Below are 55935 nucleotides of genomic sequence, written 5' to 3'. Positions count from 1 at the left end.
GTCCGACGCTGGGCGACCGGGTGCGCGCGGGCAATGTGGCGACGGCTGATCACGATCTTGTCCAGACGTCGCAGGCCATGCATGCGGCGATCACATCGGTCAACCGGCCTTTGCGCAGCGTGCGCGACTGGTTCGAGGCGCTTTTCGCGATGACGTTTGACCCGTCCTGTCCCGCGTCCTTGGTTGCAGACATCAGGAACTGCCAGCAACTGGCGCGGACGTTGTTGGCTACAGAACAAGTTACGCGGCCGTTGCACGGCGATTATCACCACGACAACGTGAAACGGGGGCCAAACGGCTACCGCGCGTTTGATGCAAAAGGTGTCATGGGCGAAGCCGCGTTTGAGGCGTCCAATACCTTTCGCAACCCACTTGGTGCCGATGACGTCATCCGGGATGAGACCCGCGCAATGCGGCTGGCAGAAGACTGGGCAATAGCAACGCAGACCCCGCAGCGACGGATTCTGCAATGGGCGGCGGCGCGCGGGGCGCTGTCACTGGCGTGGTCCTGTAGCGGCCATTTGACACCGGATACAGAGGATCTCGATCTGGTGCCGCTTTACCTTAGGCTGGCTGCGGCTGCATCGCCTGATACACCGCGCTGACTTCTGACCTGATAATCCGCGCGATCAAGGCGCAATCGTCTTCACTAAAGGTCAGCGGCAAACGCATATCAACGATCCCTGACAGTATTCTGTCGCTGGCTGGCATTCGGTCAGAAGGCGCATAACGCCAACTGTCATAGCGGCTGGTAAAGCCCACAGGTTCCGCCCCGCCAAACCACTTCAGCTCTACCCCGCGTGCAGCACAGCGCGCCTGCACTTCGGCGATCGCATCGTCCGACCACTCCAGCAGCAGGAACTGAAAGGACGAGGCGACAAAGCCTTCTTTCGCGGAGCGTGGCACCAAAGTCAGGCCCGGCACATCACGTAAACCCGCCTCGACCACGCGGTAGCGCGCATTCCACCGCGCGGCTTGCGTGCCAAGATTGCGCAACTGGGGCCGCAGGATCGCCGCGCGCAGATTGTCCATCCGGCCAGAGATATTTGGGGTTTCATAGCGTGCGGTGGCAAAGGCTTCTGGCGGCGGCCCGGCGGCATGCGTGCCATACAGCATATAGCTACCCGACAGCATCGTTGCCCGCGCCATGCCATCCGCGTCATCTGACACCAGCAGCCCGCCCTCGCCCGAGTTGATATGCTTGTAGGTCTGTGTGGAAAAACAACCAAAACGCCCAAAGGTCCCCGATGGCTTGCCGTTCCAGGTGGCCCCCATCGTATGCGCGCAATCTTCGATCACGATGACGCCCGCCGCGTCACACAACGCCATCAGCGCGTCCATATCGCACAGATGGCCGCGCATATGGCTGAGCAGCAGGACTTTCGCCTGCTCCAGTTTGCCGGCCAGATCATCAAGATCAATGACCAAGGCCTTTGTCACGCCGACATAAACCGGCACGCCGCCGACACCGGCAATCGCGCCGGGGACGGGTGCCAATGTAAAGGCATTGGTGAGCACCTTGTCGCCCGGCTGTACACCGCAGGCGCGCAATGCAGTGCCAATGGCATAGCCGCCTGACGCCACAGCAAGGCAATAGGCCGCCCCGACAGAGGCGGCAAACTCCTGTTCGAGCAACACTGTTTCCGCCACCTCGCCCGGAACTGTGTTGTACCGATGTAAACGACCACCCTGCATCACAGAGATCGCGGCTTGGATCGCCTCCTCCGGGATGGGTTCTTGCTGGGTAAAACTGCCGGTGAATCGTTCTGTCATGGTGCGACAATGCCTTGGTGTAAGCGCTTACGTCAATCGGGCTCGGGCGACATGCATGTCGCATTCAGACGCGCCGGGCAAATTGCAGATGCCAAGCTAGGATCATGCAACCGCGCGATTTCATCCATGACTTTCAGCTGCACGACCTGCCTGCACAAGTCGCCGCGCAACTTCCGCTCGCGTTAATGGACCTTATTGGTGTGGCCGCTGGTGGTGCCGAAACCCGTGCAGCCGGGAATATGGCGCAGCTCGCATGCCAACAATTCGGCGGCACACAGCCGATGTTATTTGCAAATGGCACGGCGTCTTCCTCTGGTGTTGCATTGTCTGCTGGCATGACCATTGACGCGCTCGATTTTCACGATGGCTTTAACCCCGCCAAGGGCCACATCGGCTGCCCGTTGTTTGCCGCGATCCTGCCAGTGGCACATCGCCTTGACGCCAGCGGGCTCGATTTTCTGGCGGCCCTTGCAATGGGCTACGAATTCGGCGCGCGCGCCTCGGTTGCGCAGCACGCCACTGCACCTGACTACCACACCTCTGGGTCTTGGGGTGCGGTGACCGCGGCTGCGGCCTGTGCGCGCCTGATGGGTTTGGATGCGACACAGACCCGGCACGCACTGGGGATCGCGGAATACCACGGGCCGCGCAGCCAGATGATGCGCTGCATCGACCACCCCACGATGCTGAAAGACGGATCCTCTTGGGGTGCGATGGCGGGCGTTGCGGCAGCAGAACTTGCCGCCATGGGCTTTACCGGCGCGCCTGCGATCACGGTCGAGGATGCGCCGGATCATTGGGCGGATCTTGGGCATGTTTGGCAGCTAAATCAGCAGTATTACAAAAACTACCCGGTCTGCCGGTGGGCCCAGCCCCCGATTGAGGCGGCATTGTCGTTGATGCGGGATCACAGCCTTCACCACAGCGCCATCACTGGCCTGCACGTCACAACCTTCCATGCCGCAACACGCCTCGCCACCGCGCATCCCGCAACCACCGAAGAGGCGCAATATTCCACCACCTTCCCCACGGCAGTGGCAATCGTGCGCGGCGACGTCACCCCTGCGGACATTGCCGATGATGCGTTGAATGATGCCGATGTGAACCGCTTGTCAGGCTTGATGACGTTTTCAGAGGATGATCACGCCAATGCGGTTTTTCCACATCAGCGGGTGGCTCAGGTAACCCTGACGCTCGCAGACGGGCAGACCCTGACGAGTGACTGGCACGAACCGCGGTGGGATGCGACCGATCCGCCAGAGGCGTCCGAGCTACGCGCCAAATTCGCCGCCCTGACAAGGCCGCGCCTTGGCGCTGCCTGGTCGGCAAACATTCTAGAGGCGATCAACACACTGAACGGCAGGCCTTTTGCCGATCTCGCAGCCTTGATCTGTCAGCCGATCAACCGCGACACCTCTGCCGGCAACTCTGCATAGCTGCTGATCAGCCCTTCGGGTTCAAGGGCGGCCATATCGCCGCCACCGGGGCCAAACGTGACAAGGATACTCGGCACCCCAGCGTTTCGTGCGGTATTGCGGTCGGTGTCGGTGTCACCCACCAGCACAACACGGCGCGGATCAGCGCCAGCGCGACGTGCGGTTTCATCCAAATGTTCCGGGTCTGGTTTGCGCACAGGCAAGCTGTCAGCCCCCAGCACGGCCCCAAAGTCTTCCAAAACTCCCAGCGATGTCAAAAGCTGCCGCGCCAAACCCTCGGGCTTGTTTGTGCAAATGGCGACTTTATAGCCCGCGCCGCGCAAATCACGCACCGCATCCATCGCGCCGGGATAAAGGACGGTGTGGGTGTCAATCGCACCCTCATAGTGCTGCAAAAGCGGCCGATACTGGCGATCCACCTCGTCTTCGCCGTGACTGCCGGTGCGCGCAAAGCCAAGCCGCAGCATCGCACGTCCACCTTTCAGCGCAGTTCCCGCATCTCGGACCGGATCAAGCACATCCCCAAGCCCAAGCTGGCGAAAGCAAGCATTCGCCGCTGCGATAAGATCACCGCTGGTGTCCGCCAACGTCCCATCAAGATCAAAAATAACGCCGCGCATCCTGCCCCCGTTGCCTGTGTGGGGTTGTAACGATGCGTAATTGGATGTGAAGCCCCAAGTCTTGTGATATCCTTCAAAGCGGATACAAGACCCAAAAACGGGCGAGACAGGTTCATGGCGACAGCTTTCATCATTTTGGCGGCAGGCAAAGGCACGCGGATGCAATCCGACCTGCCCAAAGTGCTGCACCCTTTGGCCGGTGCCCCGCTATTGATCCATGCGATGAAATCCGGCGCGGCACTCGCGCCAGAGCGCAACGTGGTTGTAGCGGGTCATGGCGCAGAGCAGGTCCGTGAGGTTGCAACCGAATGGGACCCTGAGGCGCAGATTGTCGTGCAAGATGAACAGCTTGGCACCGCTCATGCCGTCGCACAGGCGGCACCTGCCCTGCAGGATTTTGCGGGCGATGCCTTTGTCCTTTATGGCGACACACCCTTTATTTCACCAGACACGCTGGCCGCGATGGCCGCCGCACGGATCACCCATGACGTGGTTGTTCTGGGGTTCGAGGCAGCAGACCCCGGCCGCTATGGCCGGTTGGTCATGGATGGCACCACATTGACCCGGATTGTCGAGTTCAAAGACGCCGATGAAGTCACCCGCGCAATCACAATGTGCAATTCAGGTGTGGTTTGCGCCGATGCCGCCACGCTTTTTGATTTGGTGAATGCCGTTGGCAACGACAACGCCGCTGGTGAGTATTACCTGACCGACATCGTGGCCATTGCCCGTGAGCGCGGCCTGACTGCCACCGCCGTGGCCTGTGAAGAGGCTGAAACCCTTGGTATCAATTCGCGCGCCGAGCTGGCCGCGGCAGAGGCGCAGTTTCAAGCCCGCGCCCGCACCGATCTTATTGCGCAAGGCGTGACGCTTCAGGCCCCTGACACGCTTTTTGTGTCGCACGACACGGTGATCGGGCGCGACGCGGTGATAGAGCCCAATGTGGTCATGGCCCCCGGTGTGACGGTCGAAACCGGCGCCACGATCCGCGCCTTTTCCCATCTTGAAGGGTGCCATGTCAGCCGCGGTGCGATTGTTGGCCCCTACGCCCGCCTGCGTCCGGGTGCAGAGCTGGCCGAGGACGTGAGGATTGGCAACTTTGTCGAAATCAAAAGCGCCCAGATCGCCGAAGGGGCCAAGGTCAACCACCTGTCCTATGTGGGCAACGCCACTATTGGCGCACGCAGCAATGTGGGTGCGGGGGTGATCACCTGCAATTACGACGGTGTTTTCAAGCATCAAACCACCATTGGTGAAAACGTCTTTGTCGGCTCAAACACCATGCTGGTCGCCCCGGTGACGCTTGGGGATGACGCGATGACCGCCAGTGGATCGGTCATCACACGCGACGTGCCAGCCGGTGATCTGGCGGTCGCCCGCGCGCGGCAAGACAACAAGCCGGGGTTCGCGCGGCGGATGTTTGCAAAGTTGAAAAAAATCAAAGCTGACAAGGCAAAAGGGGCCTGAAATGTGTGGCATTGTTGGTGTTCTGGGCGATCATGAAGCAGCCCCCATCCTTGTCGAGGCGCTCAAGCGGCTTGAGTATCGCGGCTACGACAGCGCTGGCATCGCCACGATCCACAACAAACGGCTCGACCGGCGGCGCGCGGTGGGCAAGCTGGTCAACCTTTCGGATGCGCTGGTGCATGACCCGTTGGCGGGCAAATCCGGCATTGGCCATACCCGCTGGGCCACACACGGCGCGCCCACAGTCTCAAACGCTCATCCCCATGCCGCCACTGGGGTGGCCGTGGTGCACAATGGCATCATCGAAAATTTCCGCGAGCTGCGCGAGTTTCTGGCGGCGCAAGGCATCGGCTTTTCAACAGAGACCGACACTGAAACTGTGGCCCTCTTGGCGCAATACTACCTTGACCAAGGCAACAGCCCCCGTGACGCCGCCGAACAGACCATTGCCCGGCTCGACGGGGCATATGCGCTGTGTTTCCTGTTTGATGGCGAGGATGATTTGCTGATCGCGGCGCGCAAAGGCTCTCCGCTTGCCATTGGGCATGGGAACGGAGAGATGTTCGTCGGCTCTGACGCGATTGCGCTGGCGCCGATGACAGACAAAATCACCTATCTGGACGAGGGCGACTGGGCCATCATCACCCGGAATTCGGTTGAAATCCGCGACGCCAATGGTGCGCTGGCGAACCGTGATATGCGTGTGATCCAGATCGACACCGCCCGTGTGGACAAGGCCGGATTCAAGCACTTCATGGCCAAGGAAATCGCCGAGCAACCCACCGTACTGCAGGGCGCGCTGGCGCATTATGCCGATGGCGCGCAGATCACCCTGCCCGCCCCCGGCCTTGATTTCGCGCAAGTTGACCGGCTGACAATGGTGGCCTGCGGCACGGCCTATTATGCTTGCATGGTTGCGAAATACTGGTTCGAACAAATCGCCCGACTGCCGGTTGAAATCGACGTCGCGTCAGAGTTCCGCTACCGCGAACCCCCTGTCACCAAAGGCACCGTCGCACTTTTCGTCAGCCAATCAGGAGAGACCGCCGATACCCTGGCCGCGCTGCGCTACATGGATGGCAAGGCCGACAAGATCGTTTCGGTCGTCAATGTCGCCGAAAGCTCGATCGCGCGCGAAAGCGATCTGGCCTTGCCGATCCTTGCCGGCGCAGAAATTGGCGTGGCCTCGACCAAGGCTTTCACCTGCCAACTTGCGACGCTTGCGATGCTGGTCCTGAAAGCCGCGCAAGATCGCGGGCATCTTGATGACGTCTCTGACCTGCTGGCAGCGATGAATGGCTTGCCCGGTCTGATGAACGCAGCACTGACCATCGAAGGTGCTGTGCATGACATTGCACAAGATCTGGCAGAGTCGCGCGACATCCTGTTCCTGGGCCGTGGGCAGATGTATCCACTTGCGCACGAAGGCGCGCTAAAGCTGAAAGAAATCAGTTATATACACGCCGAAGCTTATGCCTCTGGCGAGCTCAAGCATGGCCCGATCGCCTTGGTTGACGCCCATGTCCCGGTGATTGTCATGGCCCCGCGCGATGCGCTTTTCGACAAGACGATCTCGAACATGCAAGAGGTTATGGCTCGCGGTGGCAAGGTCTTGTTAATCACCGACCGAAAAGGCGCCGAAGAGGCCGGTGATGGCGTTTGGCGCACCCTGATCATGCCAGAAGTGCCCGACCTGTTGGCCCCCATCGTTTATGCGGTGCCCGCGCAATTGCTGGCCTATCATACAGCTGTTGCCAAAGGCACGGATGTGGACCAGCCGCGCAACCTTGCCAAGTCTGTGACGGTCGAATGAAGGCATCCGATGCCCTCGCTCAATTGGGGGGCGACCCCGGCAAAGCCGCCGAAATGGCCGCCTATCATAAGGCGCCGCGCGTCTATCTGGGCGTCGCAAACCCGGTCATTGACGCGCAGGTTAAGCAGTGGCGCGCGGCACTGACGCTTCAGGACCGGTTGGCGTTGTCGGCTGATCTTTGGGACAGCGATGTGCATGAGGGCAGGATCGCTGCCGCAAAGCTGTTGACCCAGGCCCGTATCCGCCCTGACGACACCGATGCCTGGGAACTGATCAAAACCTGGGTTCCGTCATTTGACGCCTGGGCCGTGGCTGACCACGCCAGCATTGCCGGGCAAAAGCGACTGGTGATGGACCCGGCGCGGCTGGACCAGATCGAAGGGTGGACCACCTCGGACCATATGTGGACCAAACGCGCGGCTTTGGTCATGACACTGCCGTGGACCAAGCAGAACAATCCAAAACCCGCCGAATTGGACGCGCGTGATCGCGTTTTAGGCTGGGCCGCGACCTATGTGACGGACCATGATTGGTTCATTCAAAAGGCCGTCGCGTGGTGGTTGCGCGAGTTATCAAAGCACGATGCGCCACGGGTCGTAGCGTTTCTGGATCAATACGGCGAAGCCATGAAACCCTTTTCCCGCAAGGAAGCCGCGCGCAAGTTGCCCTGACCGGGCCCGTCTATTCCGCGAAGATCATGATCTCGTGCAAACCGACCAGCGGCGCTTCGAGCAGGCGCATTGCCGCAAGCGAGATTTCAGCACCCGATCCCGCTTGCCCCCCGGATGGCCGCAACTCCACGTTCACCGAATTGCCTTCCCATGTGATCCGCCCCGGTTTGAGTTCTGTGACAAGGGCTGTTTCAACCCAAATCCCCGGATCTGCGGGATTACCAAGCGCGCCGATGGCTGTGCCAAGCGCTGTTTCACCCGCGGGTTCGGGGGCGGCAAGTGCCGCTTCTCGGTCTTCGGCGGTTGTGGTGTCGAATTCCGCGACCGTCCGCGCTGTGGGTGGCGGTGGCGGTGGCGGTGTTGGATCAAGGGTCGGCGCAGGTGGCTCAACGGGCGCATCTACCACCGGTGGTGCAAAGGCCGCCTGAAATTCAGTACAGGCTGAAAGGGCAAGCGCGGGCATCAAAATAAGGCGTTTCATAACAAGGACGTTATGCTGCGGGCTGCGGGGTGACAAGCGCTGTGTCATGTCTTGCGCAAGGCCTTGCCGGGGCATAGTCTTTCGCAATGACCGCCCCCCTGATCGACCCATTTGCACGCCCGATTACCTATCTGCGCCTGTCCGTGACAGACCGCTGCGATTTTCGTTGCGTGTACTGCATGTCGGAAAATATGACCTTTCTGCCCAAGAAAGACCTGCTGACGCTGGAAGAGCTTGACCGACTGTGCACGGCCTTCATCGGACTGGGCGTCAAAAAGCTGCGGATCACCGGCGGTGAGCCTTTGGTGCGCCGGGATATCTTGAGCTTTTTCAATGGGATGTCGCGCCATCTTGAAAGCGGCGCGTTGGAAGAGTTGACGCTGACCACCAATGGAAGCCAGTTGGAGAAACACGCCGCAGCACTTTATGCGGCGGGGGTGCGGCGGGTGAATGTGTCACTTGATACGCTGGACGAGGCGAAATTTGCGCAGATCACCCGTTGGGGACGGTTGCCGCAGGTTCTGCGTGGCATTGAAGCCGCGCAAGCCGTTGGCTTAAAAGTGAAAATCAATGCTGTGGCGCTAAAAGACTTTAACGAGGATGAGCTTTTCACGCTGACCACGTGGTGTGCGGAACGTGGCCTCGACCTGACTTTCATTGAGGTTATGCCAATGGGCGATATCGGCAATGAGGACCGGATCGGGCAATACTGGTCGCTGAAAGACCTGCGCGCCACGCTTGAGACGCAGCACGCATTGACCGATCTGCCCGACCGCACCGGCGGCCCCGCGCGATATGTGCGCGTGAACGAAACCGGTCAACGCATTGGTTTTATTACACCTTTGTCGCATAACTTTTGCGAAAGCTGTAACCGCGTGCGGATCACCTGCACCGGCGAGATCTATACCTGCCTGGGGCAGGAAGGGCATGCCGATCTGCGCGCACCTTTACGGTCGTCTGAAAGCGATGGCCCGCTCAATGATGCGATCCGGGCGGCGATTGCGCTGAAACCCAAGGGCCATGATTTCGACTATTCCCGGCAAACGGTAGACGGCCAAGTCAGCCGCCACATGAGCCATACGGGCGGTTAAGATTCCGCATACACACTGCATGCACAAAGCATGCACATGTCATGCAGCCAAAAGTCTGAAGATCCGTTAACCCTGTTGCCGTGAGAGGATGTCACGCGCCAGCCGGTCTTCGACCGTGTCGCGCTCTATCTCATCCACGATCCGCATCACGCGTTTGATATGTTTCTGGGCATCAACGGTCTTGTTGGACCCGCGGTTGATCTTGGCCTGAAGCTCTGCATCCGAGCGGGTGTAGTAGTGGTTCAGCTGGATCGCCGCGCGAGAATAGAACGCGCGATTGGCGCGGTCTTTGTGGGTCGCAAGAACACCTACGTCATTCACCCCGATCCCTGCCCCGTCTATGTCAAAGCCGTGGACACGCACGCCGGTCACGCGGGTGGGATCAACGATGCATTTCCAATTCTGGCTGTGCCTCGCCTGCAAAGGGTCGGACCGCAGCAAATAGTTCCGCAGAATGCCGCCGGGCGGTGGCGTGTCATGCCCCCCGCGCCCGAACATATGCCACGGCAAAGAGACCTGCGCATGATTCGACAAGGCATTAAGTGCTGTGGGCAGGTTATCTGCCACAACGGGCAGCATAAATTCGTCCGTGTCGATGAACGCCAGCCACCGAAAGCCTGCGCCAAAGTTCCGCAGCGCATGTGCATAGGCCAGCACCTGATTGTGGATTTCAGCCCCACCCCGGCCATCGGCGAGCTTTTGATCCCAGGGCAGAATGGTCAGCGCATGGTCTGGCAGCACCCCCCTGAGCACGGCGGTGGTGCCATCGGTGCTGCCGTTGTCATAAACGATGAAGTGGCGCACACCTGCGGCATGATGGAACTGCGCCCATTCAGCGATATGCGCCGCCTCGTTCCGCACAATCAGCACAATGCCAAGGCCGTCGCGGTTAGGAAGCCCAATTGGCGGCGTGAGTGTCAGTTTGCTGATGGTGCGGTTGCGCCAGAGCATCAAATGTCCCCCTTCAGGCGGGCGGCGATGCGCGCTTGATCATACCCCTGCCCGTCCTGCGGGATATAGTAGCAGGTTGCAAGCCATGTCAGGAAACGCTGGCGCAACCCCTTGTCGCACGGCAGGCCTGCCACGCGTTCCAGCAGGCTTTGCAGGGCATCGTCGCTGCTGGCGTCGTGCGTCAGGCCGGGCAGCGCATAAAATGCTTGCCCGGTTGTGATCACCGGCTTGTCCCAGAACATCGCTTGCAGCCCCATTGAGGAATTGACGGTCAGCACCGCACGGCTGCTTGCCAGTTGTGCAAAGCTGTCGGTTTGGTTGTCCAATGCGATGCGCGCGCCAGCGGCGATAGCGGCGTTGATCTCTGCGGTCAGCGGCTGTTTGGCGCTGGGGTGTTCCTTGATCCGCAAGTGCCAGCCGTCGGGCAACGCCTGGGACGCCGCAGCAAGCACCGCGACAAAACCCGAGGCCGAACCCACCCAACCGGCAAAGAGGATCATCTGGCTGTCATCAGGCACTTGCAGCGGCACAAAAATGTAGGGAGCATCGGGCAGGTCAGCAGAGGTCTGCCCCACATCGGCGCGGCGCGCTGCACGGGCCTGAAACTGTGACTTGATCCGCGCGATGAGCGCGGCGTCTGGGTCAACGTTGTCATAAAATGCAGGGTCTTGCGGCACCGAACCTTCGGCATTCACACCCTTGGGGTCGAGCGTCAGGTAACCGGGCAGTGGGCTAAGCTCTGCAAAGAGACGCGGCACGCTCGCGTCTTGCGCGCCCAGCATCACCGCGCGGCGCGCACCGGTCAGCCCCTGCCAACACAAGGCAGCATGGTCGGGGTGTTTGAGGAACCATCGCCGGGCATAGTTGTAGCGCCCTTTGAGAAACGCCAGTTTCACGACCCTGCCAAGCGCGCCCTTTGGTTGCCGCTTGGCTCGGGCCAGACAATCTGCTGCACGGGCGTTGGTTTCCGGGAAGCCGCACCAAGAGACTGCAAAGGGCGACAGCGCACGCCCGCCGCCTGCGGCCTGCGCAATGGCCGCAAAAAAGCGGGCCTTTTCAATATGTTTGGGTGGCTCTGGCAGCCATGCAATGCGGGTCATAGCTGCCGTGATACGCGATCAGTTGTGCAAACGGTAGACATCAGGCCCGTTTTGCGCACGCCGCGCCTTGGGCCGCCAAACCGGCGGCGCAAGGTCAGGCACCTTATCAACGGTCGCGATATGGCCCTTCGTAAATGTCGAAGGTGAACTGTGAAAAGTCGATGGTATTGATCGCTTTGCCGGTGTTCACGCAATTTGTTTCCGCACCGATCATCCCACGGCTGACGTAGGAATTGTTGACCTGATTGAAGAAATTCAAGTTGCGCGACAGCACTTCGCTGCCGGCAACAAGGCGTGACTTGTCAAGCACCTGACGGTTCAGGCGTGAAAATTTCGGGCCACCTTGCGAGGCCCAGGCACCACGCAGCACCAGTTGTCCCTCGCCGGTTTCCCGCACCCCAACAGACAAGGTGATCTTACCACTCCGGTCCCAAGGAAGCGTGGCGGTCAAGAAGTTATCATCTACCGGGACGGTTTGCGACTGTACGGGAGTTGCCACCAGAAACAGAGCAGCGGTAACGTATAAGGCTTTCAACATGTTCAACTTTTAATTTGTGATTGCACAGATCTCCTAGCTGGCCGTCAGGTGCTGTCCAACCGACTCTGTCTTACAGGGTCGCTGTGCCCAAGTAATCTTCATGCATGATGGCGACGCCTTTCGCGCCTAAACGCTGTTTTGCTTCGTCATTGAATAGATGCAACAACTACCAGATCGGTTCTATCTTTGGTCTAGGCCACCGACCACGCGCTTCAGTTTTGCTGCGCACGACTTGAGAGACTGCCGTTTGTTGCCAATTTGCTTTGGTTCCTCTGAAAGCCGAGACACCAAGGACATCGGCTAACAGAGACACCCGAAGGGGTCACAGCCGGTAGCGCCCCTGGCGGAATGAGATGGAAAAACCACCAAGCCCACCGAGTTGTTCGACCGTTTGCCCCGTCGAGCGGCAATTGGCGACTTGACCGATCAACTCTTCGTTTACGTGCGCGCGGTTTGCGATTGAGAAGAACGACAGATTTCGCAAAATAGTCGCGCCGTCTTTGGTAATCCGCGCTTCACGCATCAATTTCTGGTTGAAGCGGTTGGTACGCGTGCCATTGGACAGATTTGCATAAATTCCACACAGGTGCACAATCCCGTCGATCTCTACGGATTTCCACCGCATGTAGGCTGCACCGCCCTTGGACCAATTCATCGTGTGTGACCCGAAATTTTCACTCACAGCCACGCCCTGTGATTGCGCTGGTGCTGCCATCAGAAACAGGGCAGCGGCTACGGATAAAGCTTTCAACATGTTCAACTTTCAATTTGTGGTTGCGCGGCCTTCCTAGCTGGCTGGCAGGCGTTGTTCAACCACTTCGGCCCACCAAGAACAGCCCGCTGGGATGGCTTCGTCGTTGAAGTTGTATTCGGGGTGGTGGACCGATGCGCCGTCGCCGTTACCCACCAGGATATAGGCGCCGGGACGCTCTTCGAGCATGAAGGCAAAGTCCTCTCCGCCCATCACAAGAGGTGCGGTATCGCATTGGCCAGAGACGGATTTTGCCACTTCTGCGGCAAAGGCGGTTTGTTCATCCGAGTTAATCATCACCGGATAGCCGCGCAGGTAGTCGACCGTTGCGGTGCCACCGAATGTCGCGGCGATGCCGGTGGCGATCTCTGACAGGCGCCTTTCGGCAAGGTCACGGATCGCAGGCGAAAGGGTGCGCACAGTGCCGCGCAGTTTGACAGTCTGCGGGATGACGTTGTGGGCCTTGGATGAGGTTTCAAAGCTGGTGACCGAGACAACGACCTGTTCAACCGGATCAGCGTTGCGGCTGGCGATGGTTTGAAAGGCCACCACCATGTGGCTGGCCATCACAGTGGTATCAACAGTTTCTTGTGGTTTGGCAGCGTGACCGCCCTTGCCCTCGACCACGATTTCAAACTGGTCGGCGGCGGCGAAGAACGCACCGGGGCGGATCGCGAAGTCGCCGACGGGGCGTCCGGGCCAATTGTGCATGCCGTAGACTTCATCAATGGACCAGCGGTCCATCAATCCATCTTCGCACATCTCGCGACCGCCGCCGCCGCCTTCTTCGGCAGGTTGGAAGATGACAACAACGGTGCCGTCGAAGTTGCGGGTTTCGGCAAGGTATTGCGCGGCCCCCAACAGCATCGTGGTGTGGCCGTCGTGGCCGCAGGCGTGCATCGCCCCGTCTGTTTTGGAGGCATAAGGCAGCCCTGTTTGCTCGTGGATCGGTAAGGCGTCCATATCCGCGCGCAGCCCGATAGTGCGGCCCGAAGTATTGGTCTTGCCTTTGATCACGCCCACCACGCCCGTGCGGCCAATGCCGGTTGTGACCTCATCGACACCGTATTCCGCCAGTTTGTCGGCCACGATTTGCGCGGTGCGGTGGGTGTCGAACAGAATTTCGGGGTTTTCGTGCAGGTCACGGCGGATCGCGGTGAGGTCAGGCAGAAGTTCGGCGAAGCGATTTTTGACGGGCATTGGTCTGGGTCTCCTTTGCGGACAACATAGTGTCTCTTTGGCAAACGAACAGGGGCTCTGCCCTCCGGTCGCAGGGCGGCCTTTGCCGGTATTATTGTGGCCAGAAGAAGATCAGAGGTTGGGACCAAGCGACAACGCACTGCCATCGGTGAACCGGGCGAGACGGAAGCGGGACAGATCGTGTCCGGGGTCGGTGCCGGTCGCGAGGGCGGCGGCAATGCGGCCAAAGGCGGGGCCGATGCCAAAGCCGTGGCCGCACATGCCCGTGCAGATCGTGAGGCCGGGGAGTGCCGCGCATGTATCCACGATCGGCACCACGTCAGGCAACGTGTCGATTAGCCCCGCCCAGGCACGCTTGATCCGGGTTGGACCCAATGCCGGGAATGTCGCCGTGAAATCGCGCGCCAGCTTGGCAACTTTGGCGCGGTTGGGGGATGGGTCGAGGACGCGCATCGCCTCGAACGGGCTGGGGTCATCGCCAGACCAACGGCGCGGTGTCCGCCAAGCATCCGGGTAGCCGCGCGGCGCTGCAGGCAACAGGCGCGTTCCAAGCGGGTCTTTGAGCAATTGAGGTGCAAATCGGGTGAAGGCGCGAAAGGCGTCGGGGCCTACAAAGAGTTCGTGAAAGCCTTCGGGGGCCAAGGTGTAGCCGCCATCTTCGCGCCGACGCCATGCCAGCCGGTTGTCGACCGCGCCGCCCAGATTGGCAAGTTCGGCCATGGGTTCGGTTTGGGCAACGGTCGCCCGGACCGAGAGTTGCGGGATGCTTACACCGTGGCGACGTAACAGCAGCGATGACCATGCACCGCCTGCCAAGACAACAGCATCGGCGGCGATCCGGCCCTTTTCTGTGACCACGCCTTTCACGTGCCCGGCTGAGATGTCCAACAGGCGCACGGCACAGTTTTCGATCACCTTGACGCCATCGCGCACGGCGGCCCGTGCGAGTGCCGGGACGGTCTGCCAGGGTTCTGCCCGCATGTCGGTTGGCGTATGAAGCGCGCCTGCCCATGACCGCCCTGCCCCCGGTAGCATGGTGGCGACGTCATTTGCGTTCAGGATGCGCGAGGAAACTTGATATGGCGCCGCCTGTTCCAACCACTTGGCGTAGCGGTCCATTTCCGTGGTGTCTTTGGCAAGGTAGAGCGTGCCGGTCTGGCGCAAGCCGAAACCGCTGGTGACCTCTTCCAAACCGGGCCACATGGCTTGCGCTTCAAGCGCAATTGGCAGTTCTGCGATGTCGCGACCCTGCGCGCGAATCCAGCCCCAGTTGCGGCTGGATTGTTCGCCTGCGATCCGGCCCTTTTCCAGCAGCACCACCTTGTGCCCTGCCTTGGTCGCTTCCCACGCGGTCATGACACCAATGATGCCACCGCCAATCACCACGACATCAGCCTGACGCGGCAAGGTCGCGCGATGTTCGATGGCAGTGGCGGCGGTGATCATGCGGCGAGCGTATCCACCAGACGGGCGATAAACGCCTCGCCCTGCTGAAACTGGTCGACGGTGATGAACTCGTTAGGCTGATGCGCCTGTGCAATGTCACCGGGACCGCAGACCACAGCCGAATATCCGCGTTCCTGAAATTGGCCCGCCTCTGTTCCGTAGCTCACCACGTTTTGGGAATTGTCGCCGGTCAGACGCCGGGCGAGTTCTTCGGCACTTCCCATATCCTCTGGCACAAGGCCCGGCAGGCCAAAGTACTGCGTGGCCGTGATGCCAGCCTCTGGTCGGATTGCTTTCATCTCGGCTGCGAGTTCGGCAATTTTCGCGTCAAACCGCGCCTTCCATTGCGCAATGTCATCGCCGGGGACAAGGCGGAAATCAAAGCCAAAGTGGCAGTCTTTGGCGGTGATATTATGGGCGGTACCGCCGGTGATCTGGCCCACGTGCAAGGTTGTGTAAGGTGGATCAAAAGGGGCGGACAGGGTGTTAGGCGTCTGCGCTGCATTCTCGGCGTTCACCTGATTGGCCCAGTCAATCAGCTTGGCGGCCATCATGATCGCAGAAACGCCTTGATAGGCGATCGAGGAATGCACCTCGAAACCCTGAAAGTGCATATTGTAGCCTATGCCGCCCTTGTGGCCGGTCACGACTTTCATCATCGAGGGTTCGCCCACCAGCACGGTATCGGCACGCGGCATGCCGTGGGCAACCATGTGGTCGATCATTGGTGGCGCACCAAGGCACCCGACCTCTTCGTCGTAGCTGAGCGCGATTTGCAGCGGACGTTTAAGGCCGCATTCCAAGGCCAACGGCACGGCGGATAAAGCCAGTGCGTCAAAGCCTTTCATATCGCAGGTGCCGCGCCCGAAGAGCTTGCCATCCTTTTCGGTCACGGTGAAAGGATCGGTGTCCCATGCCTGCCCATCCACCGGCACGACATCGGTGTGGCCCGACAGGACCACGCCGCCATCCACGTCTGGCCCCACATGTGCGTAAAGGGCCGCCTTGGTTCCGTCTTCATTGGGGACACGCACCGATTTGATACCGAATCCATCCAAATAATCCGCGACAAAGTCGATCAATTCGAGGTTGCTGTCGCGGCTGACGGTCGGGAATCCGACAAGGCGGTCCATGAGGTCACGGGCGGTCAGTGGCATGGGCATGTCCAATATCTCAAGGGCTGAAAACGCTTGCAGGGTGATGCAGAAACCAGCGCCACACCAGTCTTGCCGTAAGGGCAGATCAACGCAATGTGGAAATGGCTTGCGGGTCTGAATTTCCGTGTTAGCGTGAACCGCATTGCAAGTCCGCGCAACGACGGATGCAAATATAACAATCGTCTGAACCACTTGGGAGGTGCGTTCATGCCCGATGGGGCGCTGCCTGTCCTGGATGTCCGGGATCTCAAAACTGTATTCCAGACACGAGGCGGCGAAGTGCATGCCGTGAATGACGTGTCGTTCGACCTGCGCCCCGGTGAGTTGCTGGGCGTCGTGGGCGAAAGCGGGTCGGGAAAATCGGTCACGATGATGTCGCTGCTGGGGCTGTTGCCCTCTCCGCCTGCGGATGTGCGCGGCGGAACTGTGACATTTGATGGCAAGGATTTGTTGCAGCTTGATCCCGAAGGATTGCGCGCGGTGCGTGGCGGCAAGATCGGGTTTGTGTTTCAGGATCCGATGACATCGCTCAACCCGGTTTTTACCGTTGGCATGCAGTTGGCCGAACCGTTGCGCAAGCATATGGGCATGACCAAAAAGCAGGCCGCAGTGCGTGCCAAGGAACTGCTGGAGCTGGTCGGCATTCCTGATGCGGCCCAACGCCTGCAGGACTACCCGCACCAGTTTTCAGGTGGGATGCGGCAGCGGGTGATGATTGCCATAGCGCTGGCCTGTGATCCCAAGGTGCTGATCGCGGATGAACCGACAACGGCGCTGGATGTGACCATTCAGGCGCAGATTCTGGAATTGATGAAAGAGTTGCGCGACAAGCTGGGCATGGCGGTGATCTGGATCACCCATGACCTTGGCGTGATTGCGGGTATCGCTGACCGTGTGATGGTCATGTATGGTGGCCAAGTGGTCGAACATGCGCCTGTGCGCGAATTGTTCGGCAACCCCGGGCACCCCTACACCAAGGCGCTGCTCACAACGATCCCCAAGATTTCTGGCACACGCGAAAAGCGGCTGACAATCATTGAAGGCCAGCCGCCGATTTTGGCGGGTGCGCCAATGGCCTGCCCGTTCCTTGATCGGTGTGACGCCGCATTTGACCGATGCGCCAAGGAAAACCCGCGCCGATATGACGTGGGCGAAGGCCATGATGTCGCCTGTTTCCACGCGGAAGAGATGTGATGCTGGATCGACCCCCTGCCCCATTGGTCAGCGTGCGCGACCTTAAGATGCATTTCCCGATCTACGCCGGCCTGTTCCGACGCCGCGTGGGAGAGGTAAAGGCCGTTGACGGCGTCAGTTTTGACGTTTTTGAGGGCGAGACGCTGGGCCTTGTCGGCGAAAGCGGCTGTGGCAAGTCGACCTGCGGGCGCGCGGTGCTGCGGCTTTATGACATTACCAGCGGTCAGATCAGCATTGACGGGCGTGAGATTGGCGATGTGCCGCAGCCGGACCTGCGCACCATGCGGCCCACCATGCAGATGGTGTTTCAAGACCCGCAGGCCAGCCTGAACCCGCGCATGACGGTCGAGGCGATCATCAAGGAACCGCTGGACGAACACAGCACCATGTCCGAGGCGGAAAAACGCGAAAAAGTGGCCGAGCTGATGGATGCGGTCGGGCTGAACCGAAAATTTGCCAAGCGTTATCCACATGCCTTTTCAGGCGGCCAACGTCAGCGGATCGGGATTGCCCGCGCTCTGGCGCTGAACCCTAAATTTATCGTCTGTGATGAGCCGATAGCAGCGCTGGATGTGTCCATTCAGGCGCAGGTGGTGAACCTGCTGGAAGACCTGCAGGAAAAATTCGGCCTGACCTATTTGTTTATCAGCCACGATCTGTCGATGGTGCGCCATATCGCGACACGGGTTGCGGTGATGTATCTGGGCAAGGTGGTGGAATTGTCCCCCCGTGAAAGCCTTTATTCCGACCCGTTACACCCCTACACCAAGGCGCTGCTGTCTGCGGTGCCCGAACCCGATCCGGCGCTGGCCAGCACGCGCGAACGGATCATCCTGCAAGGGGATGTGCCAAGTCCGTCAAACCCGCCCAAAGGCTGCAATTTCTGCACCCGTTGCCCGGCGGTCATGGATATCTGCAAACAAGCTGAGCCCGCCACATACGAGGTTCAGCCCGGGCGCTTTGTCGCCTGCCACCTATACAATGACACTGCGGGCCAAACCGCAGGAACCGAGGCTTCAAGAGCGTCCAACAAGGAGAATGGATAATGAAACTCAAAACAGCAATGCTTGGCGCTGCCGCGTCGCTTGCCCTTGCGCCGATGGCCTATGCCGACGGTCACGAAGGTGAGCGGGGCCGCGACGGCGAGCTGAAGATCATCTATTGGCAAGCGCCATCAATCCTGAACCCCTACCTGTCTGGCGGCACAAAGGAAATTGAAGCTGCCAGCCTCGTGATCGAGCCGCTGGGTCGGTATGACGAAACCGGCGCGCTGATCCCCTATCTGGCCGCAGAAATCCCGACCGTTGCCAATGGCGGCGTGTCCGAGGACCTGACCCAGATCACCTGGAAGCTGAAAGAGGGGCTGGTCTGGTCCGATGGCACACCTGTCACCTCGACCGACGTCAAGTTCACAGCTGACTATTGCATGGACCCCGAAGGCGGCTGCGCACAGGGCGCAAAGTTTGACGGTGTCACGGATGTGTCCATTGTGGACGATCTGACCGTCACGGTGACATTTGATAAGCCAACACCAAACCCCTACGGCCCCTTCATGGGTGGTCAGTCGCCGATCATTCAGGCCGCTCAGTTCGCGGACTGCATGGGCGCCAAAGCACCTGAGTGTACCGACGCCAACTTTATGCCTATCGGCACGGGCCCTTTTGTTGTCACCGAATTCCGCACCAATGACGTGTGGACCGGTGTTGCGAACGAGAACTTCCGCGAAGAAGGCAAGCCTGCTTTCGCTTCGCTGACGTTCAAAGGCGGTGGTGACGCAACTGCTGCTGGCCGTTCGGTTCTGGAAACGGGCGAGTTTGACTATGCCTGGAACCTGCAGCTGGCACCTGATGTCATCTCTTCCATGGCAGCCGCAGGCGTCGGCACGCCGGTCTCTGCATTCGGCACATTGGTTGAGCGTCTGGAAATGAACCTGACCAACCCATCGCCTGATCTGCCCGAAGGCGTTCGGTCGACCGTGGCAGAGCCACATCCATTCCTGAGCGATCAGGCCGTGCGTACAGCGCTGTCCATGGCGATTGACCGCGAATTGCTGGTTGAAGTGGGCTATGGTCAGGCCGGTCGTCCGACCTGTAACCTTGTCCCCGGACCTGCGATCTATGCATCCGACAACACCGGCTGCCTGACACAGGATATCGCCGGTGCGAACGCGATGCTGGAAGAAGCCGGCTGGGTTGATAGCAACGGTGATGGCATCCGCGAAAAGGATGGTGTTGAACTGCGCATCCTGTACCAGACCTCGACCAACGCCGTCCGTCAGGACTTCCAGGCGCTGATCAAGGAATGGTGGAGCGAAATCGGTGTTGAAACCGAGTTGCGCAACATTGATGCATCCGTGTTCTTTGGTGGTGATCCGGGTTCGCCTGACACCTTCCAGAAGTTCTATGCGGACGTGGAAATGTACGCCAACAACTTTGACGGCACCGACCCACAAGCCTATCTGGCGGCCTATCGCTGTGGCAACGAGCCGAAGCCTGACAGCCAGTGGCAGGGTGAAAACATCAACCGCTTCTGCGATCCTGCATACGACGCGATGATCGACGAATTGGCACAGACCGCTGACCTTGACAAGCGCGGCGAGATTGCTCGTGCGATGAACGACATGCTGACCAAAGACAGCATGACCATCGTTCCGCTTGTTGATCGCGGTCGTGTGTCGGCCCACGCCAACACCCTTGGTGGTGTGATCCTGAACACGTGGGATTCAGAGCTGTGGAACGTCGCTGACTGGTATCGCACCGAGTGATCAAGGTGGTGCCGGGGTAAACCCCGGCCTACCCCAAACCATACGGGTGGGCAGCAATGCCCATCCGACCCCGCACCGACCAAACCACTGAACCAAGGCGCCGCTGATGCTGACCTACACCATCCGTAGATTGCTTTTGTCGATCCCGACGCTTTTGTTCATTGCGTTTGTCATTTTCATGTTGCTGGAGCTCGCCCCGGGCGACCCGATGGCGCAGATGCCACTGACCATTCCGCCCGAGGTGAAGGAAAAGATGCGCCTTGCATTGGGACTGGGTGAGCCGTGGTGGGTGCGCTTTCCGCTGTGGCTCAAGCAGTTCTTTATAGTAGAGCCACAATATTGGATCGACGGTGCCTTTGGCACCAATTTCGCCGATGGCGCGCAGCGGATCATCAGCTTTCAGTCCCGCAGCCCGGTCTTTGACACGATTGCAGAGCGGATGCCCCAGACCCTGTGGGTCGTGGGCATGTCCTATGTCGTCGGCGTGCTGATCGCCCTGCCCATCGGCATCATCAGCGCCTACCGGCAGTATTCGGTTTTCGACAATGTCGGCACCTTCGTGTCGATGATCGGCTTTTCCGTGCCGCCATTCTTTTCCGGAGTTGTCCTGATCGTCATCTTTTCGGTGCAACTGGGCTGGCTGCCGTCGATTTATGACACGACCCATGTGGTCAATTCATGGGCGACCTTCAAAGTGCAGCTGCAACAGATGGTGATGCCGGTGATGGTGCTGGCCCTGCAGACCACGGCACAGGTCAGCCGCTATATGCGCGCCTCGATGCTGGACAATCTGGGGCAGGACTATGTGCGCACCGCCCGCGCGAAAGGCATGACGGAGAGCGTCGTGGTCCTAAAGCACGTGCTGCGGAATTCGATGATCCCGGTGATTACCGTGATCGCGCTGGGGATCCCCAGCATCTTTGGCGGTGCGATTATCACCGAGCAGATTTTCAAGGTGAACGGTCTGGGCCAGCTTCTGATTATCGCACTGCAGGGCTCTGATATCCCGATGGTGATGACGATCACCTTCCTGCTGGCGGTGCTGATCGTGATGATGAACCTGATTGCCGATATCCTTTACGGCATTCTGGACCCGAGGATCCGCTATGACTGATCAAGCCGTCGATACCGCTGTGGAAGAGCTGACAAAGCCGCGCAATCAATGGCTGGATGTCTGGGACCAGTTCAAGACGCACAAGGGTGCTGTCATGGGGCTGGGGTTCCTGATTTTCATTACCCTCTTTTGCGCCTTTGGTCCGATGGTTTGGGATGTAGACCCCGGCAAGTTGGACATTCGCAACAAGGACGTGCGGCCGATTTACATGGCGATTTTCGATAGCGACGCCAAGACAAGCTGGGCCCGACCGATGGGGACCGATCATCTGGGCCGCGACATCATGGCCAATACCATGCAGGGCGGGCGGATTTCGCTGGCCGTGGGCTGGACCGCGATGATCCTGGCGGTGTTGATTGGCACGTTTATCGGTGTGCTTGCGGGGTATTTCCGGCGTTTGGACGGCCTGCTGATGCGGTTCACCGATCTGGTGCTGTCGCTGCCAATCCTGCCGCTTCTGCTCGTGATGATGCTGCTGTTCCGCGATCCCTTGCGCGCAGCCTTTGGACCGGAACAAGGCATCTTCATTCTGATCGTGACGGGTATCGGGATCACAAGCTGGATGCAGACTGCACGGATCGTGCGGGGCGATGTGATGGCGATCAAGGAACGCGAGTTCGTTCTGGCCGCCCGGTCCATCGGCACCCCTGCCCGGCGGATGATCACACGGCACCTTTTGCCCAATGTCATGTCGCCGATCATGGTTAGCGCCACGCTGGGGCTGGCAACGGCAATCATCACCGAAAGTGCGCTGTCCTTTCTGGGGCTTGGCTTTCCATCGGATTTCCCCACCTGGGGGAAAATTCTGTTTGATAGCGTCGACCGGATGACCGCATTTCCAGAGCGTGTGGTCTGGCCCGGTCTTGCGATTTCACTGACCGTATTGTCGGTCAATTACATCGGGGACGGTTTGCGCGACGCGCTTGATCCCCGGATCAGAGGGCAATAGTTCCGCCCTCGCAAACCAAAGGTGCAGGATGCCGGAACAACCGCTTGCCCCGGGTGTCTATATCGAAGAGGTGCCCTCTGGCGCGCGCACAATCGGCGCTGTGCGCACGGATGTCACTGGCCTGATCGGTCATACGGAAACGGGGCCACACCTTGCGCCCATTCGGATCACGTCGCTGGCAGACTACGAGGCCACCTTTGGCGGTCCCGCCACGTTGGCTGTAGATCTGGACAACGGCGGTGGAGCGCTGACCGCGCGGCTGCGCAAGGATAGCCGGTTCTATCTTTATCACGCGGTGGCGCAATTTTTCACAAACGGCGGCAGTGTCTGTGTGATCGTCTCGGTTGGTGACTATGGCACGCCATTCGCCCCTGTTCGCAAACGCCGCAAAGTGTTGCGCAGCGGATTGAAGAGGCTGAACGAGCGGTCTGACATCCGAATCGTCAACATCCCCGATGCGGTGCTGTTGTCGCGCAAGAACTACGCGCGGTTGCTGAAAAGCACGCTCAACCATTGTGAAACGCACGGCGACCGCTTTGCCCTCATTGATGTGCACAAGGGCCACAAGGCGCGCGATCGCGACCCCGATCACGACGTAATCACAGGGAGGCTGACCGGCTTTCACACCATGGTTGATGGCCGCGACCCCAGCTTTGGTGCGGCCTATTACCCATGGCTTGCGCCCGCAGGCACAGATCCCGGTTTTGTCCTGGACACCGCCGGGGTTGCCGCACTACAGCGCGTGGTCGAAGCCGCCGGGCCCCGCCCTGATGCCACTGAAATGCTATCGCGGGCCAGCACGCAGGACCCGGCCGAACTGCTTGCGATTTTGAACGGTTTAGCGGTCGAATATGCCGAGGTTGCGGCAGCGCTGTCGCAGATCAAGACGCAGCTGCGTTATGCGCCCCCCGGCGGCGCGGTGGCCGGGGCTATGGCTCAGACCGATAGCACACGCGGCGTGTGGAAGGCCCCTGCCGGGGTCGCGCTGCGCGGCGTGACGGGGTTTGCCACCGACCTGACGGAAATGGACCATGCCGCGTTGACTGGCGGCGGCGCTGGCCCTTCGGTGAACAGCCTGCGCATGATCAGCGACATCGGTCCGGCAATCTGGGGCGCGCGTACGTTGGGTGGCGACATTGACTACCGCTATGTGCCCGTGCGGCGGTTTGCGCTGCTGTTAAAGTCCTCATTGCACAAGGGGCTGCAGTGGGCAGTCTTTGAGCCCAATGACGCCAACACCTGGAAATCCATCCGTCGCGATATCGATGCCTTTCTGAACAGCTTGTGGCGCGAAGGGGCATTTCAGGGCAGCAAAGCGTCTGATGCGTTTTTCGTCAGGGTTGGTCTTGGCGAGACCATGACTCAAGCCGATCTGGATAACGGGCGGCTGATTTGCCACGTCGGCTTTGCACCTCTGCGCCCGGCAGAGTTTGTCGTTCTAACTCTCAACCTGTCTGTGGCTTAGAACCGGCAATCGGCCCACCTGCCCTAGTCCAGATGCTTGCGGATGCGCTGGACCATTAACCAGACCAACAACAGCACAATTGGTGTCACGCCAGCGGCCATCAAGGTTTTTGAGATGCCAAAGGCTTTTTCGACCGGTCCGGTCATGTAAAGCACCAGACTGACGGCGTAATAGCTGATCGCCACAACCGACAGCCCCTCGACCGTGCGTTGCAGGCGCAACTGCAGATCGGCCCGCTTGTCCATGCTTTCCAGCAGGTTCTGGTTCTGGGCCGAACGTTCCACATCAACCCGCGTCCGCAGCAAATTGCCCGCCCGCAACGCCCGGTCGGACATGGTGCGCAGCCGCGCCTCTGTCGCCTCGACCGTTCGCATCGCAGGATCAAAGCGCCGCATCATGAACTCCGCAAAGGTCTGGCGGCCCCGAAACCGTTCCTCGCGCAGCACGGAAATGCGTTGGTGCACGATCTGTTCATAGGCCTTGGTAGCCCCGAACCGGAAACTGGCCTGGGCTGCGATGTTTTCCAGATTGGCCGACACTTCCAACAGTTCTTGCAGCACCTCGGCGGGGTCGCTGGGCGCGCCACTCATCCGGCTGAGCAATCCCGTGAGGCGCTTGTCCATCTCGCCCATCTGCGGCGACAGCTTTCGCGCGCGGCTGAGGCCCAGCATCGACATCGCCTTGTAGGTTTCGATTTCGCACAGCCGTTGCAAGACGCGGCCAACCCGGCGGCTGCCGGTCTGGGGCCGCGCAAAAACCGCAAACCGCATGTGCCCGCCTTCATCAATGCGAAAATCGGCCGCCACGATCAGTTCATCATCCAGCACCCGGCTAATCGCAAGGCTTTCGGGCACGAACCAATCCTTGACCTTGTCAGTGATCCCTTCATCGCCTTCGGCCACTTCGACCCGGATCAGCGCAGAGGTGACGCGCGTTCCCGGCGCTTCGTCAAGCCAGTCTTGTGGGAAGACACCAAAGGTGCCCGCATCAAACGGGCGCTCGGCCAACCCCTCGCCAAAGACAGTGTAGGTGACAAACTCTGTATGGCTTTCCCACTTCATCGTGTGCTTGCCGATCTGGCCAGAGTAATGCGTGGCACCGGGTTGCGGGTGCTGCGCGCCGAAACGGTCCAGCAAGGCAATCAGATGCGCACGGTCGGCATCGCGGTCACGGCCTGCGGCGTTTTCCGCAGGCTTGATCGCCAGATAGGCGGCACGGCTGGGCGCTTGCACATTTGGGAAGGGCCGCGCGTGCAATTCATTGGCCATCGCATAGCGAAGTGGGTGGTCGGCAATCGGTGGCATGTCTGGCCCCTTGATGACGTGTTGGGGGTGAACCTAACGTCAAAAGTCCGCCAAGCAAGAAAAAATTGTTCATTTATAAATAGTTAGCCGCGTACAATGGTATACCGTGGGCGAAATCAACTCGAATGGCTGCGCTTTCGACGTGGACCTTGGTCCGCAGATCGGGCTAGGCACGGGCCATGACCCGCGTGATCTTGTTCAACAAACCCTTTGGTGTGCTGTCGCAATTCACCGACGCGCGCAGCCCGTCGCCGCGGCCCACGCTGTCGCAATACGTTGATGTGCCAGCGGTTTATCCCGCGGGCCGGTTGGATCGGGACAGTGAGGGGCTGCTGGTGTTGACCGACAATGGCCGATTGCAGGCACAGATCGCGGACCCAAGGTTCAAGGCCGACAAGACCTATCTCGTGCAGGTCGAAGGCGCGCCAACGGACGTCGATCTGCAACCCCTGAGGGACGGTGTGACGTTAAAGGATGGGCCGACCCGACCCGCACAGGTGCAGCTGATTGATCCCCCTGCCCTGTGGGACCGCGACCCGCCAGTGCGGTTTCGCAAATCGGTGCCGGATCGCTGGCTGCGCGTTACCCTGCGCGAGGGGCGCAACCGGCAGGTGCGACGGATGACGGCGCATGTGGGGTTTCCCACGCTGCGACTGGTGCGGTGGTCAGTGGGTGATTGGTCGCTTGAGGGGATCACCCCAGGCAGATGGGCAGAGGTCCAACCCTAGTCGATTACCGCCACAATCTCGAGGGTGACCGGCGCGTCGTCGCCATCGCTGTCGAGCGAGAACCCGTTTTCATCCAATGCTGTCAGCCCCTTCATTGGGCGACCCGGACGGCTGGGGTCGGTGCCCAGAAAGCGCCCAAGCATCACGCCCGAAATGCTATAGCGGTCGTCGGGGGTTGTCAGAATACCACGATACTCCGCGAGGAACTGATTGGGGTCGATCGGATCGTCGGGATCAGGGCCAATCGAACTGCCGATGCTGCCGATCCGGATCACGCCATCCACGTCAAAAACGCTGGCATTGCTGCGATTTGTGCCCTGCGCGCCGATCATGTTGTCAATTGTGCCTGTGACGCGCCCATTGCCTGCAAACTGCGCGGTGAGGCGCGCGTCACCGATGATAGCGACGTCGTCGGCATCGGTTGCCGCTACCGGATCGATGATCAGTCCGGCCACGCCCGAAAAGCTGGCGCTGCCGGTTGTCGGCATGGCAGCGAAGGTGGTGCCAAAGCGCGGCAGATCTCGGACTAACCGCTTCCCCTCGGCTTGGCGGTCCAGAAAACTGTCCACTGTTTGCACCGTGACCGGTGTGCCCGTGCCACCGCAGGCGCACATCACCGTCAAAGCAATCGCTGGAACCATCAGTTTCATCGTCAAGCCTTTACATCATCCAACAACTTTAGGGACGATGTAGAGGGTCGTCCGGCGTTGCAAGGAAACAAAGCGTTTCGGATGCCCCAAAGCATTGATCTATATTTGTTTTCCGCCAAAGACGCGAAACGCCCGGTCGGATTGACCGGGCGTTTCTGATTTTGCGCGCAACAGGCAACAAACCCGTTTGCGGATCAGTCGATCTTGGGCAGCAGGCTGTCCAATGACGCCTTCGCATCGCCGTAGAACATCCGTGTGTTGTCCTTGAAGAACAGCGGGTTTTCGATGCCGGAATAGCCGGTCCCCTGCCCGCGCTTGGACACGAACACTTGCTTGGCCTTCCAGCATTCCAGCACTGGCATGCCAGCGATTGGGCTGTTGGGATCGTCCTGTGCCGCAGGGTTCACGATGTCATTGGACCCGATCACAATGGCGACGTCCGTGTCGGGGAAGTCGTCGTTGATCTCGTCCATCTCCATCACGATGTCATAGGGCACTTTGGCCTCGGCCAGCAGCACGTTCATGTGGCCCGGCAAGCGGCCAGCGACCGGGTGGATCGCAAAGCGCACGTTCTTGCCCTGCGCGCGCAGCTTGCGGACCAGCTCGGCCACAGCTGTCTGCGCCTGTGCGACCGCCATCCCGTAACCGGGGATGATGATGACGCTGTCGGCTTCGTTCAGCGCGGTGGCCACGCCGTCGGCGTCAATTGCCACCTGTTCGCCCTCCACGGCCATCTGCTCTCCTGCGGGGCCACCAAAGCCGCCCAGGATCACAGACACAAAGGACCGGTTCATCGCCTTACACATGATGTAGGATAGGATCGCACCGGACGAGCCGACCAGCGCGCCCACAACAATCAACAGGTCATTGCCAAGGCTAAAGCCGATGGCCGCAGCCGCCCAGCCAGAGTAGCTGTTCAGCATCGACACCACGACAGGCATATCAGCGCCGCCGATCCCCATGATCAGGTGGTAGCCGATGAACAGTGCGGCCAGCGTCAGCAGCAACAGCGGCAGGAAACCGCCAGAGCCCAGATACCAGATCAGACAGACAACCGAGACTGTCGCCGCCGCGATGTTCAGCAGATGCCCACCGGGCAGCTTTTCCGCAGAAGAGCTGACGCGGCCCGCCAGTTTGCCGTAGGCGATGACAGAGCCGGTAAAGGTCACGGCACCGATCCAGATACCCAGCACCAATTCGACGCGCAGGATGTTAATTTCGACCCCGGTTTTCTTGGCGACAATCGCCGCAAAGCCCCGGAATTCGCGTGCCGTTTCCTTGGCGGCCCCGGTCAGGGTGCCATAGTCCAACTGCGGGAATGGCAGGTCAGCGGCAGCAAAGGCTGCAGCCACCCGCCCGATCTCAATATGCGCGTTCAGGCCCACAAAGACCGCTGCAAGGCCTACAAGGCTGTGCATGGCAGCAACCAGTTCGGGCATTTGGGTCATTTGTACGCGCTGTGACAGCTGCATCCCGATGAAACCACCACCGGCGATCAGGATCAGCGACATCAGCCAGAGGCCAGCTCCCGGCCCCAGCAGCGTGGCGACCACGGCCAATGCCATGCCCACGATGCCATACCAGACCGCGCGCTTGGCGCTTTCCTGACCAGACAACCCGCCAAGCGAGAAGATGAAAAGCACGGCCGCGACGACATAGGCCGCTGTTGTAAAACCGAAATCCATTGTACTTCCCCCTTAGGACTTCTGGAACATGGCGAGCATCCGCCGTGTTACCATGAAGCCACCGAAAATATTGATCCCAGCCATAAAGACCGAGAGTGCGGCCAGGATCATCACCAGCCATGATCCGGACCCGATCTGCATCAAGGCACCTAGAATGATGATCGACGAGATCGCGTTTGTAACCGCCATGAGCGGCGTGTGCAGGCTGTGCGCCACGCCCCAGATCACCTGGAAGCCGACAAAGACCGCCAGCACGAACACGATGAAGTGCTGCATAAAGCTCGCCGGGGCCACAAGGCCGACCAGCAAGAGCGCCGCCGCACCGACGGACAAAAGCGTGACCTGATTGCGGGTTTGCTGTTTGAAGTCCGCGACTTCCTTGGCGCGGATTTCTTCTGGCGTCAGTTCCTTGACCTCTGCCTTGGGCTGAGCCGCGATTGCAGCAACCTTGGGCGGTGGCGGCGGGAAGGTGATTGCCTTTTCGTGCGCGATGGTCGCGCCCCGGATCACGTCGTCTTCCATGTTGTGCACCACAACGCCGTCTTTTTCCGGCGTCAGGTCGGTCATCAGGTGACGGATGTTGGTGGCGTAAAGGGTCGATGCTTGTGTTGCCATCCGGCTGGGGAAGTCGGTGTAGCCGATGATTGTCACACCGTTGTCGGTGACGATCTTTTCGTCCGCGACGGTCAGTTTGCAGTTGCCGCCCTTTTCCGCAGCCAGGTCGACGATGACCGAGCCGGGCTTCATCGCCTTGACCATATCTTCGGTCCAAAGCTCTGGCGCTTCGCGGTTCGGGATCAGCGCCGTGGTTATGACGATGTCGACTTCTGGAGCCAATTCCCGGAATTTGGCAAGCTGAGCTTCGCGGAATTCTGGTGAGGAAACCGAAGCATAGCCACCAGTTGCGGCCCCATCCTGCTGTTCTTCCTCGAAGTCGAGGTAGACAAACTCTGCCCCCATGCTTTCGACCTGTTCGGCCACTTCGGGACGCACGTCAAAGGCCAGTGTCACGGCACCCAGCGACGTGGATGTGCCAATCGCGGCCAATCCAGCCACCCCTGCGCCCACAACCAGCACCTTGGCCGGTGGTACTTTACCTGCGGCGGTGATTTGACCGGTGAAGAAGCGACCAAAGTTGTTGCCCGCCTCGATCACGGCGCGGTAGCCTGCGATATTTGCCATCGAGGACAGCGCATCCATCTTCTGGGCGCGGCTGATACGCGGGATCATCTCCATCGCGATGACCGTGGTGCCTTTCTTGGCGGCGGCCTTCATCTTGGCTTCGTCCGCAACTGGCGAGAAGAAGGAAATCAGCGTCTGACCATCGCGCAGGCGCTTCATTTCGGTGTCAGAAGGCGCGCGGACCTTGGCAACGGTATCCGCCTCTTTGAAAAGGGCTGCGGCGGTTTTGACAACCTTGACGCCCGCCGCTTTATAGTCTGCGTCGCTGAAACCGGCGAGCGCCCCGGCCCCGGTTTCGATCAGGCATTCATGCCCCAGCTTTTGCAGGTCTTTTGCAGAAGCGGGCGTCATCGCGACGCGGGCTTCGCCCTCAAATACTTCTTTTGGCGCACCGATTTTCACGAAGGATCCCCCTTAGACGGTCAGCTTTGGCGGTTGGTTATCGCGCTGAACAATGTTTCACAAGAGAGGGCCAACGTATCCCGGCGGTGTTAGCGCTAAACCCAGCGCCGGGTAATTGCTGCATAGGCATCAAAGGCCGGGCCGAACGCTGTACGCAGGCGCGCCTCTTCGGCGGTGATAAACCGTGTGTGGATGACCCACATGAAGACCGGCACCAGCAACAGACCGATAGGCGCGTCCCAGCGTAGGGCCAGCCCTGCCAGAATTAGTGCATCGCCCAGATAAATCGGGTTTCGGCTGTACGCAAAGATGCCGGTATCGACCAGCACACGCGGTTGCATATGCGGGATCACGGTTGTGCGCTTGCGCTGCATTTCCCAGATCGCGGCCAGCATCAGGGCAAGGCCGACGCAGACCAACACGGTGCCAAGCCATTTGGGTAAGGCAAGTGTCACGACGCTCTGGCTGAACCATGTCAGAACGGCAAAGGCCAATAGCCAAATCGGCGGCAGATCAATCCATTTCATGTGGGTCACCATGCCCCCTTGCTCGCGCGCTGTCACCCGGTAGTCTGACCACAATCAAGGGGGCATCATGGACCACAGCGGGAAACATGCGCTGGTGACCGGCGGCGGAACCGGCATCGGGCGCGGTATTGCAGAGGCGTTGGCCGCAAGCGGCGCGGAAGTCACGATCACCGGGCGGCGTCTGGATGTGCTTGAAGGTGTCGCCGCCAGCAGCCCACGCTTGCACGCTTTGCAGATGGATGTGGCGGACGAGGCATCGGTGCGGGACGGGATCGCCAGCGCCGCAGCGGCGCGCGGCCCGGTTGAAATTTGCGTGGCCAATGCGGGCATCGCTGAAGGTGGCGCTTTTGCCGGTCTGAGCCTTGCTGATTGGCGGCGTACCATGCAGATCAATCTTGATGGTGTGTTTCTGACGTTTCAGGCCGCGATGGCAACGCTCGCCCCTGATGCGGCGGCGCGGATGATCGTCATTTCCTCTATCGCCGGGGTGCGAGGTCTCAAAGGGGCGATCCCCTACACTGTCACCAAGCACGGCGTGATCGGGCTGATCCGGGGCCTGTCAGAGGAATACATGCGCAGTGCGATCACGTTCAACGCGATCTGTCCGGGTTACGTGGACACCGACATCGTGCAAAATCAGATTCCCGGGCTGATGCGCCGTTTTGACATCGATGAGGCAGGCGCGATCAAAGCTATCGCCAAAGGCAACCGGCATCAGCGGCTGCTGGAGGTAGACGAGACAACCTCTGCCGCGATGTGGCTCTGTTCCGACGGGGCGCGGAGCATCAACGGACAGTGCATTCAGATTTCAGGCGGACAGGTCTAGGCGACCAAAGGAGGAGCAGCGATGATTGCGACAATCCTGACGCTGGTAGTGGCGGCGATTCATCTCTATTTCACTTTGCTCGAAATGGTCCGCTGGGAACACCCGCGCACCCGGGCAATCTTTGGCACCACGGCGGAAATGGCCGCAGAGACCAAGGTGATGGCCGCCAATCAGGGGCTTTATAACGCCTTTCTGGCCGTGGGACTGATTTTTGGCGCAGCCACTGGCAACACACCGATGGTTGCCTTTCTTTTGGCCTGTGTGATCGTTGCCGGGGCCTATGCCGCCACGACAATGGGCAAGCGTGTGTTGCTGGTGCAAAGCCTGCCCGCGGTTCTGGCTTTGGGGGCGTTGGCGCTGGGGATCTAAAGCGCGCGCTTGCTGTACTATCCGGCAAGGACCGGCAATTTGTTGCCAAACCCCATTTTGGATTAGGGTAAAATCACTCGAGGCGTTACCCTAATCGTGTTTAAGTTCAGCGGCGATCGGCCACTTTTTTACGCCGATCGCCGGTGAGCGATGTCAATTTGTAAAGGAGTATTTTCATGCCTGAACTCATTACCGGAACCAACACCTCGATCAGCATCAGCGATGACATCCATCGGATCGTCGCGACGACCGCGACGGTGTCTGGCGGGATTACTTTCAGCGGCAGCACCAGCCCAGGCCAGTTATCGGTTGCCGGGACCGTTTCTTCGGCCTCAGGATCATCCAGTGACGGGCTCTTTCTTAACGGGAACGATCTGATCACCGTCACGCAAACCGGTTCGGTCTATGCCACCGATGACGGCATCGTCAGCACGGGTGCCGGGAACAGGGTCAATGTTGCGGGTTATGTTTTTGGTGGCGACAACGGGCTCTTCAACTTTGCCGCAGACTATGAAGCGACGATCACCCAGACCGGCGTGGTCCAGGGCGGATCAAACCGGCAAGGCACAGACACAAGCATCCCATTTGCCGCAGCCGTCGCGATGTCCCAATCGGGTTTGGCGACAGTCCACAACCACGGCACGATCCTGGCAGACACGAACCCGACAACGGGCGGCACCATTGCTGTGCTGAATGCAACCAGTAGCGGGATTTCAGATAACGCCTTGGGTTTCAATCCGACGTTTGAATCCTCTCTGCATTTCTACAACACCGGCATCGTCGAAGGCGATATTCTGTTTGCGGCAGGCGAAGACCTTTATGACGGGCGCGGCGGCGGGTTTGTGAATGGTGAGATCGCCATGGGGTCCGATGATGACATCTTTCGCGGCGGGGCATTGGCGGAAACCGCCATCGGCGGCGGCGGCGAAGATCTTATGATTGGTGGTGCCGGTGATGACGACCTGAGCGGCGGCGGCGGCAATGATGACCTGCGCGGCGGGCAAGGCGATGACACATTGCGTGGCGACAATGGCAACGACAGCATGCGTGGCAACAAAGGCAATGACGACATCCGTGGCGGCAGCGGCAATGACAACATGCGCGGCGGTCACGGGGACGATAACATGGTGGGCGGCGGCGGTTCCGATGTGATCTTTGGCGATCGCGGTGATGATGCGATGTCCGGCGGCACAGGCGGCGATACATTCGTGTTCCGCAGCGGTTTTGGTCATGATGTCATCTCGGACTTCAGCGACAACAACAATGAAAAGATCAACCTCAGGGATGTCGCGGCCATCACGGGGTTTGGTGATTTGGTGAACAACCATTTGACCCAAGACAATGGGGACGCGGTGATCACGGTCGGCGACAATTCGATCCGATTGACGGGTTTTGCTGCGAGCGCACTCGACGCGGGCGATTTTCTGTTCTGAGCTTTGGGGCGGTGCTGTGTGACTACGGCTCGCGCAGCGCCTCTCGCGACCGGTAAAGCGGCTTGGTCAGATAATGTAGCACCGTCTTTTCACCGGTGTGCAGTTCCACAGCGGCCTGCATGCCGGGACGGATCAGGATTTGCTGCTGGCGTGCGTCAAGATTGGCAGTGTCGACCTTCAGCGTCACCTTATAGTGCGCATCCTGCTCCGTTCGGCGTTCGTCTTTGAAGGTATCTGCAGAGATCACCGTGACCTGACCGGTCAGGCTGCCGTAGATCGTGTAATCGTAAGCCGAAAACTTGATTGTCGCCGCTTGACCTGGAACAACGTTGGCGATGTCCTCGGGCTTCACATGGGCCTCGACAAAGAGTTCGTCATCCAGCGGGATGATCTGGAAAATTTCTTCGCCCGGCCGCACGACGCCACCGATGGTGGTGACACCCAGATTGTTGACGATACCGCGCATTGGGGCGCGGATCGTCGTACGCTGCAACCGGTCAGACGCCATGCGCAGATCTTGGGCCAGTGTTGCCAGTTGCTGCAACGTCTCGGAATAGGCCCCTGCCCGTTCAAGTTCAGCGCCAGTGACGATTTCGTTGTATTTCACCTCTGCATCGGCGTGGGCCTTGCGCGCGCGGGTTGTTTCCAGCAGCGACACGATTTCGCGGGCATACATGTCTTCCATGCTGGCCAATTCGCGCTTGGTCTCAGTCAGGACCCGCTGCGCGCCATCCACCTTGGCGGCATAGTCGGATTGCCGCGCCGCCAGCAGCGCCCGTTCAGAGGCGAGGATTTCGGGACTACGCGCCGCAACATCGGCGGGCACCGTGAAATCGAACTGTCCCGCGATCTCGGCCTCGAGCCGCAGCCGCCGGATTTCGGCCGCAATCACCTGATCTTCGAGGTCGGTGACAGAGGTTGAAAACTGGGTGCCACGCAGGCGCGCAAGCACATCGCCTTTTTGCACCACATGGCCTTCACCGACGAGCAGTTCGGCCAGAATACCGCCTTCGAGGTTCTGGATGATCTGCGGGCGCGAGGCGCTGACAACCTCGCCCGGGGCGCGGACGATTTCGTCAATCCAGGCGAATTTCGCCCAAAGCAGGAACAGCAGAACCGTGGCCCCGACCAGCCAGATCGTCAGGCTGGAGCCACGCATGCCGCTTTCGAATTCTGCGTCAACGGTCGCCATCAGCCCGCCTTTTTCTTGTTCTTTTGCATATGCGCCAGCACTTCATCGCGGGGGCCATCCACGGACAGCCGCCCGTTTTGCAGGATCGTGACCCGGTCTGTCAGTTGCAGGATCGGCACCCGGTGGGTCGCGATGATCGCGGTGCGGCCTTCAAGCCACGTGGACAGGCGGCTAACAAGGGTCTGTTCCAACGTCTGGTCGAGGGCGGCAGTGGGTTCGTCCAGCAGGCACACGCGCGGGTCTTGCAGCCACAGGCGCGCCCATCCGATGGATTGGCGCTGGCCGATGGACAGGCCCTCACCGCCGTCGCGGATTTCAAGGTCGAGGCCTTTGGGGTGGTTCGCGACAAAGGGGCCGAGGCCCGCAAAATCGAGGGCGGCCATCAGGCGATTGTCGTCGCGTTCCAGCAGCGTCAGGTTCAGGTTCTCTCGCAAGGTGCCGGCGAACAACCGCACCTCTTGCCCCAGATAGCCGATGGACCGGCGCAGGTCGCGGGACATCACTTGCCCCATATCCACCCCGTCGATCAAGACGCGACCTGTGGTCGGGCGGTGCAGGCCGGACAGGACTTTCAGCAGCGTGGACTTGCCAGAGCCATTGGCCCCAAGGATCGCCACGTGTTGGCCTGCCGGAATTTTCAGGGCCGGAATATCAAGGGTTCGCGCGCCGTCCTGATCATAGGCATAGCCCATTTCGCGGATCTCGTATTCACCGCGCAGCGCCTCGCGGCGCAGATAGGTCCGGTCTTCTTCGTTGTCCTGTGGCGCGTCTGCGATCTGATCCAGCGCTTCGAGTGCTGCCTTGACGTTGGCCCAGCGTGCCAGCGTCGCGGCTAGGCCGGTCAGCGGGCCAAGGGTGCGGCTGGTCAGGATGCCTACCGCAATGATCGTGCCGATCGTAAACGTGCCCTGAAACACCATGAAAGTGCCGACCACAACGGCGGCCACATAGGTCGCTTGCTGGACGCCTTGGGACCAAAACGTCAGCGTTGTTGCCAGTTTGCGTTGTTCAGACGTGGCGATAGAAGAAAGTGCCGTCAGTTCACCCCAGATGCGGCGAAAGCGTTCTTCGCCCCGCTGCGCCTTGATCGTGTCGGCGTCATAGATAGCTTCGTGCAGCAGACGGCTGGATTTGGTGCTGGCCCCTTGTGTGGCAAGCGTCAGCTCCATCATCTTTTTCTGCATAAAGAAGCTGGGCAGCACCATCAGGATGCCGCCAATGAATAATACCCAAACCACGTTGCCGCCAATGCTGGCGACAAGGGCGAGGAAAAGTACGATGAACGGCAGATCCGTCAGGGTGCCAATGGTCGAGGCCGTGAAAAATTCGCGGATTGCCGAAAACTCTCGCACTGCCGCGAAGGTGCCCGAAGGCGTCTGGCCCGGCTGACCGGCGCGCATACCCAGCAAGCGATCCATCAGCAGGGTCTGAATGCGCATCTCGATCCGGCGGCCTGCTCCGTCCATCAGACGAGCGCGGGCGATGCGCAGGAAAGCCTCTAGCAGCATCGCCATGCCCGCGCCGATCGCCAACACCCAAAGCGTCGCGATGGATTGGTGCGGGATGACCCGGTCGTAGACCTGCAGCGAAAACAGCGCCACGGCCACGGCCAACAGGTTGGCCACAAAGGACCCCAACGCGACTTCGCCCACGATCCGGCGGAATTTGTAGATCTCACCCCAGAACCAATGCGCCTTGAGCCCGGTGGACGCATGGCGACGGTTGAGTTCGGTCAGCGCAACATCGGCGCGAATGATTTTGCCCGCAAAGACCGGCAGAAATTCATCAAGCGCCACTTCGGCCTGATTGTCGGTCTGGGTGGTGTCGTAAACTGTCAGTGTGTCGCCGTCCTGACGCAGAACCAGCACCACCTGACCGCTCGTCATTTCGGCCAGTGCGGGCCACATCTTGGCCTTGGGGGGGCGGGCCGTCGTGACATTGGCGACCAGTCCCACGTTGGACAGGGCCGCGGCGATCGCGTCACTGGACAGATCATCGCTGTCAGCGGTCAGCCGTTCAAGGATATCAGTCTTTTGCAGTTCGACCCCAAGGATACCGGCGTAGACGGCAGCAATGTCCGCGCGGTGAACGGCGCGTTCACTGAACCGCGAAGTGGGTTCGTCGACGTGAACGATGGGGGCTTCGTCAACGGTGTTTGCAACCGCCGCTTCGACCTGTTTGGGCACGATCCGGCCCAGCTTGGCCCCTTGGGTGGCGTTCATGTCAAAGGCCAGCACCGGTCCGGTCATATCTTGTCCCCGTCCACCAGCACGCCCTTTTGCGCCGCGATTTGAAGCGCGACACGCGCCACATCGAATTTTAGTGCTGCGGCCTCACGCTCTGCCCGGACTTTGGTTTCAAAAAGGCCGACGGTTTCGGGCACTGACCGGGTGCCTTCGCGTTGCTGGGCGGCGTAGACCTGATAATTCGATGCGGCCTGCGCGGCGAGCGTTTGCGCCTGCGCCTCTTGCCGTTGCAGCGAAGCCAGTTCCGCCTCCAGCGCGCGCAGGGTGCGGTTCGTATCTTCGCGCACCTGCCCCACGCGGGCATTGGCGGCGGCTTGGGTTTCTTCCAACGCTTTGAGCGATGCGCCGGTGCCAAACCCGATCCCTGCCCCGCCGAGGTTTAGCCCCGTGTTGGTTTCTCCACCCGACCGGCTGGCGGATGCGGTCAAACTGGGCAACAGCCCTGCGCGGGCCGCGCGGGCCTCGGCCATGGCGCGGGATGCCTCGGCCTCTGCCTTGAGCACGGCCAAAGGCTTGGCAGTGTGTTCGGCACCAATGGTGGATATGCCGGTGATCCCGTCAACAGAGCTGGCCGACATGGCCGACAGTTCGGCTAATGCGGTATTCGTGGCCTCTTTGTCAGAGGCCATCTGCGCCTGCATCTGGTTCAGCTTTTGCTGCACGATGTTCAGGTCCACGCGGCTTGAAATGCCACCCTTCACCCGTTCGGACATGATGTAGGCGTAGCGTTCCATCTGCGCCATGGCGTCTGCGTTCACCTGCGCCTGCGCGCGCGATTTTTCGGCTGCCAGATACAGCTCCAACCCCTGCAGGACGCGTTCATTGGTGTCCTGCGCCAGTGCCACTGCGGCCACTTCCACGTCAGCGGCGGCATAGTCGCGCTCGGCCTTCTTGCCGCCGTTGTCAAAGAGGACAGCATCAACGACCAGCGAGGTCACCACGTCACCCAAAGACGTCAGAGAGACGTTGGGGCCAATCGTTGGCAACCAGTTTGAATTGCGCGCCTCTGACCGCAGTCGCGCGGCGCGCAGGTCCGCCTCTGCCGCGCGGGAATTGGCGGCAAGGACGGCGTTTGAAACCTGGGCATAAGGGCCAGAGGGCAGCAAGGAGCGTCGGTCAATCAGGCTTTCGATGATCGCAGAGCTGTCGCCATTGGCCTGCACCGGAGTCAGCGCTTGCGTGCTGGGTTGGCTGGCCGCCCCCATTGAGGGCAAGGATGGGATGTTGTCGCCCATGCCTTCCATACAGCCCGCAAGAGCCATCGCTGCGCAAAGCGCACTTGTTCTGTAGAAAACTGCCTGTCGTACCACCGCTTGTGCCCCGGATGTTTATTATTGTCGCTTGGGCGAAACGGGGCCGGATTTGGCCGGCCCCGGTCTTTGTCGTCTTAGACCACGGGCGTGATCAGATTCACATCCTCGCCGATGATCAGCTTACCGCCATCATCGCCGACGGTGTAAACGTCGTATGTTTTGCTATCGATGGTCGTGGTGCCCGCTGCTGTTGCCGCAGTTTCAAGGGTCACCGTGTCATCTGAATTACCGTGGATAATCAGCGTGTTGTCGTTCTGGCTCATCGCTTCCAGATCAGAGAGCGACAGGGTCAATTCGCTGTCTTCGGCAAATTCCAGATCGATCGCACCAATGTTGAACCCGTCCAGTCCTGCACCGGTCACATCCACGGTGGACCCGTTGATGTCGTCCAGCACAAACAGGGTAGAGTTGCTGTTGCCCGCCGCGTCGCTGTCGGTGACGACGATGTGGCTGCCATCTGGTACGGATTGACCATCTGGGAACTCGTACCAGGTCTGGGCGCTGGGCCCGGCAAAACCGGTGGCGTCCAGTGCTGTGGCATCATCGCCGCCGTTTTCGGTCGCATGGAACTCGCGCGGATTGGCGAGGCTATCACCTTCGGCCAGCACGCGAACGGTATCGACACCCTCGTGATCCTTGCCAAAGCCCTGAATGTTTGGCGCATCAGGCGCAACCGTATCCACGGTGAAGGTATCGGTGATAGAGGCTGTGTTGCCTGCGGCATCTGTCGCCTCGATCACCACGTTTGCGACATATTCACCCGACGGGATTTCATCGGCGGCAAAGTCCACTGACCACGTGCCATCTGTGTTGACCGTAGCCGCGTGGGTTACGCCTTCGAAGGTCACGTTCACGGTTGACCCCTGCTCGACCACGCCCTGCAGGGTGATGCCATCGGCCGCCTCTGCATTGCTGACAATATCGTCACCTTCAACCACGCCGACATTGGCAAGGCGATTGACGTACGTATCAAGCTGCACGGTGCCGCTGGTCGTGGCCACGTTGCCTGCCGCGTCGGTCGCAGTGACCTGCACGGGCGCGCCGACCTCAACATCGCCGGTACGAATTTCGCTGGCGGCAAAGTCCGCGGACCAGTTGCCATCATTGTCAGCGACCACATTGCGGACGCCGTTTTCAAAGACGACCTGCACATTTGCGCCTGCATCTGACGTGCCGGTCAGCGTCACGCCATCTGACCGCTCGACCATGTTCACGACACCATCGGTTTCGACGTTGTCGGTGTTCACGGTCACGTCGAGCTCTGTATCAATCTCGAACGTGCCAGAGGCGGTCGCAGTATTGCCTGCAGCATCGGTTGCCACCGCTGTCACCTCTTGCGTCAGGGTGCCGGTTGGCACCTGCGCATTGGTGTAGGTTGTGGTCCAATTGCCATCTGCATCGGCCTGCACCGTGTTCACATGGCCGTTCATCGTGACCTCTACACTGGCATAGGCCTGTGCTGTGCCGACGACTGTCGCACCACTTTCATGCTCGAACATGTTGATCGTGTTGTCGCCACCAACTGCACTGGTGTCGACGGTTACGTTTGTTATCGTGTCGATATGCAGCGTATCCATTGTGGACGCCGTGTTGCCGTAGGCATCGGTCGCCGTCACGGTGATGTCGACATCATATTCGCCCTGCGCGAAGGTGCCCGCGGGCACATCCAGCGACCACGACCCGCCCGTGACGGTCGCCGTGTAGTCGTTGCCGCCAAAACTGACCACAACGCTGGACCCTTCCTGCGTCGTGCCGGTCAGAACAACGCCATCAGCCTCTTCGTCAAAGTTGACCACGCCCTCACCCTCAACGGTGGAAGCGTCAAAGCTGACGGTGGTAAAGGTGTCGATCACCACAACATCGCTTGTCGTGGCACTGCCGCCCTCGTTGGTCAGGGTGACGGTGACGTCGACTTCGTATTCGCCGCCCTCAACCTCTGTCGGGTCAAAGGTCACGGTCCAGTTACCATCATCATCAACCGTGACGTCGTGGGTCGCGTCGCCCACGGTTACGGTGCCGGACGCGCCCGGCGTGCCAGAACCGCTGATTGTGACGCCATCGCTGTGGTCGTCGTCATTGACGACGTGACCCTGCGACTTGGTGCCCTCGGTGATCGCAACAACCGGCGGATCAACCGGGTCAACGGGATCAACCGGATCGGTCGGCTCTTCGGGGTCAACCTCGTCTGGGGTCGATGGGCCGGGGGCATCAACACCACCACCGCCGCCACCGGTATTAACGTCGTCAACCGGGTCGGGATCACTGCCGCCACCCAGCAAGAGCGGGATGCCAGCCGCTGCAGCGATGGGAACCGCCGCACCAAGCCCGCCAAGACCCGCCATCAGCGGCACGCCAAGCATGCCCGCCTCTGACGCGGGCTCTACCCCTGCAATCGGCAGATCAGCGGCTTGCACAAAGTAAAGGTCATCATCGGGCGACCATTTGCCAAAGCTGTCGGCATCCGCGTATTGCGCGAACAGCAAATTGCCCTCAGAGGCGGTTAACTGCACCTCTGCCAACTGACCGCTGGACGAAATGAAAAGCTGGTTCTCGACAGCGCCACCGGCATCAAAGAACCCTTCAATCGTGATCACCTGACCATCAACCAGCGTAATCTGAAGCGCCTGCCCCTGCCGCATGTAAGACAAGATGTGACTGCGCTGCAGGTTCAGGGAAATATCCTGACCCGCACCAACAATAATATTGCCCGATCCAGTGATCGCGCCACGCTCTACTACGCCCGCATCACCACGGACAACGAAATCAATCGCTGACATTCTATTTGCTCCGCCTCATTGCACGCCCTCTTTTGGGGTCGTGTCCATTTTGATTGGAACCACACTATCTTGATCGATTCGCTATTTCTAGAAAAAGTTAGGGGGAATCTCGCCGTTTCTGCGCCTTATTTGTGACACATTCGGCAAAAGTGCCTATTCCTAGCGCGCTTCACCGTCGATGCGGCCATGCACTTGCAGGTTTAGCGCCGCGCCCAGAAGGATCAGGTAAGACGTGATATAGAGCCACAGCAGCATACCAATGACCGCCCCAAGCGAGCCGTAAACCTCATTATAACTCGCAAAGTTGGTCAGGTAATAGGACAGCCCGGCAGAGGCCGCGATCCACAGCGCAATTGCGGTCGCCGCCCCGATCGTAAACCAACGGATGCGCGCACCGCGCTGGTTGGGCCCGAACCGGTAGAGCAAGGCAAGCGCCGCATAAAGCACACAGAATGCCACAAGCCAGCGCACCGCCTCTAAGATCAGTGCGCTGCCCGCGCCGATGGGCGCAAAGGCGATCACGATGGGGGCTATGATCACCGCCATCATCGCCGTGATCGCCAGTGCCACAAGGCAAATGGTCAGCGTCAGCGCCACGATGACCTGCTTGAACCCGTTGCGCGGTGGGCGATCTGCTATCGCATTTAACCCGCCCATCAAGGCTGCCACCCCTGCCCGCGACGCCCAAAGTGCCAGCGCGATAGAGACAAAAGTGGCCCATCCCAAGGTGCCGGTCCCCGCGGCGAGTAGCCGCCCCATCTGCCCCACCAACAAGGCGTAGGCCTCTTGCGGGATGATATCTTCCATCAGGGCGATCTGTTCGAGCACGATAACCGGGTCCGCAACCAGACCAAATATCGCAATCACTGCGGAAATCGCCGGAAAGATTGCAAAAATCCCAAAGAACGCCACCCCAGCAGAGATCAAACCCACGTGCCGTTCGCTTGCGACGTTCCACGTGGCGTAAAGCAGCGACCAAAGGCGCAGAGGCCAAATGCGGCGTTTCGGTGGGGTTTCGGGCGCTGTGGTCATCCGCAATAGCTAGGCCAGATGCCCGCCGCCGCCAAGTACCGCCGTTTTTTGCCGGTGCAGCATTTTGCGCTCGCGCAGGTCCGGCCCATTGCCTAGTCTGACCAAAAGCAAAGCGAACAGAGCAGGTGAACCGGTGCAGGATATTACAATGCACGTCAACACGTTGGCCGAACGGGTGCACGAACTTTGCGCGCAGAATCCACGCGTTCTGGTGGGTATTGCGGGCGCACCCGCCAGCGGCAAATCGACCCTTGCCGAAGAGGTCGCGCGTCGCCTGACATTGCAAAAAGTACGTACCGTTGTGGTGCCGATGGACGGCTTTCACCTTGATAACGCCATTTTGGAAGCGCGCGATTTGCGCCCGCGCAAGGGCGCGCCAGAAACCTTTGACGCCATCGGTTTCATTCATCTTATCAACCGCTTGAAAGAGAATGTTGAAGTTTTCGTGCCGGCCTTTGATCGGGTTCGCGACCTGTCCATCGCAGGCGCCATTGCTGTGCCGGCCAACACCCAGGTGGTGATCGTCGAAGGCAATTATCTGATGTTTGACGAGGCCCCGTGGGAGTTTCTAGCCCCTTTGTGGGACTTGACCGCCCGTCTGGACATCCCGATGGAGCAATTGCGCGCGCGGCTGATTCATCGTTGGTTGTCTTTGAATTACTCGCGCGCCGTTGCAACCCGCCGGGCCGAAGGCAACGACATTCCCAATGCTGAACGCGTGCTCAAGCACGCACTGCCCTGCGACATCACGCTTACATGAACATGAAGTTAGCGGCGCAACCCTATGAAAAAAATTTGAAAATCCCACATCGCATGGGACGCATGGCGCTTGCCCGTGGCGCACCCTATATTAGCGGCAAAGGCAAGGATTGGCCGCGCCTGACAGGACTTTCGTGACATGGCACTGCCACCGCTCACAGAACTGGTTGCCTGCCCGCATTGCGACACGTTGCACAGCGCGGCGGCCCTGCCTGAAGGTGCCTCGGCGTCCTGCCAGCGCTGCCACGCGGTACTGCAGACGGCGCGCCCCGGCGCACTGGTCAGTGTGGTGAGCCTTGCGATCTCGGCGATGGTGCTGATGGTGGCCGCAATCAGCTTTCCATTTATGGACCTGAATGTCTCGGGCAATCACAATGCCACATCGGTTTTCAACGCGATTGCCGCGTTTAACGCAGGCCTTGCCATGCCGCTCGCTGTTGCGGTGGCGCTTTTTATCATCATCTTGCCCCTGACCCGGCTGATCGCGATCGTCTATGCCATCAGTCCGCTGATCCGTGGCGCCAGCCCCCGCCCTTTGGCGCGACAAGCCTTCGGCCTGGCCGAAACCTTGCGCCCGTGGGCTATGGCCGAGATTTTCATGGTTGGCGTGACCGTCGCGCTGATCAAAGTGGCTGGTATGGCAAGTGTCACGCTTGGCCCCGCGTTTTATGCCTTCGCCGCACTGGTGGTGATCACCGTTTTCAAAGACCAACTGATGAACAGGTACGCGATTTGGGAAGCTCTGGACAAAGCCACCCCGGCGGCCTGATCACCGCGCGCGAGGCCGGGCTTGTCGCCTGCCGCCGTTGTGGACAGGTCCACCAGATGGGGACCGCGCATTGCACGCGCTGTCACGGCGCGCTGCAAAGCCGCGACACCCAGAGCCTGCAAAAGGTCTGGGCATGGCTGATCGCGGGCATCATTCTGTTTATTCCCGCAAATATTTACCCGATGCTGATCACCAATACGCTGATCGATCATTCGGAAAGCACCATTCTGGGTGGCGTCGTCGAACTGGTCCATTATGGGTCTTATGGTATTGCGGCCATCGTCTTTGTGGCTTCGATCATGATCCCATTGGGTAAGTTTCTTGCGATCGGCTATCTTGCCGTCTCGGTTCAGCGCCGGTCCGTCGCAAATATGCACCAGCGTCACAAGCTTTATGACGTGGTGGAATTCATCGGGCGCTGGTCGATGATTGATGTCTTCGTCGTTGCAATTCTGTCAGCGCTCGTGCAGTTGAATACCATTGCGACAATCAATCCCGGGATTGCAGCGCTAAGCTTTGCGCTTTCGGTGATCTTCACGATGTTTTCGGCCCAAAGTTTCGACCCCCGGCTGATTTGGGACGCAGACAGGAAAACCGCATGAGCGACACGCCAACCCCTGCCCCGCTTGACGTCCAGACCGCAAAGCCCGGCCTGTTGCAGCGGCTGTCGCTGGTCTGGCTGGTGCCGCTGATTGCCTTGGCCGTCAGTCTTTGGGTGGCCTATCAGAACTACGCCAATCAGGGCACGCTGATCGAGATTGCCTTTGAAAACGCATCTGGCATCAAGTCCGAAGAAACCGAGCTGCGCTATCGTGACGTGGTGGTTGGCCGTGTCGAAAGTGTCGAGTTTGCCGACGGGCTGGGACAGGTGCTTGTCAATGTCCGAGTAGATCAGACCATTGCGCCCTATCTGGATCAGGATGCCAGTTTCTGGGTTGTGCGGCCGGATGTGTCGGTGCGCGGGATCTCAGGCCTCGATACGGTGCTTTCGGGGGTCTACATCGAAGGTAGCTGGAATGATGATCCCGACAACCAGCAGTATTCCTTTATCGGGTTGGAAGATCCGCCTATCGCGCGGGTTGATCAACGCGGCGTTGCCATCACCCTCCGGACCAAGGATGGCAGTTCGCTGACCTCGGGCGCGCCGATCCTGCACAAGGGCATTCAGGTCGGATACCTTGAAACCCCGCGCCTGTCGCCGGACGGGCAAAGCGTGACGGTGGCTGCCTTCATCGAAGCCCCGTATCACCGTCGGGTCACGACCAACACGCGGTTTTGGGACACCTCTGGCTTTTCGATCTCGCTGGGTGCAGGCGGCATTGCGCTGAACGTCAATTCAATTGCCTCGCTGATCGAAGGCGGGATCGCGTTTGACACCATCGTCTCGGGCGGGGAACCGGTCGTGGACGGCGATACTTTTGACCTTTTCGAAAGCGAAGAAACTGCACGCAACAGCCTTTTCGACGATCCGGACCTGCCAGTTCTGAACCTTGCTGTATTCTTTGACGGCTCGGTCAGCGGGTTGACCACCGGGGCCGATGTCAGGTTCCGCGGCGTGCGCGTGGGTACAGTCACTGGCCTTGGTGCCGTCGCGGTAGAGGACCGTGTCAGCGGCCCACTGGTGCGGTTGCGCACGATACTTGCCGTTGAACCGGGCCGTATGGGCCTGTCCGAAGAGGCCACGCCTGAGGACGCGCTGATCTTGATCACCGATATGGTGCGCACCACCAACCTGCGGGCGCGGCTGGTGACGGGCAACATTTTGTCAGGTGCATTGAATGTAGAGCTGTTCGAAGACCCCGACGCCGAACGCGCGTTCGTCGACTTGGGCGCAGAACCCTATCCGGTCTTGCCCACCACCGACAATGCCATCGCGGACGTCGGTGACGAAGCACAGACCGTTCTGGACCGGGTCAACGATCTGCCAATCGAGGAACTGTTGACCTCTGCCATCGACCTGATGGACAGCCTTGATCAGGTGGTGCGCAGCGACGGGGTCAGCCAAGCCCCGGACGAAATCGTCGCGCTTCTGCAGGATACACGCAGCATTGTTGCATCCGAGGACATTCAGGCCATCCCGTCAGAGCTGCGCGCGATCGTGACAGAGCTGAACGCGATAGTTTCCGACGCGGGCGAGGCTGATCTGGTCGGACGGATCAGCACCGTGGTCGAAACCGCTGGCACCGCCGTCGACAACATCGACGCGGCCACAGCCGACCTGCCAGCACTCACAGCAGAGATTTCGGCGCTGGTAGCCAAGGCCAACGCGCTCGAGCTGGAGGCGCTGGTGACCGAAGCCACCGCCACGCTGAACCAGATTGATGCCTTCCTGGCGGGTGAGGCATTACAGGCAGCACCTGCGTCGCTTGTGGCGCTTGTCGAAGAGGCGCGTGGCCTGATCGCCTCGGATGATGTGCAGGCAATCCCTGCTGATCTGCGTGGTGTTGTGGCCGAAATTGACGGCATTCTGGCGACACTTGCAGCGGCGGATGTGGCAACGCAGCTGACCTCTGCCATCAACGCGGCCAATAGCGCGGCGGCGAGCATTGATACTGCCGCCACCGACTTGCCAGCGATCACGGCAGAGCTGAACGCACTGGCAGCCAAGGCCAATGAACTTGACCTTGAAGGGCTGGTCGCGGCGACGGCTGCGACGCTGGACAGCATCAATACATTGGTCGGCGCAGATGCGACGCAGGATTTGCCGGGCGCGTTGACCGTGGCGCTTGATCAGATGTCGATGTTCCTGGCAGAGGTCCGCACCGGCGGGGCCATCACGAATGTCAATGCGGCCCTTGCTTCTGCGGCGGATGCCGCCCGCGCGATTGAAACGGCGGCAGAATCCCTGCCAGCGTTGTCGGCCCGCGCCACGGCATTGGTCAATCAGACCGACGCGGTGCTGCAATCCTACGGCGAACGGTCGCGGTTCAACGCCGAGACACTTTCTACACTTCGGGATATCCAGGAAGCCGCAGATGCCGTATCGTCGCTGGCACGCGCAATCCAGCGCAATCCCAATTCACTGCTGACGGGGCGCTGAAATGTTGCGAACAACTTTAACGATGATGGCGCTGGTCGCGCTGGCGGCCTGTTCCGGCACGCTGACACGCGTGGCCTATCCCACAGCGCAATCCACGCTGGACTTGCGCGCCTTTGTGGGCTCTGCGCTGGTGCAAACCGTGTCGCTCCCTGCTTATGCCGCGGCTGAGGAACTGGCGATTGAAACAGCCCCCGGTGTGATCACCTCAACCGGAGAGCTGTTGTGGGCCGATGATCCCGCCCGCGCTGTGACGCTTGAGATCGCGCGACATCTGGACGACATCCTGACCGCCACCGTGGGGCCCGACCCTTGGCCATTTCCGGGCCTGCCAGACGTTGGCATTGATATCCGGGTGTCAGACATGATCGCGCGCGCGGATGGCAATTTCCATCTGGTAGGCACCTATTTTGTCGGCGGCGATGGCATTGATTTCCGCAACACGTCGTCGTCATTCAACATCACGATCCCGCTTGCCTCGGCCGAACCAGCAGCGGTGGCGGCGGCACAATCGCAAGCGATCCTGCAGCTGAGCGAAGATATAGCGCGCAAGCTGGGCCGATAGCCCGGTGTTCTGCGCCACTTTGGCGCGCAGAACGCAGCGAACTGCCGTCGGAACTGAGATTAAGCGTTCTTCAACAGCCGCTTGATCGTGTCCAGCAACTCTGGCTGGGCAAAGGGCTTTTGCAGGCCTGCATTAGCGCCGATTCCGGCCGCGTTAGCCAGCCCGAATTCCTTGCCCAAAAGCCCGCCGCGCCCGGTGATGGCGATGATCGGCACATCGCGGTTCTGGGCGGCCTTGCTATATCGCGAGGCAGCCCTGATCCCACCGATAAGAGTTACGCCGCCGTCAGGGATCAGCTGCCCCTCGGCTTCGACAAATACATCTGTAATGACCAAATCAATCCTGGCCTTTTCAAGAAAGGCCAATGCCTTGGAGGCGCGATCAAAAAGCGTCACCTCGTAGCCCTGGTCTTCCAATCCTTCGGCCATCAGCGTGCCAAAGTCAGTGTCGTCTTCGAGAATTAGAATATGCGTCATGTCGTTGTCTGGTATTAGGTCTTTGTCTTGGTAGAGGACTTAGGTGTGTTCAGGGCGTCGTAGAGCGTGTGCCCCAATTCGTCGGGGGGACAGGGTTTCTGGATCAGTGGGGCGACAACTTCGCCCATCTCAGCCTCAGAGAAGCCGGTGTAGCCAGACATATAGAGCACAGGCTTTTCAGGGTCGATCCTGCGCACCGCGCGGGCCAGATCAAAGCCACCCAACTTGCCCGGCATTACCACATCCGTCAGCAACAGATCATAGTCCAGACCGTCTTCAACAATTGCCAGGGCCTGCGCGCCGGACGTCGCGGTTGTGACCTTGTAGTCCAGACTGATCAGCAGTTCAGTCATAATGTCCAGCAGCCGCTCTTCGTTCTCAACCAGCAGTACATGTTGGCCGTTACCGCTGACGGCGCGCTTGCGGGCAACAGGCCCCTCGCGCCCGCCCTCGTAGGTGCCACGCGGCAGTAAGATGCGCACAGTTGTGCCGTGCTCCAGCTCTGAATAGATGCGCAGCTGTCCCTGCGATTGGGTCGCAAAACCATAGACCATCGACAGGCCAAGCCCGGTGCCTGCGCTACTTTCCTTGGTGGTAAAGAAGGGGTCAGTGGCGCGTTTCTTGACCTCTTCATCCATGCCCGGGCCATTGTCACTGACGGCCAGTTCGACAAAGCGCGAAGACCGGTCGTCGTCGGGTTCCGCGTTGTCAGAAGTTGCGGCCTGTCCATCGCCATCAATGGTCTGGCCCAATTGATTGGTCACATTGCGCGCGCTGATGCGGATGGTGTCGCCGTGTCCGGATCGCACAATCGCATCACGGCTGTTCAGCACCAGATTGAGCATTGCATTTTCAAGCTGGCTGCGGTCGCAAAAGATGTACATGCCCGGGTCTTCGATGCTGAACACCAGGGTGATCCGCTCTTCGATGGTCGGTTTCACGAGGGCTGAGAAGTGATTGAAGACATCCTCAATCAGCCATGACTTTGCGAGCCCCGGCTGGCTCTTGGCAAAGGCCAGCAGGCGTTGTGTCAAATCCGCGCCACGACGCACAGCCCCCAGTGCGGTTTGTAGAAAATCGTTGGCGCGCGCAGGGTCGTCCTGATCCTGGGACAGCTGCACGGCATATTCAATTGTGGCCAGCATGTTGTTGAAATCATGTGCGATTCCACCCGTAAGCTGCCCAAGTGCGTCCAATCGGCTGGACCGTTCAATCTGTTGCCGGTTGCGTTCTTGTTCCGAGATATCGTCAAGGATCAGAACAGATGTCACATCGGTTTCAAAGCCGCCGTTCACCTGTGCATTTGACATCCGCAAATAGCGCAGGTCGGCCCCGTTGCGGCGGCGGATCACATAAAGTTCTCCGTTCAGGGCCTCGCCGCGCAAGGATCGCTGGACCGGAGAGTCTTCTTCCTTGATCGGCAACAGATCATTGGGACTAAGAAACAGGTATTCGGGCGGCCAAGGCAAGGGCGGTTCTTGTTGCAGCGCCCCCAACATGTGCCGCGCCGCGGGGTTGATAAAGCTGATCTGCCCCTGCCCGTCCAACCCGATGATGCCACTGTGTGCGGCATCAAGGATTGCGTTCAAGCGCGCATTGGTCCGTTGAAAAGCGTCCTCGCGCACCTGAGCCGCGACGATCAATTCTGTCAGGTCAGTATGCGCGCCCAAAAGCCGCACGGCCTTGCCTGTCTCATCGCGCAGCGCCAGCCCCCTGCACCGGACCCAGGCCGTGCTGCCGTCGGCCTTGGTGTATCGCACAACCTGATCATACGGATGGTCAGGGTCTTCGATATGCCGACCCACGTTGACCTGGGCGATCTTCAGATCCTCTGGGTTTATGATATCCTGCCAAGCGTCCGCCAAATGCGGCATCTTGTCAGGATCATAACCAAAGGTTTGCCAGAATTCAGGGCTCATCCATTCGTGCGCCGGGTCTTCAAGGTCCCAGAACCAGACACCATCCAGCGTCGATTGCCTGATAAATTCCCATATCTCGGGGTCCCGTGACAGACGCTCTTCTAGCTCTGCCTCAAGATAGTGTTTGTCTGTCATCACCGCCCCGCGGACAAGGATTGGGACGCCAAAGCATCAACATAAACTGGTCAACATCGAACTGGGAAAGCCGCATGCACGGGCGCTCGCCTCGCGCGACCCTAGTGCATCGCGGTTATCATTCAAAGCCCGCAAGTGTCAGAATGGAACTGATAACTGGTGACATATCGTCTTGCCGCTGACTGACCATGACAAAGGGCTTGTCACCCCGCATTCGCGCCGCGTCCCGGCGCATCACGTCCAGATCAGCGCCGACATAGGGTGCCAGGTCGGTCTTGTTGATCACCAACAGATCGGATTTGGTGATCGCGGGTCCACCTTTGCGCGGAATCTCCTCGCCGGCGGCCACGTCGATGACATAGATAGTGATATCGGCCAGCTCGGGGCTGAATGTCGCCGACAGATTGTCACCACCGCTTTCGATCAGCACCATGTCCACCTCGGGGTGCCGGTCCCGCATCTGCGCCACTGCTGCCAGATTGATCGAGGCGTCTTCTCGGATCGCCGTGTGCGGGCAGCCGCCCGTTTCGACCCCGATGATCCGGTCGCTGGGCAGCACCTGCATGCGCACCAGCGCTTCTGCGTCTTCCTGCGTGTAGATGTCGTTCGTAATCACGCCAATCGACATCTTCGGGTGCAGCGCACGCGCAAGATTGGCTGTCAACGTGGTTTTGCCCGCGCCAACAGGACCACCAATGCCAACGCGCACGGGTCCGTGGGTGCTTTTCATGTCCTGAATATCCTCGTCGTCATGGTTTCGTGCCGCATCGCGGCAATATCGGACATCCAGGCACTGCTATGAAGATCATCCAGCCCGGCACCATCGGTGGCCGCTGTGACCGCGGCGACCACAGGCCGCACCGCGTTCAAAACCCTTTGCCCTTCGGTCTGGCCCAACGGCATCAGTCGCTGTGCTGCGGACACCAAATTGGCGACAAAGGCCTGCAAATACATCGCCACCGTTGCATTCATCGGCAGCCCTTTTTGCGCTGCCGCCTGCCCCACAGCCACCGGATAGGCCAGCGCGTCCAGCACCATCCCTTCGGTCGCTGCAAGCGTTTGGCAAAACGCGCGGCCCTGCAGGTCCATTTCCAGCAGACGTTCAGCGCTGGCGGCAAAGGCGCGGGCATGGGCGTCAGCCTCTGCCGCATCGCCAAAGCCTGCGCGCATCAGGATTGCGTCGCAGCGGCCACTGCCATTTTCCAGCACATCCGTGAGCCACGCGGTCAGGCTATCTGCATCCCTGACCTGCCCATCCGCGATTGCAGCCTCTAATCCGTGCGCATAGGCAAATGCACCGACCGGGAACCCCGGCGACAGCCATTGGGCCAGCACCAACGTGGGATCAATGCTCATGCGCGCTGTGTCCGTGTTCATGCGGCAGGGTCCGGCCGTGCCCATAGGCCCCGCCTTCGGGGCGGAACCGCGCGTCAACCTCGGTCACCTGCGCCTCAAGATGTTCCAGCATATGGGCAATAACCGGATCGCGCTGGATCAGCAGGTGGTCCGCTTCCATCTGGCACGGCGTATGCCGATTGCCGATATGCCAGGCCAGTCGCGGCAGGTTGCCCTTGACCATCAAAAGCGGTTCAACCGCGGCATGCACGATCACGGTGCGCCCGTCATCCAGCTCAAAAAAGCTGCCTTCATCCATGGATGTGGTCTGGGCCAGATCAACCACAAAGGGCCAGCCAGCGTCCGTCATCAGCCGTTTGCGCCGCACAAATCGGCCATCATAGTCCAGCGTGCAGCCCGCATCATGCGCGCCGCCCAGCGCCACGGGATGGGCCTTGATCGCGCGTGGCAGGCTGGTCATTGTACGGCCTCGATGCGGATCAAGTCATAGGTTTCGGTCGGTTCGTCGTCATAGGTATAGGCCATCAAGAGCCCCAGCCCAAGCGCAGGCAGATAGTGCACTGTTTCCACAATAGCGCCCTCATCACTGTCATAGCGCACATCACCAACGATCCCCTCATAGGTACACTCACCAATCCGAACTTCGGTTGATTCGCCCCAGTTATGCGACTGCAATTCTTTGTAGCTGCCAGAGGTGTCGGTGATCGTTGTGCGTAGCTTGTCCTGCATGCCCGGTGTCGGCGGCACCATCGCAGCCGGGTTACGATCATATGTCGTCTGCATCACACTATCGAGGTCGAGGACACCGCCGTCCTCGACCGCCAGCCGCAGCACATAAACGCCCCGCGCCAGCACGTTCTTGGCAACAGAACCATCGCCAAAGTCGATCTCTTGCGCGACCGTGCCGTCACCCAGATCGCGATAGACATCGACGGTGCCGTCCGCAGCCGTCACTCGGATTCCAGTCGCCAAATCTTCGGCCACCGGACAGGCCCATGCGGTCTGCGCCATCAACGCAAGTGGCAGGGCGACCCACCTCAAAACAGGAAATACCTTTGCGCCATTGGCAGCACGTCTGCGGGTTGGCATGTCAGCAATTCTCCATCTGCGCGGACCTCGTAGGTTTCCGGGTTCACTTCGATCTGCGGCAACGCGTCGTTCAGGATCAGATCCTTCTTACCAATTCCGCGCGTGCCTTGCACGGCAACTGTATCCTTCGCCAGCCCCAGCTTATCACCAATCCCATCCGCCTGCGCCGCTTCGGACACGAAAATCACGGCAGAGCGTTCGACCGATCGGCCATAGGCCCCGAACATCGGGCGGCTATAGACCGGCTGCGGCGTCGGGATAGAGGCATTGGGATCCCCCATCTGCGCGCAGACAATCGTTCCTGCCATCAGCACCATTTCAGGCTTCACACCGAAAAACGCCGGATTCCACAGAACCAGATCAGCCCGCTTACCTTCGGTGATCGAGCCGATTTCGTGGCTGATACCATGCGCAATGGCCGGGTTGATCGTATACTTCGCGATATAGCGCCGCACCCGCATGTTGTCGTTATCGCCGGTTTCCTCGGCCAGCGCGCCGCGCTGCTTTTTCATCTTGTCGGCGGTCTGCCATGTGCGGATCAGCACCTCGCCCACACGGCCCATGGCCTGACTGTCTGAGGCAATGATGCTGAAGGCGCCCATATCGTGCAGAATATCCTCTGCCGCGATGGTTTCACGCCTGATCCGGCTTTCAGCAAAGGCCACATCCTCGGGGATCGATTTGTCCAGGTGGTGACAGACCATCAGCATATCAAGGTGCTCTTCGATGGTGTTTACCGTGAACGGTCGTGTTGGATTGGTTGAGGATGGCAAGACATTGGCATCGCCACATATTTTGATGATGTCGGGTGCATGACCGCCACCCGCACCTTCGGTATGAAAGGCGTGGATCGTGCGGCCTTTCATGGCGGCCACCGTATGTTCCACAAAACCGCTTTCGTTCAAAGTATCGGTGTGGATCATCACCTGCACATCCATCTGGTCAGCCACATCCAGACAGCAGTCAATAGCCGCGGGCGTTGTGCCCCAATCTTCGTGCAACTTCAGCGCGCAAGCCCCTGATTTGACTTGTTCTTCCAGTGCTTCTGGCAGTGATGCATTACCCTTGCCCGCGAACGCGAGGTTCATCGCAAAAGCATCCGCTGACTGCAGCATGCGCCCGATGTGCCATGGCCCCGGTGTACAAGTCGTTGCGAGTGTCCCATGCGCCGGCCCCGTGCCGCCGCCCAGCATCGTGGTCACGCCCGAATGCAGCGCGTCGTCGATCTGCTGCGGGCAGATGTAATGGATATGGCTGTCAAAGCCACCAGCGGTCAGGATCCGCCCTTCGCCCGCGATGGCCTCGGTTCCCGGTCCGACGATGATATCCACACCCGGCTGGGTATCGGGATTGCCCGCCTTGCCGATTTTGTGGATGCGCCCGTCTTTGAGGCCCACGTCAGCCTTGTAGATGCCGCTATGATCAACAATCAGCGCATTGGTAATGACGGTATCCACCGCGCCTGCAGCGCGTGTGACCTGCGACTGTCCCATGCCATCGCGAATGACCTTACCGCCGCCGAACTTGACCTCTTCTCCGTAAACCGCAGCATTGGGGCCCTGCCCACCGGTTCCAGCGGCCCCGACAGCCTCTGCCGTCAAATCGCGTTCAACTTCGATGATCAGATCCGTGTCGGCCAACCGCACCTTATCGCCGGTCGTCGGCCCAAACATCGCGGCATAGCTGGCGCGGGAAATCGTTGCGGGCATTCAGAGCCCCCCCATGACTTTTTGATTGAAACCATAAACCACGCGGCTGCCCCCAAACGGGATCAAGTCCACCTCGCGCTTTTGGCCCGGCTCGAACCGCACGGCAGTGCCCGCGGCGATGTCGAGGCGGTGACCGTGGGCTGCATCGCGGTCAAAGTCGAGCGCGGGGTTGGCTTCGGCAAAGTGGTAGTGACTGCCGACCTGCACCGGGCGGTCGCCAGTGTTTGCAACCATTATCGTGACCGCCTTTGCATTGGCGTTCAGCGTGATTTCACCTTTTACGGCAATGACTTCTCCGGGGATCATGATGTGCCTCCTTTAGCGGATCGGGTCATGGACAGTGACCAGTTTGGTGCCGTCAGGAAACGTCGCCTCGACCTGCACCTCGTGGATCATCTCGGCAATGCCATCCATCACCTGATCACGGGTCAGCACATGCCCCCCCGCTTGCATCATGTCGGCCACGGACCGGCCGTCGCGCGCGCCTTCGACCACGGTGTCAGTGATCAGCGCAATCGCTTCGGGGTGGTTCAGCTTGACGCCGCGCGCCAGCCGCTTGCGCGCCACTTCGGCGGCCATGGCCACCAGCAGCTTGTCTTTCTCGCGGGGGGTCAGTTGCATCTGGTCATAGTCTCCATGATGTCGGCAGTTGGTTATCAGTTAGATGGTCAAGGATCGGTAAAAGGTCTTGCCGCATGGCAAAGCTGTCAGCCGCCAACATGCGCACCACCAGCAGGTCATCGCCGATCAGGCTCGCCCCGGCGGTGGCGGGCAGATGACTGCGCACCACCGGCAAGGACGCGGCGGCCATTGGTCCGACCATGACCACCTGTGCCGCTGCCCGAGCCCCCCCGACCTGCGCACCGCGCTGCAGCTGGGCACCGGTGGTCAGACGCGTGCCATCAAAGTAAAGCGGCTGGCCCGCCCGCCGGACAATGATACGGTCGTCCAGCAAAAAACGAGACAGGTCTTCGCCCATCGCCTGACGGCCAAAAACAAGCGGTTCGACCAACAAAAACTGGGCATCTTGGGCCAAATCAACCGCAAAGCGACGGCGCAGGGCACCCCCTTCGAAAAGGATCGTTTCCTGCGGCAGCCAGTGCAGTTTTGCGCCCTGCCCGACGGTGATCTGCGTGCTGACCTGACCGCTGCCGCTTTGGGCACGGTAGACCCGCTCTGCCGCTTGTGTCGTCAGCCGCAGATGCGCGCCCGCGCCTACATTTGCGGTCAGAAAAAAACGATCACCGCCCGTGATCCCGCCAGCGGTGTTGACCGCGACAGCCTCGACATCGTCAACACCGTGACGGCGCGGGAATACCAGCTTGAGCGCGCCAGACTGGCGCAAATCCTGCAGCCTTGTCCGCCCTGCCTTTCGAGCCACAGCAACATGGGCAGACCCCTGCGCGCGCGGCGGCGAGGATCCCTCTGCAGCAGACGCAGATTGGACATTTTGTGTGATCACTCCCATACCCGACAAAAAGGCCGCAGCGGGCGACAGGGTCAATGGGCGCTCGGTTGGATTTAGGTGGTTCGCCGCGGAAATCGCCTCTTTTCTAGCCACGCGCCCAATTATTGAGCAGACCGCAAAACGAACAGGACAAGCAACAAGGCAAATTTGCATGTCAAACTAACTGGCAATTAACACTGCAACTCTATGGAGAATGAAACAGGAATGACTCGGCCCGCGATGCAGCATCACCTAATCAACCTCGGACCGTCGATTGCGCCGCTGATCCAGGCGATGCAGATGCCTGCAATGGCGTTGTCGATTGATGGCCAGGTTACTGTGCTGAATGCTGCAGCGGCGGATACGCTGGGCCTGTCTTCTGAATCGATTGGTCCCGGCCTGCGGTTTGCGGACCTTCTCAGCCCCCCGGATCAGGTCGAATTTGCCAGTGTGCAAGCCAGGGCCGCGGACGGGAAACCGATTGATCCGCCAACATTTGCGCTGCACTGGCGCGGCAAAGCGGCAAGTTTCGTGGTCAGTGATTTGCGGGATGATGCCGGCGCGCAAATTGGGTTTCTGGTGCAGCAGCCACTCGACATCCAAACGGCGGAGCTTTTGACATGGCAAGATGCCCTGTTGAGCGGCGATTACGGGCTGTGGGAAATTGATGTCTGCAGTCAGGTCTGCAGCTACAACGACGATTGGTATCGGATGCGCGGCCGCAGCCGCAGTGACACCAATCTAACGCGGCCAGACAGCATCTTTGAACGCGTTCATCCCGAAGACGCTGCCCGTCTGCGCGAAAGTCTTGCCCATGTCATGACGCATGGTGGCGACAAATTCTCGATCGAATTTCGAGAGCGTCACAATGACGGGCATTATCTGTGGGTTCTCAGTCGCGGCCGGGTCGTGGCACGTGACACAGACGGTAATCCGCAACGGTTTGTTGGCACGGACACGGACATAACCCAACCCAAGACCAGTCAGACCCTCATTGATGACCTGACAGAACGTGAATTGCGCTGGA

Annotated in this window: 52 protein-coding genes (2 of these 52 cut by a window edge); 22 read left to right on the top strand and 30 right to left on the bottom strand. The window is 60.0% G+C overall.

The annotated features are described in order from the left end of the window. Positions 1 to 605 carry the 3' portion of an aminoglycoside phosphotransferase family protein gene (locus tag AB3Y40_RS05335; protein ID WP_369437759.1) on the top strand. 250 nt of this gene lie to the left of the window's left edge, so the window shows 605 of its 855 coding nt (coding positions 251-855); its start codon lies off the left edge, out of view; it ends in the stop codon at positions 603 to 605. Here AB3Y40_RS05335 and AB3Y40_RS05330 read toward each other — a convergent pair. Beyond that, positions 565 to 1773: a DegT/DnrJ/EryC1/StrS family aminotransferase gene (locus AB3Y40_RS05330; RefSeq protein WP_369437758.1), complete on the bottom strand. Its 1209-nt coding sequence runs from the start codon at positions 1771 to 1773 to the stop codon at positions 565 to 567. The two genes, AB3Y40_RS05335 and AB3Y40_RS05330, sit on opposite strands and share 41 nt — an antisense overlap. Positions 1774 to 1877: 104 nt before the next feature. Here AB3Y40_RS05330 and AB3Y40_RS05325 point away from each other — a divergent pair, with 104 nt between their 5' ends. Then, a complete protein-coding gene (locus tag AB3Y40_RS05325; protein WP_369437757.1) occupies positions 1878 to 3209 on the top strand; it encodes an MmgE/PrpD family protein in 1332 nt (443 codons plus the stop codon). On the opposite strand, the gene AB3Y40_RS05320 is transcribed toward AB3Y40_RS05325, so the two are convergent. Beyond that, positions 3167 to 3829 carry an HAD-IIIA family hydrolase gene (locus AB3Y40_RS05320; protein WP_369437756.1) on the bottom strand — a complete coding sequence of 221 codons (663 nt, stop codon included), beginning with the start codon at positions 3827 to 3829 and terminating at the stop codon, positions 3167 to 3169. The genes AB3Y40_RS05325 and AB3Y40_RS05320 overlap by 43 nt on opposite strands. Before the next feature lie 114 nt (positions 3830 to 3943). Between AB3Y40_RS05320 and glmU the strand changes: the two genes are divergently transcribed. Genes glmU through AB3Y40_RS05305 form a run of 3 tightly spaced genes read left to right on the top strand, consistent with a single transcriptional unit; the run spans position 3944 to position 7780 of the window. Further along, positions 3944 to 5296 carry a bifunctional UDP-N-acetylglucosamine diphosphorylase/glucosamine-1-phosphate N-acetyltransferase GlmU gene (gene glmU, locus AB3Y40_RS05315; RefSeq protein WP_369437755.1) on the top strand — a complete coding sequence of 451 codons (1353 nt, stop codon included), beginning with the start codon at positions 3944 to 3946 and terminating at the stop codon, positions 5294 to 5296. 1 nt (position 5297) lies between these two features. After that, complete coding sequence (gene glmS, locus AB3Y40_RS05310; protein ID WP_369437754.1) at positions 5298 to 7109, top strand: glutamine--fructose-6-phosphate transaminase (isomerizing); 1812 nt, start codon at positions 5298 to 5300, stop codon at positions 7107 to 7109. After that, complete coding sequence (locus AB3Y40_RS05305; protein ID WP_369437753.1) at positions 7106 to 7780, top strand: DNA alkylation repair protein; 675 nt, start codon at positions 7106 to 7108, stop codon at positions 7778 to 7780. Before glmS ends, AB3Y40_RS05305 begins: the two co-directional genes overlap by 4 nt. A 10-nt stretch (positions 7781 to 7790) precedes the next feature. On the opposite strand, the gene AB3Y40_RS05300 is transcribed toward AB3Y40_RS05305, so the two are convergent. Then, a complete protein-coding gene (locus AB3Y40_RS05300; RefSeq protein WP_369437752.1) occupies positions 7791 to 8261 on the bottom strand; it encodes a D-galactarate dehydratase in 471 nt (156 codons plus the stop codon). Positions 8262 to 8347: 86 nt separating this feature from the next. On the opposite strand from AB3Y40_RS05300, the gene moaA reads away from it, so the two are divergent. Next, positions 8348 to 9352, top strand: a complete 1005-nt coding sequence (gene moaA / locus AB3Y40_RS05295; protein WP_369437751.1) for a GTP 3',8-cyclase MoaA — start codon at positions 8348 to 8350, stop codon at positions 9350 to 9352. Positions 9353 to 9418: 66 nt separating this feature from the next. Here the strand turns inward: moaA and AB3Y40_RS05290 are convergent, their stop codons facing one another. The 7 genes from AB3Y40_RS05290 to argE form a co-directional block, all read right to left on the bottom strand. Next, positions 9419 to 10303: a glycosyltransferase family 92 protein gene (locus AB3Y40_RS05290; RefSeq protein WP_369437750.1), complete on the bottom strand. Its 885-nt coding sequence runs from the start codon at positions 10301 to 10303 to the stop codon at positions 9419 to 9421. Beyond that, complete coding sequence (locus AB3Y40_RS05285; RefSeq protein ID WP_369437749.1) at positions 10303 to 11403, bottom strand: capsular polysaccharide export protein, LipB/KpsS family; 1101 nt, start codon at positions 11401 to 11403, stop codon at positions 10303 to 10305. Before AB3Y40_RS05285 ends, AB3Y40_RS05290 begins: the two co-directional genes overlap by 1 nt. A 106-nt stretch (positions 11404 to 11509) precedes the next feature. Beyond that, entirely contained in the window at positions 11510 to 11941 is a 432-nt protein-coding gene (locus AB3Y40_RS05280; protein WP_369437748.1) for a hypothetical protein, read from the bottom strand. Between the two features lie 322 nt (positions 11942 to 12263). Continuing rightward, positions 12264 to 12695, bottom strand: a complete 432-nt coding sequence (locus AB3Y40_RS05275) for a hypothetical protein (protein WP_369437747.1) — start codon at positions 12693 to 12695, stop codon at positions 12264 to 12266. Between the two features lie 33 nt (positions 12696 to 12728). Beyond that, positions 12729 to 13892: a M20 aminoacylase family protein gene (locus AB3Y40_RS05270; protein WP_369437746.1), complete on the bottom strand. Its 1164-nt coding sequence runs from the start codon at positions 13890 to 13892 to the stop codon at positions 12729 to 12731. A gap of 111 nt (positions 13893 to 14003) precedes the next feature. Then, positions 14004 to 15338, bottom strand: a complete 1335-nt coding sequence (locus AB3Y40_RS05265; RefSeq protein ID WP_369437745.1) for an NAD(P)/FAD-dependent oxidoreductase — start codon at positions 15336 to 15338, stop codon at positions 14004 to 14006. Continuing rightward, positions 15335 to 16501 carry an acetylornithine deacetylase gene (gene argE, locus AB3Y40_RS05260; protein ID WP_369437744.1) on the bottom strand — a complete coding sequence of 389 codons (1167 nt, stop codon included), beginning with the start codon at positions 16499 to 16501 and terminating at the stop codon, positions 15335 to 15337. The genes AB3Y40_RS05265 and argE overlap by 4 nt, the downstream gene beginning before the upstream one ends. A 201-nt stretch (positions 16502 to 16702) precedes the next feature. Here argE and AB3Y40_RS05255 point away from each other — a divergent pair, with 201 nt between their 5' ends. The 6 genes from AB3Y40_RS05255 (at position 16703) to AB3Y40_RS05230 (ending at position 23981) form a co-directional block, all read left to right on the top strand. Beyond that, positions 16703 to 17689 carry an ABC transporter ATP-binding protein gene (locus tag AB3Y40_RS05255; RefSeq protein WP_369437743.1) on the top strand — a complete coding sequence of 329 codons (987 nt, stop codon included), beginning with the start codon at positions 16703 to 16705 and terminating at the stop codon, positions 17687 to 17689. Beyond that, positions 17689 to 18735, top strand: a complete 1047-nt coding sequence (locus AB3Y40_RS05250) for an ABC transporter ATP-binding protein (protein WP_369437742.1) — start codon at positions 17689 to 17691, stop codon at positions 18733 to 18735. The genes AB3Y40_RS05255 and AB3Y40_RS05250 overlap by 1 nt, the downstream gene beginning before the upstream one ends. Continuing rightward, on the top strand, positions 18735 to 20453 hold the full coding sequence (locus AB3Y40_RS05245; RefSeq protein ID WP_369437741.1) for a peptide ABC transporter substrate-binding protein: 1719 nt from the start codon (positions 18735 to 18737) through the stop codon (positions 20451 to 20453). The genes AB3Y40_RS05250 and AB3Y40_RS05245 overlap by 1 nt, the downstream gene beginning before the upstream one ends. A 106-nt stretch (positions 20454 to 20559) precedes the next feature. Beyond that, complete coding sequence (locus AB3Y40_RS05240) at positions 20560 to 21567, top strand: ABC transporter permease (RefSeq protein ID WP_369437740.1); 1008 nt, start codon at positions 20560 to 20562, stop codon at positions 21565 to 21567. Beyond that, the gene (locus AB3Y40_RS05235; protein WP_369437739.1) at positions 21560 to 22516 is read left to right on the top strand and encodes an ABC transporter permease; all 957 of its coding nucleotides are present in this window, start codon (positions 21560 to 21562) and stop codon (positions 22514 to 22516) included. The genes AB3Y40_RS05240 and AB3Y40_RS05235 overlap by 8 nt, the downstream gene beginning before the upstream one ends. 28 nt (positions 22517 to 22544) lie before the next feature. Beyond that, positions 22545 to 23981, top strand: a complete 1437-nt coding sequence (locus tag AB3Y40_RS05230; RefSeq protein ID WP_369437738.1) for a phage tail sheath family protein — start codon at positions 22545 to 22547, stop codon at positions 23979 to 23981. Positions 23982 to 24004: 23 nt separating this feature from the next. Here the strand turns inward: AB3Y40_RS05230 and AB3Y40_RS05225 are convergent, their stop codons facing one another. Next, a complete protein-coding gene (locus AB3Y40_RS05225; RefSeq protein WP_369437737.1) occupies positions 24005 to 25285 on the bottom strand; it encodes a DUF3422 family protein in 1281 nt (426 codons plus the stop codon). Between the two features lie 179 nt (positions 25286 to 25464). Here AB3Y40_RS05225 and AB3Y40_RS05220 point away from each other — a divergent pair, with 179 nt between their 5' ends. After that, complete coding sequence (locus AB3Y40_RS05220; protein ID WP_369437736.1) at positions 25465 to 26013, top strand: pseudouridine synthase; 549 nt, start codon at positions 25465 to 25467, stop codon at positions 26011 to 26013. Here AB3Y40_RS05220 and AB3Y40_RS05215 read toward each other — a convergent pair. The 4 genes from AB3Y40_RS05215 to AB3Y40_RS05200 all read right to left on the bottom strand — a co-directional run bounded on the left by AB3Y40_RS05215 (position 26010) and on the right by AB3Y40_RS05200 (position 30459). After that, positions 26010 to 26663, bottom strand: a complete 654-nt coding sequence (locus AB3Y40_RS05215) for a HupA family protein (RefSeq protein ID WP_369437735.1) — start codon at positions 26661 to 26663, stop codon at positions 26010 to 26012. The genes AB3Y40_RS05220 and AB3Y40_RS05215 overlap by 4 nt on opposite strands. Before the next feature lie 194 nt (positions 26664 to 26857). Further along, the gene (locus tag AB3Y40_RS05210; RefSeq protein ID WP_369437734.1) at positions 26858 to 28348 is read right to left on the bottom strand and encodes an NAD(P)(+) transhydrogenase (Re/Si-specific) subunit beta; all 1491 of its coding nucleotides are present in this window, start codon (positions 28346 to 28348) and stop codon (positions 26858 to 26860) included. A 12-nt stretch (positions 28349 to 28360) separates the two neighbouring features. Then, positions 28361 to 29932: a Re/Si-specific NAD(P)(+) transhydrogenase subunit alpha gene (locus AB3Y40_RS05205; RefSeq protein ID WP_369437733.1), complete on the bottom strand. Its 1572-nt coding sequence runs from the start codon at positions 29930 to 29932 to the stop codon at positions 28361 to 28363. A gap of 95 nt (positions 29933 to 30027) precedes the next feature. Beyond that, positions 30028 to 30459 carry a methyltransferase family protein gene (locus AB3Y40_RS05200; protein ID WP_369437732.1) on the bottom strand — a complete coding sequence of 144 codons (432 nt, stop codon included), beginning with the start codon at positions 30457 to 30459 and terminating at the stop codon, positions 30028 to 30030. A 67-nt stretch (positions 30460 to 30526) separates the two neighbouring features. On the opposite strand from AB3Y40_RS05200, the gene AB3Y40_RS05195 reads away from it, so the two are divergent. The 3 genes from AB3Y40_RS05195 to AB3Y40_RS05185 all read left to right on the top strand — a co-directional run bounded on the left by AB3Y40_RS05195 (position 30527) and on the right by AB3Y40_RS05185 (position 33087). After that, on the top strand, positions 30527 to 31285 hold the full coding sequence (locus AB3Y40_RS05195; protein WP_369437731.1) for an SDR family NAD(P)-dependent oxidoreductase: 759 nt from the start codon (positions 30527 to 30529) through the stop codon (positions 31283 to 31285). A gap of 21 nt (positions 31286 to 31306) precedes the next feature. Beyond that, on the top strand, positions 31307 to 31654 hold the full coding sequence (locus AB3Y40_RS05190) for a DUF1304 domain-containing protein (protein WP_369437730.1): 348 nt from the start codon (positions 31307 to 31309) through the stop codon (positions 31652 to 31654). Between the two features lie 176 nt (positions 31655 to 31830). Continuing rightward, entirely contained in the window at positions 31831 to 33087 is a 1257-nt protein-coding gene (locus AB3Y40_RS05185; protein WP_369437729.1) for a calcium-binding protein, read from the top strand. 22 nt (positions 33088 to 33109) lie between these two features. Here AB3Y40_RS05185 and AB3Y40_RS05180 read toward each other — a convergent pair whose 3' ends face one another. The 5 genes from AB3Y40_RS05180 to AB3Y40_RS05160 form a co-directional block, all read right to left on the bottom strand. Next, positions 33110 to 34279: an HlyD family efflux transporter periplasmic adaptor subunit gene (locus tag AB3Y40_RS05180; RefSeq protein ID WP_369437728.1), complete on the bottom strand. Its 1170-nt coding sequence runs from the start codon at positions 34277 to 34279 to the stop codon at positions 33110 to 33112. Then, positions 34279 to 36528, bottom strand: coding sequence for an ATP-binding cassette domain-containing protein (locus AB3Y40_RS05175; protein WP_369437727.1), 2250 nt, complete (start codon positions 36526 to 36528; stop codon positions 34279 to 34281). Before AB3Y40_RS05175 ends, AB3Y40_RS05180 begins: the two co-directional genes overlap by 1 nt. Further along, on the bottom strand, positions 36525 to 37760 hold the full coding sequence (locus tag AB3Y40_RS05170) for a TolC family protein (RefSeq protein ID WP_369437726.1): 1236 nt from the start codon (positions 37758 to 37760) through the stop codon (positions 36525 to 36527). Before AB3Y40_RS05170 ends, AB3Y40_RS05175 begins: the two co-directional genes overlap by 4 nt. 152 nt (positions 37761 to 37912) lie before the next feature. Beyond that, positions 37913 to 40615 carry a BapA/Bap/LapF family prefix-like domain-containing protein gene (locus tag AB3Y40_RS05165; protein ID WP_369437725.1) on the bottom strand — a complete coding sequence of 901 codons (2703 nt, stop codon included), beginning with the start codon at positions 40613 to 40615 and terminating at the stop codon, positions 37913 to 37915. A 159-nt stretch (positions 40616 to 40774) separates the two neighbouring features. Next, positions 40775 to 41647: a YihY/virulence factor BrkB family protein gene (locus AB3Y40_RS05160; protein WP_369437724.1), complete on the bottom strand. Its 873-nt coding sequence runs from the start codon at positions 41645 to 41647 to the stop codon at positions 40775 to 40777. Positions 41648 to 41795: 148 nt separating this feature from the next. Here AB3Y40_RS05160 and AB3Y40_RS05155 point away from each other — a divergent pair, with 148 nt between their 5' ends. From AB3Y40_RS05155 to AB3Y40_RS05135, 5 genes are all read left to right on the top strand, one after another. Further along, a complete protein-coding gene (locus AB3Y40_RS05155) occupies positions 41796 to 42407 on the top strand; it encodes a nucleoside/nucleotide kinase family protein (RefSeq protein WP_369437723.1) in 612 nt (203 codons plus the stop codon). Between the two features lie 138 nt (positions 42408 to 42545). Then, the gene (locus tag AB3Y40_RS05150) at positions 42546 to 43175 is read left to right on the top strand and encodes a paraquat-inducible protein A (protein WP_369437722.1); all 630 of its coding nucleotides are present in this window, start codon (positions 42546 to 42548) and stop codon (positions 43173 to 43175) included. After that, positions 43139 to 43777: a paraquat-inducible protein A gene (locus tag AB3Y40_RS05145; RefSeq protein WP_369437721.1), complete on the top strand. Its 639-nt coding sequence runs from the start codon at positions 43139 to 43141 to the stop codon at positions 43775 to 43777. The genes AB3Y40_RS05150 and AB3Y40_RS05145 overlap by 37 nt, the downstream gene beginning before the upstream one ends. Further along, the gene (locus AB3Y40_RS05140; RefSeq protein WP_369437720.1) at positions 43774 to 46215 is read left to right on the top strand and encodes a PqiB family protein; all 2442 of its coding nucleotides are present in this window, start codon (positions 43774 to 43776) and stop codon (positions 46213 to 46215) included. The genes AB3Y40_RS05145 and AB3Y40_RS05140 overlap by 4 nt, the downstream gene beginning before the upstream one ends. 1 nt (position 46216) lies before the next feature. Further along, on the top strand, positions 46217 to 46777 hold the full coding sequence (locus tag AB3Y40_RS05135) for a PqiC family protein (protein WP_369437719.1): 561 nt from the start codon (positions 46217 to 46219) through the stop codon (positions 46775 to 46777). 59 nt (positions 46778 to 46836) lie between these two features. On the opposite strand, the gene AB3Y40_RS05130 is transcribed toward AB3Y40_RS05135, so the two are convergent. The 10 genes from AB3Y40_RS05130 to AB3Y40_RS05085 all read right to left on the bottom strand — a co-directional run bounded on the left by AB3Y40_RS05130 (position 46837) and on the right by AB3Y40_RS05085 (position 54929). Further along, positions 46837 to 47253: a response regulator transcription factor gene (locus AB3Y40_RS05130; RefSeq protein WP_369437718.1), complete on the bottom strand. Its 417-nt coding sequence runs from the start codon at positions 47251 to 47253 to the stop codon at positions 46837 to 46839. Between the two features lie 14 nt (positions 47254 to 47267). Continuing rightward, positions 47268 to 49307, bottom strand: coding sequence for a hybrid sensor histidine kinase/response regulator (locus tag AB3Y40_RS05125; RefSeq protein WP_369437717.1), 2040 nt, complete (start codon positions 49305 to 49307; stop codon positions 47268 to 47270). A gap of 118 nt (positions 49308 to 49425) precedes the next feature. Continuing rightward, positions 49426 to 50037 carry an urease accessory protein UreG gene (ureG, locus tag AB3Y40_RS05120; protein WP_369437716.1) on the bottom strand — a complete coding sequence of 204 codons (612 nt, stop codon included), beginning with the start codon at positions 50035 to 50037 and terminating at the stop codon, positions 49426 to 49428. Next, positions 50034 to 50684, bottom strand: coding sequence for an urease accessory protein UreF (locus AB3Y40_RS05115; protein ID WP_369437715.1), 651 nt, complete (start codon positions 50682 to 50684; stop codon positions 50034 to 50036). Before AB3Y40_RS05115 ends, ureG begins: the two co-directional genes overlap by 4 nt. Beyond that, positions 50653 to 51123, bottom strand: a complete 471-nt coding sequence (locus AB3Y40_RS05110; RefSeq protein WP_369437714.1) for an urease accessory protein UreE — start codon at positions 51121 to 51123, stop codon at positions 50653 to 50655. Before AB3Y40_RS05110 ends, AB3Y40_RS05115 begins: the two co-directional genes overlap by 32 nt. Then, a complete protein-coding gene (locus AB3Y40_RS05105; RefSeq protein ID WP_369437713.1) occupies positions 51120 to 51674 on the bottom strand; it encodes a hypothetical protein in 555 nt (184 codons plus the stop codon). The genes AB3Y40_RS05110 and AB3Y40_RS05105 overlap by 4 nt, the downstream gene beginning before the upstream one ends. Positions 51675 to 51700: 26 nt before the next feature. Further along, positions 51701 to 53461, bottom strand: a complete 1761-nt coding sequence (gene ureC / locus AB3Y40_RS05100; protein WP_369437712.1) for an urease subunit alpha — start codon at positions 53459 to 53461, stop codon at positions 51701 to 51703. Further along, positions 53462 to 53767, bottom strand: coding sequence for an urease subunit beta (locus tag AB3Y40_RS05095; protein WP_369437711.1), 306 nt, complete (start codon positions 53765 to 53767; stop codon positions 53462 to 53464). Between the two features lie 12 nt (positions 53768 to 53779). After that, the gene (locus AB3Y40_RS05090; protein WP_369437710.1) at positions 53780 to 54082 is read right to left on the bottom strand and encodes an urease subunit gamma; all 303 of its coding nucleotides are present in this window, start codon (positions 54080 to 54082) and stop codon (positions 53780 to 53782) included. A gap of 4 nt (positions 54083 to 54086) precedes the next feature. Further along, entirely contained in the window at positions 54087 to 54929 is an 843-nt protein-coding gene (locus AB3Y40_RS05085; protein ID WP_369437709.1) for an urease accessory protein UreD, read from the bottom strand. Between the two features lie 219 nt (positions 54930 to 55148). Here AB3Y40_RS05085 and AB3Y40_RS05080 point away from each other — a divergent pair, with 219 nt between their 5' ends. Beyond that, positions 55149 to 55935 carry the 5' portion of an EAL domain-containing protein gene (locus AB3Y40_RS05080; protein ID WP_369437708.1) on the top strand. It continues 2081 nt past the right edge of the window, so only the first 787 of its 2868 coding nucleotides appear in the window; the start codon lies at positions 55149 to 55151; its stop codon lies beyond the right edge, outside the window.

It is taken from the genome of Yoonia sp. R2331, assembly GCF_041103235.1.
Classification (GTDB): Bacteria; Pseudomonadota; Alphaproteobacteria; order Rhodobacterales; family Rhodobacteraceae; genus CANMYO01.
The sequence above is the reverse complement of the archived record's forward strand: the minus strand, read 5'-3'. Positions and strand labels throughout refer to the sequence as shown.

What these genes read in the sequence shown, in the direction of transcription:
- ureG (WP_369437716.1), bottom strand. Translation starts at nt 50,037, where the DNA reads ATGAAAAGCACCCACGGACCCGTGCGCGTTGGCATTGGTGGTCCTGTT.
- AB3Y40_RS05330 (WP_369437758.1), bottom strand. Translation starts at nt 1,773, where the DNA reads ATGACAGAACGATTCACCGGCAGTTTTACCCAGCAAGAACCCATCCCG.
- moaA (WP_369437751.1), top strand. Translation starts at nt 8,348, where the DNA reads ATGACCGCCCCCCTGATCGACCCATTTGCACGCCCGATTACCTATCTG.
- ureC (WP_369437712.1), bottom strand. Translation starts at nt 53,461, where the DNA reads ATGCCCGCAACGATTTCCCGCGCCAGCTATGCCGCGATGTTTGGGCCG.
- AB3Y40_RS05240 (WP_369437740.1), top strand. Translation starts at nt 20,560, where the DNA reads ATGCTGACCTACACCATCCGTAGATTGCTTTTGTCGATCCCGACGCTT.
- AB3Y40_RS05275 (WP_369437747.1), bottom strand. Translation starts at nt 12,695, where the DNA reads ATGTTGAAAGCTTTATCCGTAGCCGCTGCCCTGTTTCTGATGGCAGCA.
- AB3Y40_RS05135 (WP_369437719.1), top strand. Translation starts at nt 46,217, where the DNA reads ATGTTGCGAACAACTTTAACGATGATGGCGCTGGTCGCGCTGGCGGCC.
- AB3Y40_RS05105 (WP_369437713.1), bottom strand. Translation starts at nt 51,674, where the DNA reads ATGGCGCAGACCGCATGGGCCTGTCCGGTGGCCGAAGATTTGGCGACT.
- AB3Y40_RS05085 (WP_369437709.1), bottom strand. Translation starts at nt 54,929, where the DNA reads ATGGGAGTGATCACACAAAATGTCCAATCTGCGTCTGCTGCAGAGGGA.
- AB3Y40_RS05155 (WP_369437723.1), top strand. Translation starts at nt 41,796, where the DNA reads ATGCACGTCAACACGTTGGCCGAACGGGTGCACGAACTTTGCGCGCAG.
- AB3Y40_RS05215 (WP_369437735.1), bottom strand. Translation starts at nt 26,663, where the DNA reads ATGAAACTGATGGTTCCAGCGATTGCTTTGACGGTGATGTGCGCCTGC.
- AB3Y40_RS05150 (WP_369437722.1), top strand. Translation starts at nt 42,546, where the DNA reads ATGGCACTGCCACCGCTCACAGAACTGGTTGCCTGCCCGCATTGCGAC.
- AB3Y40_RS05235 (WP_369437739.1), top strand. Translation starts at nt 21,560, where the DNA reads ATGACTGATCAAGCCGTCGATACCGCTGTGGAAGAGCTGACAAAGCCG.
- AB3Y40_RS05130 (WP_369437718.1), bottom strand. Translation starts at nt 47,253, where the DNA reads ATGACGCATATTCTAATTCTCGAAGACGACACTGACTTTGGCACGCTG.
- AB3Y40_RS05200 (WP_369437732.1), bottom strand. Translation starts at nt 30,459, where the DNA reads ATGAAATGGATTGATCTGCCGCCGATTTGGCTATTGGCCTTTGCCGTT.
- AB3Y40_RS05185 (WP_369437729.1), top strand. Translation starts at nt 31,831, where the DNA reads ATGCCTGAACTCATTACCGGAACCAACACCTCGATCAGCATCAGCGAT.
- AB3Y40_RS05265 (WP_369437745.1), bottom strand. Translation starts at nt 15,338, where the DNA reads ATGATCACCGCCGCCACTGCCATCGAACATCGCGCGACCTTGCCGCGT.
- AB3Y40_RS05290 (WP_369437750.1), bottom strand. Translation starts at nt 10,303, where the DNA reads ATGCTCTGGCGCAACCGCACCATCAGCAAACTGACACTCACGCCGCCA.
- glmS (WP_369437754.1), top strand. Translation starts at nt 5,298, where the DNA reads ATGTGTGGCATTGTTGGTGTTCTGGGCGATCATGAAGCAGCCCCCATC.
- AB3Y40_RS05115 (WP_369437715.1), bottom strand. Translation starts at nt 50,684, where the DNA reads ATGAACACGGACACAGCGCGCATGAGCATTGATCCCACGTTGGTGCTG.
- AB3Y40_RS05285 (WP_369437749.1), bottom strand. Translation starts at nt 11,403, where the DNA reads ATGACCCGCATTGCATGGCTGCCAGAGCCACCCAAACATATTGAAAAG.
- AB3Y40_RS05090 (WP_369437710.1), bottom strand. Translation starts at nt 54,082, where the DNA reads ATGCAACTGACCCCCCGCGAGAAAGACAAGCTGCTGGTGGCCATGGCC.
- AB3Y40_RS05320 (WP_369437756.1), bottom strand. Translation starts at nt 3,829, where the DNA reads ATGCGCGGCGTTATTTTTGATCTTGATGGGACGTTGGCGGACACCAGC.
- AB3Y40_RS05255 (WP_369437743.1), top strand. Translation starts at nt 16,703, where the DNA reads ATGCCCGATGGGGCGCTGCCTGTCCTGGATGTCCGGGATCTCAAAACT.
- AB3Y40_RS05095 (WP_369437711.1), bottom strand. Translation starts at nt 53,767, where the DNA reads ATGATCCCCGGAGAAGTCATTGCCGTAAAAGGTGAAATCACGCTGAAC.
- AB3Y40_RS05245 (WP_369437741.1), top strand. Translation starts at nt 18,735, where the DNA reads ATGAAACTCAAAACAGCAATGCTTGGCGCTGCCGCGTCGCTTGCCCTT.
- AB3Y40_RS05300 (WP_369437752.1), bottom strand. Translation starts at nt 8,261, where the DNA reads ATGAAACGCCTTATTTTGATGCCCGCGCTTGCCCTTTCAGCCTGTACT.
- AB3Y40_RS05165 (WP_369437725.1), bottom strand. Translation starts at nt 40,615, where the DNA reads ATGTCAGCGATTGATTTCGTTGTCCGTGGTGATGCGGGCGTAGTAGAG.
- AB3Y40_RS05180 (WP_369437728.1), bottom strand. Translation starts at nt 34,279, where the DNA reads ATGGCGACCGTTGACGCAGAATTCGAAAGCGGCATGCGTGGCTCCAGC.
- glmU (WP_369437755.1), top strand. Translation starts at nt 3,944, where the DNA reads ATGGCGACAGCTTTCATCATTTTGGCGGCAGGCAAAGGCACGCGGATG.
- AB3Y40_RS05270 (WP_369437746.1), bottom strand. Translation starts at nt 13,892, where the DNA reads ATGCCCGTCAAAAATCGCTTCGCCGAACTTCTGCCTGACCTCACCGCG.
- AB3Y40_RS05175 (WP_369437727.1), bottom strand. Translation starts at nt 36,528, where the DNA reads ATGACCGGACCGGTGCTGGCCTTTGACATGAACGCCACCCAAGGGGCC.
- AB3Y40_RS05125 (WP_369437717.1), bottom strand. Translation starts at nt 49,307, where the DNA reads ATGACAGACAAACACTATCTTGAGGCAGAGCTAGAAGAGCGTCTGTCA.
- AB3Y40_RS05305 (WP_369437753.1), top strand. Translation starts at nt 7,106, where the DNA reads ATGAAGGCATCCGATGCCCTCGCTCAATTGGGGGGCGACCCCGGCAAA.
- AB3Y40_RS05170 (WP_369437726.1), bottom strand. Translation starts at nt 37,760, where the DNA reads ATGGGCGACAACATCCCATCCTTGCCCTCAATGGGGGCGGCCAGCCAA.
- AB3Y40_RS05325 (WP_369437757.1), top strand. Translation starts at nt 1,878, where the DNA reads ATGCAACCGCGCGATTTCATCCATGACTTTCAGCTGCACGACCTGCCT.
- AB3Y40_RS05160 (WP_369437724.1), bottom strand. Translation starts at nt 41,647, where the DNA reads ATGACCACAGCGCCCGAAACCCCACCGAAACGCCGCATTTGGCCTCTG.
- AB3Y40_RS05230 (WP_369437738.1), top strand. Translation starts at nt 22,545, where the DNA reads ATGCCGGAACAACCGCTTGCCCCGGGTGTCTATATCGAAGAGGTGCCC.
- AB3Y40_RS05190 (WP_369437730.1), top strand. Translation starts at nt 31,307, where the DNA reads ATGATTGCGACAATCCTGACGCTGGTAGTGGCGGCGATTCATCTCTAT.
- AB3Y40_RS05250 (WP_369437742.1), top strand. Translation starts at nt 17,689, where the DNA reads ATGCTGGATCGACCCCCTGCCCCATTGGTCAGCGTGCGCGACCTTAAG.
- AB3Y40_RS05110 (WP_369437714.1), bottom strand. Translation starts at nt 51,123, where the DNA reads ATGACCAGCCTGCCACGCGCGATCAAGGCCCATCCCGTGGCGCTGGGC.
- AB3Y40_RS05210 (WP_369437734.1), bottom strand. Translation starts at nt 28,348, where the DNA reads ATGGATTTCGGTTTTACAACAGCGGCCTATGTCGTCGCGGCCGTGCTT.
- argE (WP_369437744.1), bottom strand. Translation starts at nt 16,501, where the DNA reads ATGCCCATGCCACTGACCGCCCGTGACCTCATGGACCGCCTTGTCGGA.
- AB3Y40_RS05140 (WP_369437720.1), top strand. Translation starts at nt 43,774, where the DNA reads ATGAGCGACACGCCAACCCCTGCCCCGCTTGACGTCCAGACCGCAAAG.
- AB3Y40_RS05195 (WP_369437731.1), top strand. Translation starts at nt 30,527, where the DNA reads ATGGACCACAGCGGGAAACATGCGCTGGTGACCGGCGGCGGAACCGGC.
- AB3Y40_RS05220 (WP_369437736.1), top strand. Translation starts at nt 25,465, where the DNA reads ATGACCCGCGTGATCTTGTTCAACAAACCCTTTGGTGTGCTGTCGCAA.
- AB3Y40_RS05280 (WP_369437748.1), bottom strand. Translation starts at nt 11,941, where the DNA reads ATGTTGAAAGCCTTATACGTTACCGCTGCTCTGTTTCTGGTGGCAACT.
- AB3Y40_RS05225 (WP_369437737.1), bottom strand. Translation starts at nt 25,285, where the DNA reads ATGCCACCGATTGCCGACCACCCACTTCGCTATGCGATGGCCAATGAA.